Origin of the sequence: Gordonia paraffinivorans (assembly GCF_900683595.1) — a bacterium.
Classification (GTDB): Bacteria; Actinomycetota; Actinomycetes; order Mycobacteriales; family Mycobacteriaceae; genus Gordonia; species Gordonia paraffinivorans.
The window spans coordinates 978,392-1,034,192 of the sequence record NZ_CAACYD010000005.1 but is presented as its reverse complement, the minus strand read 5'-3'; the positions used below and the strand labels follow the sequence as shown (position 1 = coordinate 1,034,192).

Here is a 55,801-nt window from a genome sequence, read left to right as displayed (position 1 = left end):
TGCCGACCTGCACGCCAGCCTCGACGCGGTGCTGTCGGCGGGCGTGGACCATGTCTCGGCCTATGCGCTCATCGTCGAGGACGGCACCGCGCTCGCGCGGCGAATCCGGCGCGGCGAGATGCCCGCCCCCGACGACGACGTCCTCGCCGACCGCTACCAGATCCTCGACGACCGGCTGAGCGCCGACGGATTCGGTTGGTACGAGGTGTCGAACTGGGCGCGCGACGACGCCGCGGCCTGCCGGCACAACCTCGCGTACTGGCACAGCCACGACTGGTGGGGGGTCGGGCCGGGCGCCCATTCACACGTCAACGGCGTGCGCTGGTGGAACGTCAAACATCCCGCCCGGTATGCGAAGACGCTCGCCGAGGGGGCGCTGCCCGCGGCGTCGGCGGAGGAACTCGGCGCCGAGGACCGGCACGTCGAGGCGGTCATGCTCACCACGCGGTGTCGGACGGGGCTGCCCATGGGCATCCTCGACGACGCCGAACGTGCGAACGCCGAGAAGCTGTGCGCCGACGGCCTTCTCGAGCGAGCGGAGACGGCCTACGTCCTCACCGATGCCGGGCGCCTGCTCGCCGACGGTGTCATCCGCCGGGTTCTCTGGGGCTGAATCACCCTGCAAACCACCGGTTTTCGGCACACGCGCCACCGGATTCGGTGGTGCGTCTGCCGAAAAGTGGTGGAGCTGCGGAAGTCTAGGGGCTGGTCCACCCGGTCGACCGGGGGCCTCGACGGTGCGCGCCGCGACCCGAGGGAGACGGACGTGTCGCGGGGATGCCGGACGGCGATACGCCGGGGCCGGGCACGCGCGGGATCTCCCGGGGCTCGGGAGTGCCGCGCCGCGCCGGGGTCTCGGCGGTGTCGTCGAGCTGCTCCTCGAGCGGGCGGGCACCCTCGGAGAGGTCGAGCGCGTCGAGGTCGAGGGTGCGGGCGTGGATGATGTGCCGGTTCCGCAGCGCGGAGCGGACCGCGCGATGCAGTCCGTCCTCGAGGTAGAGCTCGCCCTGCCACCGGACGACGTGTGCGAACAGGTCGCCGTAGAAGGTGGAGTCCTCGCTGAGGAGCTTGTCGAGGGCGAGGACCTTGGTGAGGGTGGTCAGCTCGTCGAGGCGTAGCTGCCGCGGCGGGATCTTGGCCCAGCCGCGTGCCGACAGACCGTGGTCGGGATAGGGCCTACCCTCCCGCACCCCTTTGAAGATCATGAGACTCCGCGCTCGTTTCGTACTATGGATTACATCCAGTATGAGGTCTGGGCCACTCTATGGCCCGGACCCGCGGCCAGGGACTCGAATCACAGGAGGTGTACCGGGTGTCAGCGACCGAGGAACGCCGGTTCGAGATCCTCCGTGCGATCGTCGAGGACTACGTCGCCACGCAGGAACCCATCGGCTCCAAGGCCCTCGTCGACCGCCACAAGCTGGGGGTGTCGAGTGCGACGGTCCGCAACGACATGGCCGTCCTGGAGGCCGAGGGGTACATCACGCAGCCCCACACCAGCTCCGGGCGGGTGCCCACCGACAAGGGCTACCGGCTGTTCGTCGACCGGATCAGCGAGATCAAGCCGCTCTCGGCGGCCGAACGGCGCGCGATCATCTCGGTCCTCGACGGCAGCGTCGACCTCGACGACGCCCTGCGGCGCTCGGTGAAGCTGCTGGCCAAGCTGACCCGCCAGGTCGCGGTCATCCAGTATCCGGTGCTCTCCGCGGCACGGGTCCGCCACCTCGAGATGGTCACCTTGTCCCCGTCGCGACTGCTGCTCGTGGTGATCGTCGACAACGGACGCGTCGAGCAGCGGATGGTGGTGCTCAACGAGGACCACACCGACGACGACATCGCGCGCATGCGCGACCTCTTCTCCGCGGCGCTCCACGGAAAGCGGCTCGCCGAGGCGTCGGCCGCGGTCGCGGAGTTGGCCAACGACGCACCCCAGGACCTGCGCGACGCGATCATGAACATCGCGACGGTCCTCGTGGAGACCCTCGTCGAGCGCGGCGACGACCGCCTCGTGCTCGGCGGCACGTCGAATCTCGCGAAATCCGCCGCGGACTTCACACCCACGGTCGGTGGGATGGACACCGTCCTCGAGGCGCTCGAGGAGCAGGTCGTCGTCCTCAAGATCCTCGCCCACTCTCAGCAGATGGGGCAGGTCACGGTGCAGATCGGAGAGGAGACCAAGACCGAGAACCTGCGTGGGACCTCGGTGGTGTCGACAGGGTACGGTGCATCGGGAACCGTGTTCGGCGGCGTCGGAGTGCTCGGCCCCACACGGATGGACTATCCGGGAACCATCGCCTCGGTGGCGGCCGTTGCCAAGTACATCGGCGAGGTGCTCGCCGAGCGATGACCGCAGGCCCGGCGGGCGAGCGGGACGCCGCGCGAAGGCCGCCGGCGGGTTTTCGGCAGAATTGAGTGGTTCCCGTGTGAACCGTGCGGCGGGCTGCCCGCAGGCGCGGGGCGCACGACGCGTGGGTGCCGCCGAGAACGGCGCCAACAACAGACCGAAGGATCACTACGACCGTGGCACGTGACTATTACGCAACCCTGGGGGTGTCCAAGGACGCCAGTGACCAGGAGATCAAGCGGGCCTACCGCAAGAAGGCGCGCGAACTCCACCCCGACGTCGCCCCCGACCGGGAGGACGAGTTCAAGGAGGTCAAGACCGCCTACGAGGTGCTCAGCGATCCGGAGAAGCGTCGCATCGTCGACGCGGGCGGCGACCCGATGGCCGGGCCCGGCGCCGGCGGCTTCGGCGGCTTCGGGGGCGGCGGAGGCTTCGGCGACGTCTTCGAGGCCTTCTTCGGCAACGGCGGCGCCTTCGGCGGCGGAGGCTTCGGCTCGAGCCGCGGTCCGCGTTCGCGCGTCCAGCCGGGGGAGCCGGCCCTCGTCGGTGTGAAGCTCGATCTCGAGGAGTGCGCCAAGGGCGTCAACAAGGAGATCACCGTCGACACGGCCATCCTGTGCGACGCCTGCAAGGGCTCGGGTTCCAACGGCGACAGCAAGCCGGTGACCTGCGACACCTGTAAGGGTGCCGGTGAGATCCAGTCGGTGCAGCGCTCGTTCCTCGGCCAGGTCATGACCGTCCGCGAGTGCCCGACCTGCCACGGGGTCGGCGAGGTCATCCCCGACCCGTGCCACAAGTGCGGCGGCGACGGGCGGGTCCGTTCGCGGCGCACGCTGACCGTCCGCATCCCGGCGGGCGTCGAGAGCGGCATGCGCGTCCGGCTGAGCGGCCAGGGCGAGGTCGGGCCCGGCGGCGGTCCCGCCGGCGACCTCTACGTCGAGGTCACCGAGCGTCCGCACGACGTCTTCGTCCGCGACAAGGACGACCTGCACTGCACCGTCAAGGTGCCGATGGTCGACGCGGCGCTCGGCGCCGAGTTCGACGTCCAGACCATCCTGGGCGACGAGGTGACGGTCACGATGGCACCCGGCACCCAGCCCGGACAGGTCGTCAAGCTCCGCGGGCACGGCATGCCGCACGTCAGCTCCGGAGTGCGCGGCACACTGCACGTGCACCTCGACGTGGTGGTCCCGACCCGTCTGGACAACGCCCAGACCGAGGCGCTCAAGCAGTACAAGAAGGTGGCGAACGAAGAGATCGAGGTGGTCAACTCGTCGGCCGCCGCGGCACCGGGCGGACTCTTCTCGCGGCTCCGTAACGCCTTCGCAGGCAAGTGAGCCCGCCGCTCTTCTGGGCGGATTCCGTCCCCGCACCGGGCGCCGATCTCACCCTCGGCGGCCCCGAGGGTCGCCACGCGGTGACCGTCGCCCGGCTCGGGGTGGGCGAACGCATCCTCGTCGGCGACGGCGCCGGGTCCGTCGCGAACTGCGAGGTCCGCGAGATCGTCTCCAAGGACACCCTCGTCGCCTCGGTGCGCGAGCTCACGTTTCGCGCCCGCCCGACCCCGCAGGTGACCGTGGTGCAGGCGCTGCCGAAGTCCGACCGGTCCGAGCTGGCGGTGGACCTGGCGACCGAGGCCGGTGCCGACACGATCGTCCCGTGGCAGGCGATGCGCTGTGTCGCGCGCTGGAGCGGCAAGGCCGACAAGGGCGTCGCGAAGTGGCGGGCCGCGGCGTCGGCGGCCGCGAAGCAGAGCCGTCGGCCCTGGATTCCCGAGGTCACCGATCTCGCCACGACCACCGACGTCCGGGCGCGGTGCGCCGACGTGGTCGCCGCGGGCGGGGTGGTCGCGGTGCTGCACGAGGAGGCGGCTCGGCCGCTCGCCGATCTCCCGCTCGCCGACGCGGGTGAGATCGTGCTCGTGATCGGCCCCGAGGGCGGACTCGACGACTCCGAGGTCGCCGACCTGACGGCCCTCGGCGCCCATTCTGTGGTTCTGGGGCCCGAGGTGCTGCGCACGGCGGCCGCCGCTGCCGTGGCACTCGGCGCGATCGGCGTCCTCACCTCGCGGTGGTCCCGATGAGCCGGCGATGCCCGGTCCGGCGGGTGAAGATCGAGTACGGCGACGAGCCGTCGCAGTTCGGACATCTCTACTTCCCGCGCGAGGGCTTCGATCCCGAGCATGCCCGCGTCGTGGTACTCATCCACGGCGGGTCGTGGTCGGCCGAATACTCCTCGACGATTCAGACCGCGGTCGCGCGGGAGATGTCCGGCCGCGGCGCCTTGGTGTGGAACATCGAGTACCGGCGCGTCGGCGAGCCCGGCGGCGGCTGGCCCGAGACCGGGCGCGACGTCCTTGATGCGATCCGTGCCCTCGACGGGCCGGTCCGCGACGCGTTGTCGGAGCAGGGGATCGATCCGGCCGGCGTCGACTTCTCGACGGTCGGGGTCGTCGGGCATTCTGCCGGCGGGCACCTCGCGGTGTGGGCGGCGGGGCAGCTCGGCGCGCGCACCGCGACCACCCGGATCACGACCGTGGTCGCCGAGGCCGCTGTGCTCGACACCGTCTCCGGCGCCGACAAACCCGCACTCCGGGCGTTGATGGGCCGCCCCTTCGGCGAGTCCCCGCGCCGTTACCGGGAGGCCTCGCCGATGCTGGCGCCGGTCTTCGACGCGCACGTCGTCGCGATCCACGGGGACGCCGACGACCTGGTGCCGCTGGAGTCGAGCCGTCGCTACGTGGAGGACGCGGTCGCCCGCGGCCAGTCGGCCGAACTGATCGTCGTGCCGGGGGAGGGGCACGAGGCATTCGTGGACCCGCGCAGCGCGTGTGCGCGGCAGACGGTGCGGGTCCTGGGGATCTGATTCCCGGAAACCTTCTCGATCACGGTCATGATGGATCGCCGCCGGTCCGGGTACCGGGTTCCAGAACCTCCATGCGGATGAGTCCGCCGTCGCCGGGTGGGACGTACTCCGGCGCAGGTTCGGGCGGCGGCCACGCTCGCTCGGCACGGCATCCGGGCTCGCTCGGCTCGGCATTCAGGCTCGCTCGGCTCGGCATCCGGGCTCGCTCGGCTCGGCGGCCAGGCCGGCGACTCGGTGGGGAACCGACGCGGCGGCGGGCGGCCCGTCGAAATATTGCCTGCTGATGCCGTGTTGCATAGCGATACACTGACCACAGGATGTGTCGGCTCGTGACGTGACGGCGCAACCTGCCATACCACCGCCGACCACCAGGAGTGATTTCATACGTGAGTGACGCCAACCCCGAATCGAGCGGGCAATCCAGCCGTACGCAGCCGCGCCGGTCTGGGGTCACATCCACCATCGAAGTCTCTCCGGGAGTGGTGTTCGGACTCCTCGGTGCCAGTGACATCAACCTGCGGACCCTCGAGCAGCTGCTGCCCGCCGACATCCACGTCCGCGGCAACCAGGTGACGCTGACCGGCGAACCCGCCGACGTCGCCGCCTCCGAGCGGGTCATCGCCGAGCTCACCGATCTCGTCGGCCGCGGCACCCCGCTCACCCCCGACCTGGTCCGGCACAGCGTGTCGATGCTCTCCGACGGCGGGAACGAGTCGCCGGCCGAGGTGTTGTCGCTCGACATCCTGTCCCGACGCGGCAAGACCATCCGGCCCAAGACGCTCAACCAGAAGCACTACGTCGACGCCATCGACAACAACACGATCGTCTTCGGCCTGGGGCCGGCCGGCACCGGCAAGACCTACCTGGCGATGGCCAAGGCCGTGCAGGCCCTGCACGCCAAGACGGTCAACCGCATCATCCTCACGCGTCCCGCCGTCGAGGCCGGCGAACGTCTCGGCTTCCTGCCGGGCACGCTGAGCGAGAAGATCGACCCCTACCTGCGTCCGTTGTACGACGCATTGCACGACATGATGGACCCCGAGGCGATCCCGAAGCTGATGGCCGCCGGCGTCATCGAGGTGGCGCCGCTGGCCTACATGCGCGGGCGCACCCTCAACGACGCCTTCATCATCCTCGACGAGGCGCAGAACACGACGGGCGAGCAGATGAAGATGTTCCTGACCCGCCTGGGCTTCGGGTCGAAGGTCGTGGTGACCGGAGACGTGACCCAGGTCGACCTCCCCGGCGGGGCAAAGAGCGGACTCATGACCGCGACCACGATCCTCGAGGGCATCGACGACATCCACTTCGCCCGGCTGACCAGCCAGGACGTCGTCCGGCATCGACTGGTCGCCGACATCGTCGACGCCTACGGCCGTGCGGAGGAAACCGAGCGGACCGGCGCGACGATCGGCGGCAACCGTGCGGCGCGTCGTGCCGCGGCCCATGGACGTCGCTCATGAGCATCGAACTGGCCAACGAGTCGGGCGTCGAGGTCCCGGCGGAACTGATCATCGACGCCGCGCGGTTCGCCGTGGGCGCGATGGACGTCAACCCCGGTGCGTTGCTGTCGGTCCTGTGCGTCGACGAGGACACCATGGCCGATCTGCACGTCCAGTGGATGGACCTGCCGGGCCCGACCGACGTGATGAGCTTCCCGATGGACGAACTGGTCCCGGGTGGGCGCCCCGACGCGCCCGAACCCGGTCCGGCGATCCTCGGCGACATCGTGTTGTGCCCGGAGTTCGCGCGCAAGCAGGCGCGTGAGGCACGACGTTCCTTCGAGCACGAACTCGCGATGCTCACCATCCACGGTGTGCTGCATCTCCTCGGCTACGACCATGCCGAGCCCGAGGAGGAGCGTGAGATGTTCGGCCTCCAGAACGAGATCCTCGAGGCGTTCTACGCCGACCGGCACCGCCGGGCGCAGGAACAACGACTGGCCGACAGGGATGCGCGGCTGCTCTCCAACATCGGTTTCACCGGCATCGAGAGCGGCCCCGAGGACACGGGGACCGCCCCGGGATTCACCGGACGGTCCGAGGAGGACTGAACGTGTCCTCCGACTACTGGTTCCTCGTGGCCGCAGTCGTCCTGATCGTGTTGGGCGGGTTCTTCGCCGCCGTCGACACCGCGGTGTCGACCGTGTCCATCGCCCGCGTCGACGACATGGTCCGCGAGAACCGGGCAGGCGCACGGCGCCTGGCGATCATCCTCGACTCGCGCGCCACCTACATCGGCCTCGCCGTACTGCTTCGCGTCATGTGCGAGTCGGCCGCCGCCGCGCTCATCGCGCTCGCGGTCACCCGCTGGATCGGCATCGGGTGGGGACTCGTCGTCGCGATCGCCGCGATGACCGTGATCTCCTACGTCGCCATCGGTGTGGGACCCCGCACGCTGGGGCGCCAGCACGCCTACTCGATCGCGCTGTCGACGTCGTACCTGCTCTCGGCGCTCGGCGTCCTGCTGAAGCCGCTGACCCGGCTGCTCATCCTCATCGGTAACGCGCTGACGCCCGGCAAGGGCTACCGCAACGGCCCGTTCGCCACGGAGATCGAGCTGCGCGAGGTCGTCGACCTGGCCGAGGCGAGCGGAGTGGTGGCCGCCGACGAGCGGCGGATGATCCACTCCGTGTTCGACCTCGGCGACACCAGCGCCCGCGAGGTGATGGTGCCGCGGCCGGAGATGGTGTGGATCGAGGCCGACAAGACGGTCCTGCAGGCCACGAATCTCGCCATGCGATCGGGTCATTCACGCATCCCGGTGATCGGAGAGAACACCGACGACGTCCTGGGCGTGGTGTACCTGAAGGACATGGTCGTGCGGACCATCGCGCAGCGCGTCGACCCCGCGACCCTGCGAGTCTCCGAGGTGATGCGCGAGGCGCAGTTCATGCCGGACTCCAAGCCGCTGGACAAGGTCCTCGCCGACATGCAGCGCACCCGCAACCACATGGCGCTGCTCGTCGACGAGTACGGCGGGATCGCCGGCCTGGTCACCATCGAGGACGTCCTCGAGGAGATCGTCGGCGAGATCACCGACGAGTACGACACCGATGAGCTCGCGCCGGTCGAGGATCTCGGGGACGGCTCCTACCGCGTGTCCGCGCGGTTGCCCGTCGAGGATCTCGGCGAGCTCTTCGACATCGAGATCGACGAGGAGGAGGTCGAGACCGTCGGCGGCCTCGTCGGACTCGAACTCGGCCGCGTCCCGCTGCCGGGGGCCAGGGTCGAGTCGCACGGACTGCAGCTGGTCGCCGAGGGCGGGCCGAACCGACAGGGCCGCCAGCGCATCATCACCGTCCTCGTGTCGCGCCTGGAGTCCGAGGACGAGGCAGAGGACCGGGATCACAAGGACCGGGATCACGAGGCTCGGGACCACAAGGATCGAGACCACCGGGACCGCAAGGAGCGCAAGGACCGCGGCCAGAGGGATTCCGGCCGTAGGGACGCGGCCGAGAAGGACTCCCGCGACCGGAGGTCCGCCGACACCGACCACGACGCCCCGGATCAGCACCCACACCCAGACAACCCGGACCACGACGGTGCCGGACAACCGACAGCAAGGATGAACCAGTGACCGAGACCCTCGCGGACGAGGATCAGAAACTCGTGGTGCTCGCGCGCGGCGCCCTGGCACGCGCCGAGGCCCGTTCGGGCGCGGCCGTGCGCGACGGCGACGGGCGCACGTATGCCGGGGCCGAGGTCCGCGCGAAGACCCTCACGCTCAGCGGCCTGCAGGTCGCGGTGGCCTCCGCCCTCTCGAGCGGCGCGACCGCGTTCGAGGCCGCGGTGCTCGTCAACGGCGACGCCGACGATCCGGGCCTGGCCACCCTGCACGAGTTCAGCCCGCAGGCGTACGTCGTCATCACCGACGCCGCGGGCCGTCCCCAGCACCGACTCGGCGGTGACGATGCCTGAGTTCCGTTCCGGCTTCGTCTGTTTCGTCGGCCGGCCCAACACGGGCAAATCGACTCTCACCAACGCCCTCGTCGGCGAGAAGATCGCGATCACCTCGAATCGGCCGCAGACCACCCGACACACGATCCGCGGCATCGTCAACCGGCCCGACGCCCAGCTGATCCTCGTCGACACCCCGGGGCTGCACCGTCCGCGCACCCTGCTCGGGCAGCGACTCAACGACCTGGTGCGCGACACCTACTCCGAGGTCGACGTCATCGGCATCTGCATCCCGGCCGACGAGGCGATCGGCCCCGGCGACCGCTGGATCATCACGCAGGTGCGGGAGATGGCGCCGCGCACCAAGCTGCTCGGCATCGTCACCAAGATCGACCGGGTCTCGCCAGACAAGGTCGCCGAGCAGCTGCTGGCGCTGTCCGAACTGCTCCCGGACGACGCCGAACTCGTGCCGGTGTCGGCCAAGTCGGGCAAGCAGCTCGACGTCCTCACCGACGTGCTCGTCGGCATGATGGAGGAGGGGCCGGCGTTCTATCCCGACGGCGAGCTCACCGACGAGCCCGAGCAGGTCCTCATGGCCGAATTCATCCGCGAGGCCGCGCTCGAGGGCGTACGTGACGAACTTCCCCATTCCCTGGCGGTTGTGATCGAGGAGGTCATCGAACGCGAGGACCGACGCCCTGACCAGCCCCCGATGGTCGACGTGCACGCGGTCCTCTTCGTCGAACGCGACAGCCAGAAGGGCATCATCATCGGGCGCAAGGGCGCCCGGCTCAAGGAAGTGGGTACAGTTGCCCGCGCACAGATCGAGCGGCTGCTGGGCACCAAGGTGTACCTGGATCTGCACGTGAAGGTCGCCAAGGATTGGCAACGCGACCCCAAGCAGCTGCGCCGGCTGGGCTTCTAGACGAACGATTGCCGGTGCCCGTCCGACGACGGGCACCTCGCCTGCGGGGGAGGGACGTCGATGGGAACGCACGAGGCGCACGAGGACTCCGACGCCATCGGCCGGGGCGACCACGAGGCGCCCGAACCGGAGGAGCCGACCGGCCGGACGATCGCCGGGGTCCTCGGCTCCCCGCGGTTCTGGCTGGCGCCCCTGGTTCTCGTCGCGGTGCTGTTCTCGCTCATGGCGGCGCTGTACATGTCCGCGGTCGTCGACCCGCAACGCCATCTGCACGACTTCCCGATCGCCCTGGTGAACGAGGACTCAGGCGGTGAGGTCACCGGCGCCGACGGCAAGCCGGTCGAGCAGAACATCGGTGCGCAGGTCGCCGACGGGATCGCCACCACCGCCGCCGAGAACGGCTTCGAGGTGCGTCGCACCGACCGGTCGACCGCGCTCGGCGAACTCAACAGCGGCAAGATCTACGGCGTCGTCGTCATCGGTGCGAACTTCACCAATCGCGCTGTCGCGCTGGGACGGTCGACGGTCCTGACGTCGGTGCCGGCACGCCCGGCGATCGACGTCTTCATCAACCGCGGCTCGGGTGCGTTCGCGTCGTCGATCACCCAGACCTTCGCCGAGCAGATGACCAAGCGCGTCAACGAGCAGGTCGGCGCGCAACTGACCGAGCAGGTGCGTCGGCAGCTCGACGCGAACGACGTGACGTTCACCGGCGCCGCGCAGCTCGCGGTGGGCAACCCGGTGCAGGTGACGGTGTCGGAGCCGACACCGCTGCCGCAGGGCGCGGGCAACGGACTCTCGGCGTTCTACCTCACACTCCTGCTGGTCCTCGCCGGCTTCACCGGCGCGATGATGGTCAGCATCGTCGTCGACGGCATCCTCGGGCAGACGCCGATCGAGTACGGGCCGTTCTACCAGTGGCGCGACCGGCTGAACATCAGCCGGTGGGCGACCCTCGCCGCCAAGTGGGTCATCATGTTCCTCGTCGCGGTGGTGCTGTCGACGGTGTTCATCGGAGTGGGTGCGCTGGTCGGGACGTCGCTGCCGAACGCCTTCGTACTGTGGGTGATCTCCGTCCTCGCGATCTTCGCGGTGGGCGTGAGCGCGAGCGCGATGATGGCGGTCTTCGGCAACGCGGGCCTGCTGTTCAACCTGATCTTCTTCGTGGTGTTCGGCCTGCCGTCCTCCGGCGGCACGCTCCCGCTCGAGGCCAGCCCGCGGTTCTTCGAGTGGGTGGCCGCGGTCGAGCCGATGCACGTCATCTACCTGGGGGTGCGGTCGGTGCTGTACTTCGACGCCGACCTCTCGGCCGGTCTGGCCCGTTCGGTGATCCAGTGCTTCGTCGGCCTGCTGCTCGGCGCCGCACTCGGCTTCCTCGGCACCAAGTTCTACGACCGCAAGGGCTGGCACCGGTACCCGGGAGGCATGACGCTCCCGCCGAGGCTCGACAAGATCGTCAATGCCGACTGAGTTCGGGGCGACCGGGTTCGGGCCGAGCGGGTTCGGACTGACCGGGCCCACCCGGTGTCCCTGCCCGCCGCTGTCGGGCCGTGGTGGGACAATCGCCGGGTGAGGTTCTACCGGGATGAGGCCGTCGTGGTCCGCCAGCACAAGCTGGGCGAGGCCGACCGCATCATCACCCTGCTGACCGCCGAGCACGGGCTCGTGCGCGCGGTCGCCAAGGGGGTGCGCCGCACCCGGTCGAAGTTCGGTGCCCGGCTCGAACCGTTCGCGCACGTCGACGTACATCTCTACCCGGGACGCAGCCTCGACGTCATCACCCAGGTGCACAGCCTGCACGCCTTCGCCGACGCGATCGTGGCCGACTACGGCCGGTACACCACGGCCTGCGCGGTCCTCGAGACCGCCGAGCGGCTCGCCGGTGAGGAGCGCGCGCCCAGCCGGCAGTTGCACCGTCTGACGGTCGGCGCGCTGCAGGCGCTCGCGGAGGATCGCCGGCCGCGCGAGCTGATCCTCGACGCGTACCTGTTGCGGGCGATGTACAGCGCCGGCTGGATGCCCGCACTGGAGGAGTGCGCGCGGTGTGCGACGCCCGGTCCGCATCGCGCCTTCCACGTCGCCGCCGGCGGCGCGGTGTGCCTGCACTGTCGCCCGCCCGGCTCGGCCACGCCGTCGCCCGGTGTGCTCGACCTGATGGACGCGATGTTCCGCGGCCAGTGGGAGCACGTCGAGGAGTCCACGTCCTCGCTTCGACGGCAGGCCAGCGGACTGATCGCGGCCCATCTGCAGTGGCATCTGGAACGTCAGCTCCGAACCCTGCCGCTCATCGAGCGCACCGCGCCTCATAGGCTGATGGAGACGGGTGCCGAAGCAGGCGCGGAAACCGCTGTGAGGAGTGTCGACGATGGCGTTGCGGCCGGGTAGTTCCTCCAAGGGACGCAAGCCGACGAGCACACGTACCGAGATCCGGCCCCCGGACCCGCACCCGAGCGGTGCTCGTCCGCCGGCGATCCCGGCGGAGTTCGTGCCCAAGCACGTCGCCCTGGTGATGGACGGCAACGGCCGCTGGGCCACCGAACGCGGCCTGCCCCGCACCGAGGGGCACAAGCGCGGCGAGGCGGTCCTCATGGACACCGTCTGCGGCTGCATCGAACTCGGCGTCGAATGGCTGTCGGCCTATGCCTTCTCGACCGAGAACTGGTCGCGCAGCCCCGAGGAGGTGCGCTTCCTGATGGGCTTCAACCGCGACGTCATCCGTCGTCGACGCGACGAGATGCACGAGATGGGTGTCCGTGTGCGGTGGGCGGGGCGTCGTCCGCGCCTGTGGCGCAGCGTGATCCGCGAACTCGAGATCGCCGAGGAGCTGACCAGGGACAACACCGTGATGACGCTGACGATGTGCGTCAACTACGGTGGCCGCGCCGAGATCGCCGATGCCGCACGGGAGATCGCGCGCCGGGCTGCTCGCGGCGAGATCGACCCGGAGCGGATCACCGAGTCGAGCTTCGCGCGGTACCTCGACGAGCCCGACATGCCCGACGTCGACCTGTTCCTGCGGCCTTCCGGTGAGCAGCGGCTCTCCAACTTCCTGCTCTGGCAGTCCGCCTACGCAGAGATGGTCTACCAGGAGAAACTCTTCCCCGACTTCGACCGTCGCGACCTGTGGGACGCCTGCCTCGAGTACGCCAGGCGCGACCGCCGGTTCGGCGGGGTGAAGCCGTCATGACTGACGCCCTTGCGCTGCTCGAACGCGCCGCAGAGGTCGTGGCCGAGTTGGGTCCGGTCGAGCGTCCCGACGCGGAATCGGTTGTGGTCCAAGTGGGTCCGACCCGCGCTTCGATCCGCGTGGTCACGCTCGCCGACGGTCTCGACGTCCTCGCCGTGACCCAGATGGTCGCCATGGACCTGCCCAACACGCCGGACCTGCGCGACGACGTCGAGGCGTTCGGCGCGCGGATGAGCTTCGGCAGCCTGCGCCGGTCCGACCCCGCCGGGGTCACGACGGATGTGCTGCAGTACTACACGTTTCCCGCCGGGCGGCTCGAGGACCTGCCGCTGCTGATGGTGCTGCACATCGTGCTGGCCAACGGGGTCGACGCCGCCGAGCGGCTGACGGGAAAGAGCTAGGTTCCGGCGGGTCGCGCTGGATCACCGTGCGTGTGCCCGGTGGCCGGGACTCGAGCGCAATCGGATCTGTGCCGGACTCAGTTCGACTGCGTCTCAGCGCACTTCGAGCACCGGCCGAACACCTCGACGGTGTGGTTGATGTCGGTGAAGCCGTGTTCCGCGGCGACGGAGGCCGCCCACTTCTCGACCGGCTCGGCCTGGACCTCGACGGTGGTGCCGCACTCCCGGCACACGAGGTGATGGTGGTGGCCCGACGAGCAGTGGCGGTAGCGGGTCTCGCCCGATCCGTCCCACAGCACGTCGATCTGCCCGGCCTGGCTGAGTGCCTGCAGGTTGCGGTAGACGGTGGTCAGGCCGATGGACTCGCCGCGGGCCTTGAGGATCTCGTGGAGTTCCTGCGCCGAGCAGAAGTCGTCGGTGCCGGCGAGCGCGTCGGCGATCGCGGCACGCTGCCGGGTGGAACGGATTCCGGTGACCGGTTGGGGGCCCGAGGCCTGCACGCCGGTCATTCGGTCACCGCCTCGGTGGTGTGCATGTCCGCGGCCTGCTCGTGCGACGCCGGCGCGTCGACGACGGCATCCTCGGCGGGCTCGTTGGCGTGGACCAGCGCGTCGACGACGATGTGTGCGACGTGGTCGTCGATGAGCTCGTAGGTGATCTCCCGGCCGTTGCGGTGACCGCGCACGACGCCGGCGTCCTTGAGGACCCGGAGGTGCTGGCTGACCAGCGGTTGGCTCAGCCCGAGGTGCCCGACGAGTTCGTGGACGCACTGCACGCGCTCCCGCAGCGACAACACGATCGCGAGCCGGGTGGGGGAGGCCAGCGCACGCAGCAGGTCGGCGGCATTCTCGCGCGCGGCGAGGTCGGAGCCCTCGAACGGCTGGGTCGACATGTCACTCCTCCCGGCGGGTCGTGCGGCACTGCTGGCGATCATTCTAACGGAAATGGTTTTCAATCCGAGGTGCCGCCGGGCGGAGATCACTCCGGGATCTCGACCTCGGTCCGCTCACGTGCGGCCACCGGCGGGACGCCGTCGGGGCCGGTCGTCGACAACGCGTACGTGGCCAGCGCATAGGCGGCCGCGGCGGAGTTCACCGCGAGGATGTCGAAGTCGACGTTGTCGATGGTGTCGCTGTCGCGGTGGTAGTTCGGGTCGAACCGCACGCCGGGCTTCCCGCCCCACATGCGGGCCTGCTCCTCGGACTTCTCGCCGTCGGCGCCGGAGAACAGACCGCCGACCGGGACGCCGGCCGCGAGGAACGGGGCGTAGTCGGAGCGTCCGTCGAGATCCGTGTCCGCCACGGAGATGCCCCGCTCGTCGAAGAACCTCCGGAAGACCCGTTCGACGGCGTCCGATCCGGCCGGCCCGGCGCCGCCGCCCGCACGCGCGGAGTCGTCGCCGTCCAAGGTGAAGTATCCGCCGTTGGGGGAGCCGAGCATGTCGAAGTTGAGGTAGAGCGCGATGGCGCGGAGGTCCTCGGCCCTCAGGTTGCCGACGTAGTCCCAGGACCCGCGCAGGTACTCCTCCTCGGCGCCCCAGAAGCCGAACCGGACCCGTTGCGGGACGTCCGGCGACGAACCCAGGCGCAGTGCGGTCTCGAGGAGTGCGGCGGCGCCGGAGCCGTTGTCGTCGATGCCGGGGCCCGCGCTCACGCTGTCGAGGTGGGCGCCGGCCATCACCACGTCGTCGGGTGACCCGGTCCGGGTCTCGGCGATCACGTTGCGGGTGGTGATCTGCTCGGTGGCGGTCTCGGCGTCGAGCGTCAGCTCCCGGGCGCCGCCCACCCGGCCGGCGTCGGCGCGGGTCACGACGATCACCGGTATGTCCGGCACGTTCTCGGGCTCGAGGCGCAGGTTGGGCAGCCCCTCGTCCGCGTCGTCGACGATGACGACCCCGACGGCTCCCGCGGACTGCGCGTTGCGCGCCTTGTCGGAGAAGGTGCACTCGCCGCGGGCGATCACGGCGAACGCGCCGCGGACATCGGCGGGGAAGTCCGCGGCCTCACACCCCCGGGCAGGGACGGACACGGGCCTGGCCGTCAGCGGGCCGCGTGTGTCCACCGAGTACTCGAGCATGCGCCCCTTCACGTCGGCGGCGCCGGCGGCGAACCGCACCGACCCGACGGTGAATCGCGTGTAGGAGAACTCGGGCGTCGACACCTCGAACCCCGCCTCCCGGAGCAGGCCCGCGACGTAGTGGATCGACGCGTCGTTGCCCGGGGTGCCCGCCGCGCGTGTTCCGTCGTTGTCGTCGGCGATCTGCTGCAACGCGCGCAGGTGTGCGGTCACGCGGTCGATGTCGATCGCGTCGGCGAGGTCCTGCGGGGTCACCTCGGCGACCGGAGGAAGGGGCGAGGGGGCGACGACCGGCGCCGGTCGGCCGGTGTCGGTCCCGGCGCCCGCACACCCTCCGGCCAGCATCGTCGCCGCGGCCGCGAGGGTCCGCAGCTGCAGCATCGGGCGGCGTCGTCTCCGGGCGCGGGGGCGGGGGCTCATCCTGCCACTCTGACAGCCGGCCGCCCCACCTCCGGTGCGCCCCCGCGATCGGCCAGGTGAGGGCACTGCTTTAGGGGAACCCTCACCCTGCTCGGTAGTCTGTAGGGGTTGCCGTGCGCGCCGGACCTCATCATCGGTCGCCCCACGCATGAGCGCCGACAGAACAAGCCGAACACCGACCCGTGGAGAGCAGTTAACCGTGGCCGCCCAGTCCAAAGTGGAATCCGTCGTCAACCTCGCCAAGCGCCGGGGTCTGGTCTACCAGTGCGGTGAGATCTACGGCGGCACCAAGTCGGCCTGGGACTACGGCCCCCTCGGCGTCGAGCTGAAGGAGAACATCAAGCGGCAGTGGTGGCGGACCATGGTCACCAGCCGTGAGGACGTGGTCGGCCTCGACTCGTCGGTCATCCTGCCGCGTCAGGTCTGGGAGGCCTCCGGCCACGTCGAGGTGTTCAGCGACCCGCTCGTCGAGTCGCTCTACACCCACAAGCGCTACCGCGCCGACCACCTGATCGAGGCGTACGAGGCCAAGCACGGCCACCCGCCGGCCAACGGCCTCGCCGACATCAACGACCCGGAGACCGGTCAGCCCGGCAAGTGGACCGAGCCCAAGCCGTTCAGCGGCCTGATGAAGACCTACCTCGGCCCGGTCGACGACGAGGAGGGCCTGCACTACCTCCGCCCGGAGACCGCGCAGGGCATCTTCGTGAACTTCAAGAACGTGATGACCACCGCGCGCAAGAAGCCGCCGTTCGGCATCGCCCAGATCGGCAAGAGCTTCCGCAACGAGATCACCCCGGGCAACTTCATCTTCCGCACCCGCGAGTTCGAGCAGATGGAGATGGAGTTCTTCGTCAAGCCGGGTGAGGACGAAGAGTGGCACCAGTACTGGATCGACCAGCGTTTCAACTGGTACGTCGAGCTCGGCATCGACCCGGAGAACCTGCGGCTGTACGAGCACCCCAAGGAGAAGCTGTCCCACTACTCCAAGCGGACCGTCGACGTCGAGTACAAGTTCGGCTTCACCGGCAACCCGTGGGGCGAGCTCGAGGGTGTCGCCAACCGCACCGACTTCGACCTGTCGACGCACAGCAAGCACTCCGGTGAGGACCTGTCGTACTTCGACCAGGCGACCGGCGAGCGGTACACCCCGTACGTCATCGAGCCCGCGGCCGGCCTGACCCGCTCGCTGATGGCGTTCCTGTGCGACGCCTACACCGAGGAGGAAGTGCCGAACGCCAAGGGCGGCACCGACACCCGCACCGTGCTGCGTCTCGACCGCCGGCTCGCGCCGATCAAGGTCGCCGTGCTGCCGCTGTCGCGCAACGAGAAGCTCTCGCCGAAGGCCCGCGACCTCGCCGCCGAGCTGCGCAAGAACTGGAACGTCGAGTTCGACGACGCGCAGGGCATCGGCAAGCGCTACCGCCGCCAGGACGAGGTCGGCACGCCGTTCTGCGTGACCGTCGACTTCGACACCCTCGACGACCAGGCCGTGACCGTGCGCGAACGCGACACCATGAGCCAGGAGCGCGTGGCACTCGACAAGGTCTCGGAGTACCTCGGCGGCAAGCTGCTCGGCGCCTGACGCACGGTCGACTTCGGTCGACGATCCCCGACAGACGACCGCCGGCGGTTCTCGCGACCGGCGGTCGTCTGTCACAATTGAGGACGAGTTGTCGCGTCGACAGGACACGGGGTCCGTTCCGAACGCGACGAGAGAGTGAGTGGAGTCGTGGCTGTCAGCGGGAAGGTCGTCCATTACGACCCGAATCGGGGATTCGGATTCCTCGCGCCCGAAGAGGGCGGCGCCGATGTGTTCTTGCACATCAACGACATCAACATCGACGAGGACTCGCTGCGTCCCGGCGCCAAGGTGTCCTTCGACATCGAGGAGACCGATCGGGGCTCCAAGGCGGTCAACGTCGAGGTGACCGAAGAGGCTCCTGCCGACGACTCGGCAGGTGGCTCGCGCCCGCATCGTCGCGACGATCACCACGGCCGTGGGCACCGTCACGACGAGCGCGGCGGACGCCGCCCGCGCGGTGGTCTCGACGCGGCTGCGTTCACCGAGGAGCTCACCGAACTGCTCCTCGACGCCGACGACGACCTGACCGCCCGTCAGATCGTGGCGATCCGGCAGCGGATCACCGACTTCGCCGTCGGCCGGGGCTGGGTGCTTGACTGACACCCCACCCACCGCGGGCGCGGGTCACGCGCTGCCGCCCATGGCCGCCTACGGGGAAGAGGCCGTCGAACGTGTCGTCCCCGAGGCCGCCAAGGTCGCCAGCCTGCCCGGAACCCGGACGGACCACCGCAGTGACTTCGCGCGCGACCGCGCTCGCGTGCTGCACTGTGCCGCCCTGCGGCGCCTGGCCGACAAGACCCAGGTGGTCGGCCCCCGCGAGGGCGACACGCCGCGCACCCGCCTGACCCACTCGCTGGAGGTGGGGCAGATCGGCCGGGGCATCGCGATCGGCCTCGGCGCCGAGCCCGACCTCGTCGAGCTCGCGGGACTCGCCCACGACATCGGCCATCCGCCCTACGGGCACAACGGTGAACGCGCCCTCGACGAGGTGGCCGCCGACTGCGGCGGCTTCGAGGGCAACGCGCAGAACCTGCGCATCCTCACCCGGCTCGAACCGAAGCTGCTCGATGCCGACGGGCGTAGCGTCGGCCTCAACCTGACCCGCGCCTCCCTCGACGCCACCCTCAAGTACCCGTGGACGCGTCGCACACCGGGCGGCAAGTTCGGCGCCTACGAGGACGACGCGGCGATGCTCGGTTGGATCCGGCGCAACGCCCCGGACACCCGACGCTGCATCGAGGCCCAGATCATGGACTGGTCCGACGATGTCGCCTACTCGGTGCACGATCTCGAGGACGGCGTGATCGGCGGTCGCATCGACCTGCGCACCCTCGGCGATCCGCAGGACCAGCGCGCGCTCGCCGAGATCGGGGTCAAGGAGTTCCCCGGGCTCGATCCCGAGGCGCTCATCGACGCCGCGCAACGGCTGCACCGGATGGACATCGTGCGCGCGGTCGGCGTCTTCGACGGCACGCTCGACTCCTACGTCGCGCTCAAGCGCCTCACCAGCGAGCTCATCGGCCGATTCGCGTCGGCCGCCATCACCGGCACGCGTGCGGTGGTGGGCGACCGCCCGGTGTCGCGGTACAGCGCCGATCTCGAGGTTCCGGCGCTGATCGCCGCCGAGGTGTCGATGCTGAAAACCCTTGCGCTGCGGTTCATCTTCTCCAACGAGCGGCACAAGGCGACCCAGCAGCGCCAGCGTGAGCGCATCCACCGCGTCGCCAACTGGCTCGTCGAGGCCGCGCCCGGCGGGCTCGACCCGATCTTCGTGCCGTGGTGGAAAGAGGCCGAGGACGACGCCGCGCGCATGCGGGTCATCGTCGACCAGATCGCGTCGATGACCGAGGGCCGCCTCGAGCGCACCGACAAGCAGAACTCGGGAGCGCAGGCGCACCTCGGGTAGTCGGGGGGCGTGCGAGCACTGAGCTGCGCCCTGAAGAACGCCCCTCCACACGGCGGCGTGGACGCCGTCGTGTGTTCCCGCGTGGGGCTACTTCGGGGTCGATTGCAGGGGCGGCATCGCCGGGGACGAGAGCCAGGGCGGATCGGCCTCGCGACGTCACTACACTGGACGCGTGGCAGGACGCATTCCCGATCGTGACATCACGGCGATCCGTGAGCAGACGAGGATCGAGGACATCGTCGGCGAATACGTCGCCCTGCGCCGCGCCGGTGCCGACAGCCTGAAGGGACTCTGCCCGTTCCACGACGAGAAGACCCCGTCGTTCCACGTCCGCCCCAATCACGGGCACTTCCACTGCTTCGGCTGCGGGGAGGGCGGCGACGTCTACAGCTTCCTGCAGAAGCAGGAACACATCAGCTTCGTCGAGGCCGTCGAGCAACTCGCCGATCGCATCGGCTACCGGATCAACTACGAGGGTGGCGGCACCGCGATCAAGCGCGACCGCGGCACGCGCGCCCGGCTGGTCGCGGCCAACGCGGCCGCGGCGAAGTTCTACCAGGTGCAGCTGCAGACCCCGGAGGCGCAGGCCGCGCGGGATTATCTGGCCGAACGTGACTTCGACGCCGCGGCCGCCGCGAAGTTCGGCTGCGGCTACGCGCCCGCCGGCTGGGACACCATGACCAAGACGCTGCTGGCGCAGGGCTTCGAGTTCAGCGAGCTCGAGGCCGCCGGACTGTCGAAGCAGGGGCGCAAGGGTCCGATCGACCGGTTCCACCGCCGGCTGCTGTGGCCGATCCGCAACCTCGGTGGCGACATCATCGGGTTCGGTGCGCGCAAGCTGTTCGACGACGACAACCTCGGCAAGTACATGAACACGCCGGAGACCATGCTGTACAAGAAGTCTCAGGTGCTGTTCGGCCTCGACCACGCGAAGAAATCGATCGCCAAGTCGCATCAGGTGGTGGTCGTCGAGGGCTACACCGACGTGATGGCCATGCACCTCGCCGGTGTGACGACCGCGGTCGCATCGTGTGGCACCGCCTTCGGCGAGGAACACCTCGCGCTGATCCGACGCCTGATGATGGACGACTCGTACTTCCGCGGCGAGGTCATCTACACCTTCGACGGCGACGAGGCGGGAAAAGCAGCTGCGCTCAAGGCATTCGAGGGGGAGCAGGCGATCTCGGGACAGACCTTCGTGGCGATCGCGCCCGAGGGGATGGACCCGTGCGAGCTGCGCCAGGCCCGGGGCGACGCCGCGGTGCGCGACCTCATCGCGCGCCGGGTGCCGATGTTCGAGTTCGCCATCAAGGCGCTGCTCGCCGAACACGATCTCGACACCGCCGAGGGGCGCGTGCACGCGCTGCGCGACACGGTGCCGGTGGTCGCGCGGATCCGCGACGTCGCGCTGCGTGACGAGTACGCGCGCCAGCTCGCCGGCTGGGTCGGCTGGGAAGAGGTCGGACAGGTGCTCTCCCGGGTCCGCGAGGAGGGTGCGAAGATCCGGAAGGCGAAGGGCGTCGACGATGCCGTCCGCGTCCGCGGTCGTGGTGCGCGCAACCGTCCCGAGGCCGAGGCGGCGCCGAACTCGGCCCGACCCAATCCGAACGATCCGCGGCTGTGGCCGCAACGTGAGGCCCTGAAGGCGGCGCTGCAATACCCGGCCATCGCCGGCACGGTCTTCGACTCGCTGCCGGTCGAGTGTTTCACCGAGCCCGCGTATGCGATTGTGCGACAGGCGATGACGTCGGTCGGCGGGACGTCGTCGGGTCTCTCCGGGGCGGCCTGGGTCGACGCCGTGCGCAACGCCGTCGACGATCCCGTCATCGATCCGCTGGTCACCGAGCTCGCGGTCGAGACGATGCCGGTCGAGGAGGACAACATCCCCCGCTACATCTCCAGCGTCCTCGCCCGGCTGCAGGAGGTGTGGGTCGGCGAGCAGATCGCCGACATCAAGTCACGTCTGCGCCGGATGTCGCCGAGCGACGACCCCGACGGCTACAACGCCGTCTTCGGCGACCTGGTCGCCCTCGAGGCGTACCGTCGGAGCCTGCTGGAACAGGCACTCGATCCGTCCGCCGGCGTCGGCTGACGCAGCCGCAGACGACCACGTCGGCAGACCCTGCCGGAGATGAGGGAGACATGAACACGGTGACCGTCGGCGACGTGCTGGTCGCCTACACCGAAAGCGGCCTGGCCGAATCGGATTTCCCGCCGGTCGTCTTCGTCCACGGACTCGGCGAGGACCGTCGCAGCTGGGCGGGCGCCCAGGCCGACCTCGCCGAGGTGCACACCTACGCCTACGACCTGCGCGGTCACGGGGCGTCGACGCTGGGGAAGGCGGACGGCACCGTCGATCAGCTCGGCCGGGACCTGATCGGCTTCCTCGAGGAGGTGTCGGGTCCGGCGATCGTCGTCGGCTTCTCGGCCGGCGGGACGATCGTGCTGTGGGCCGCCGCCGAACGTCCCGACCTGGTGACCCGCGCCGTGGTGATGGGCACCTCGTCGGTGGTGGGGCGGGCGGCTGCCGAGTTCTATCAGGGTCGCGCGGCCCTGGCCGCCAACACCTCGACCAGGGAGTTCCACGAGGCCATGCGCCAGGACACCGCGGCGGGCATCGTCGCGGCGACCGGCCGGGTCGACGAGCTCACCGAGATGCGCCTGGAGGCGGTGGGCGACGGTGCGGGGTACACCAACGTCGCGCAGGCGATGTCCACGCTGCGGGAGCGCCCGCTGACGCCGCGATTGGGCGAGATCACCCAGCACGTCGACGTGATCGCCGCGACGCAGGACGCCCTGTGCCCGGAGAAGGCGGCGCAGATGATCGTCGACGGACTGCCCGACGTCACCTACCGGACGATCCCGGACGCCGGGCACCTGATGAGCGTCGACAACCCGGCCGCCGTCACGGCGGCACTGCGCGCCGCGATCCTCGAACACCGGTGATGCCCGCGGGGGTCGGCGGGTCATGGCGGGGGCGAGCCGACGTCCGTCACATCGACGGGTTTCCGCTACTCACGACGCTCGGTCGCGTTGTGATCTGAAGACCGCGGCGACTGATCGGCGGCCGACGGCCACCGCGAGGCCAGCGTCTGGCACACGGTGCGTTGCTCGTTCTCGTCGGCCGTGTGCATCAGCAGTCCTTCGACGGTGAACACGGCGATCATCACCTCTGCGTCGACGGTCTCCGGGGAGACACCTGCCGCCTCCAGCTCCGCTCGGAACAGGACGCTGGTGAGCACGTGAAAGTTGTTGTGCCACTCCGCCACCTTGGGTGAATGCGGCACCCGGGCGTGGACTGTCGTCACGAGACTTCGCATCTCGGTGAGCCGCCGCACGATCCACAGAACCCGTTCGGAGATCGGCTCGCCCGCGACCGCCTGGTACATCGGCCAGACGTCCGCCATGACGGCGGACAGCACCGCGACGAGGACGTCGTCCTTGTCCTCGAAGTACCAGTAGATCGTGTTGGCCGCGACCCCGGCTTCCTTGGCCAGCCTGCTCATCGACGTCGCGTCGTATCCGTTCTCGAGGAACAGCCTGCGCGCGGCGGTGACGATCTCCTCCCGCTTCTCGTCGGCGGCCTGCGGCCTCTTGTTCCGCGCCATCTGAAGCGGTCACCTCCGTGCGAGTCTCTTGAATGGTGTTCAAGACGCTGTTACCGTGTTGAACGTCATTCAAGATACCCCGTCGAAGGCTCTCATCATGTCACGTCAGTTCAGCTATGTCCGGTCCGATGTCTGGTTCACCTCCGGCGACGCCCGGTGTGCCGCCTGGCTCTACCGGCCGGATGGTGTCGTGAATCCTCCGATCGTCGTGCTGGCCCACGGTTTCGCCGCATTCCGCGAGTTGCGACTCGACGCCTACGCGTCGAAGTTCGCGCAGGCCGGTTACGCCGCGCTCGTCTTCGACTACCGGCATTGGGGTGCGAGCGACGGGTCGCCAAGGCGTGTGCTCGACCTCGCCGAGCAGCACGCCGACTGGGATGCCGCGATCGCCTATGCCCGCAGCCTCGATTGGGTCGACACGCGTCGCGTCGTGGCATGGGGGACGTCCTTCGCCGGTGGGCACGTCTTGCGGTTGGCCGCCCGTGATCGGGGTCTGGCGGCTGCGATCGTGCAGGTGCCGCACGTGAGCGGGCCGGCATCGGCGTTCTCCCAGTCTCCGGCGCTGGTGAGTCGCCTGATCATCGCCGGGGTACGGGATCAGATCCGGGCGTGGACAGGCCGCGAGCCGTATCGGGTGGCGGCGGTCGGACGCCCCGGCGACTTCGCGATGATGACCTCGCCCGGCGCCTACGAGCAGGTCGAGCGGATGGGGGGCATGCGTGAGGAACTCCTCGCCGAAAACGATGTGGCCGCGCGGATCGCGTTGCGCGTTCCGTTCTATTCGCCCGGGCGGTACGCAGCCGACATCGACATCCCGGTGCTGGTGCAACTCGCCGCGAGGGACGACGTGACGCCGATCGACAAGGCCCAGGCGGTGGCGCGTCGCATTCGGAAGGGCGAAGTCCACACCTACGACTGTGCGCACTTCGAGCCTTATCTCGATCCGTATTTCGACACCATCATCGCCGACCAGATCAACTTCCTCGACCGCCATGTGGGAGAAGGGCGAGAGTCGTCGGCGCGATGAGTGACGCTGCCGGGCAAGAGCTGCCGACAGGTGCACGACAGGGTTCTCCGCGAAGATCGGGGAGGACGACGAGCGCGCGGCGAACGGCCTGTCGGCGATGGTGGGGAGTGCGGGGCTCGAACCCGCGACCTACGGATTATGAGTCCGCGGCTCTAACCGACTGAGCTAACTCCCCGTGTGGGCACCTGGCCCGCGGGAGGAGATTACCGCACGCGCGCTGATGTCCTGCACCCTGTCGCGGAGACAAACCGTCGGTGGGCGCGGTGCCGGCGTGTATCGGCTTGATCCACGCCCCGAGGAGTGTGGGCGGCGGGACCTGAGGTTGCACTCGGCCATCTCCTGCTCGCGCTGGTGTGCTTCCTCTCCTGGTTCCTGTCCGGGGCGAGGGCGCCACGTCGCCGGCCACTGAGTGCCCCGATGGCACATGCGGCAGTTGGTTCCGGATCGCGGAACCAACTGCCGCATCTTTCGTCATCAGATGTCTTCTGACCAGCCGTTTTGTTGTCCGGCGTCGGCATGCGCTAAAGTCTGTCCTCGGTTCGAGTGAAGCGCTCCGGCGCCGATCGAGGACCTGAGCAATCCCCCATAGCTCAATTGGCAGAGCATTCGACTGTTAATCGAACGGTTACTGGTTCGAGTCCAGTTGGGGGAGCAGAACAGAGCCCGTCCCCTGCGAGAGCAGGAGGCGGGCTCTTCTGCATCACCGCGTGTATCCATCACCTTTCCGCATTCCGCCACCCGCCTCGCCGCCTGCGGGTGGGTTTGCGCTCGGATCAGGCTCGTTCCCCCTGTCGCGCGTCGTACTCCGCCTGCGCTTCACGTACTGCCGGCATGTTGTGCTGCACCAGATCGATGAGCCCCTGCAACTGGTTGGCGACCTGCCGGCCGAGTGGGGTGAGGTGGTATTCGACCTTCGGGGGGATCACCTCGTGGACGGTGCGCACGAGCATGCCGTCGCGCTCGAGGTTCTGCAGGGTCTGCGACAGCATGCGCTCACTCACGCCGTCGACGCGGCGTCGCAGCTCGCCGAACCGATAGTTGCTCTCGCCCAACGCGATCAGAACGAGGCTGCCCCACCGGCCGGTGACGTTCTGCAGCGTCGTCCGCGAGGAGCAGTCGCGGGCGAAGACGTCCGCTTCGAGGGACTGGTCACTGCTGTCGGGCATTCCTCGAGATTAGCAACCTCGCTAATCGAATGTGTTGCACTTACGAAAAGTAAGTGCATACTGGTGGGGAAGTCAGCGTCGACGAGAACGGAGATCTGAAGATGACGATTGCGGTGACTGGTGCGACGGGGCAGCTCGGCGGCCTGGTGATCGGGGAACTGCTCGAACGGGGTGTCGCGCCCGGCGACATCGTGGCGGTGGTGCGCGACGAGGCGAAGGCGGCCGATCTCGCGGCCAAGGGCGTGCAGGTCCGCGTCGCCGCCTACGAGGACCCCACCGCGCTGCGCACCGCATTCGAGGGGGTCGACAAGCTGCTGCTGATCTCCGGGTCGGAGGTCGGACGCCGGGTTCCCCAGCACACCAACGTGATCGAGGCCGCCGAGGCGGACGGCGTGAAGCTCATCGCGTACGCGAGCCTCCTGAAGGCGGACACCAGTGGAATCGGCCTCGCGCCCGAGCATCTCGCCACCGAGCAGCGGCTGGCCTCCTCGCCGATCCCCGCGGTGTTCCTGCGCAACGGCTGGTACTGGGAGAACTACGCCCAGGCGATCGGCCAGGCGGCGGCGACGGGCACCCTGATCGGCGCGGCCGGCGACGGCAGGGTCGCCGGTGCGGCGCGCGCCGACTACGCCGCGGCGGCCGCGGCGGTCCTGACCTCGGAGGAGGGCCAGGGCGGCAGGGTCTACGAACTCGGCGGCGACGAGCGTCTCACCTACGCCGACCTCGCGCGGATCATCGGCGAGGTCGCCGGCAAGACCGTCGAGTACAAGAACTTGCCCGAGGCCGAGTATGCGAAGGTGCTCGCCGACAACGGGGTGCCCGAACAGTTCGCGGCGGTGCTCGCCGGTTCCGACGCCGGCATCGCGCGCGGAGAGCTCGACACCGAGTCCGGCGACCTGCAGAAGTTGATCGGGCGGTCGTCGACCCCCTTCGCCGACGTCGTGAAGGCTGCGCTGGCCTGATCGGACGCCGCACCGATGACTTTCGCCGCGGCGTGCGGTCTGTCCTGGTGTAGTGGGTGACAACGAGGACGGAGAGCCATGCCGCAGCTACTCAGGGTGCAGAACTTCGCAGTCTCGCAGGACGGGATCGGTGCCGGTGAGAATCAGACCTTCGAGCGGCCGTTCGGGGATGTGGTCGATCCGTGGGAGCTGATGTCCTGGGCGGGTGCCACCGCCGACTGGCCCAACCGCACCGATCCCGGCGGGACCCGCGGACTCGACAATTACTTCACCCGTGACTTCTCGCACAACATCGGTGCGGAGATCATGGGCCGCAACAAGTTCGGTCACCAGCGGGGCCCGTGGGCCGACCACGAATGGAAGGGGTGGTGGGGCGACGAACCGCCCTTCCACACGCCGGTCTTCGTGCTCACGCATCACCTGCGACCGTCGTTCACGCTGGCAGACACCACGTTCCATTTCATCGACGCCACACCGGCGGAGGCCGCGGAGATGGCGAAGGCCGCGGCCGGCGGCAAGGACGTACGCATCGGCGGGGGAGTGAGCACGGTGCGGCAGTTCCTCGACGCCGGCCTCCTCGACACCCTGCACATCGCGGTCGCACCTGTCACCTACGGCACCGGACTGGGGCTGTGGGAGTCGCCCGATGAACTGGACGACCGCTTCGAGCACGAGGTGATCCCGAGTCCCAGCGGGGTCACCCACCATCTCTTCTGGCGGAAGTGATTGCCGCCGGGCCTGTTCGGCCAACTCCCGGAAACCGGCGGTCGGACGGCGTAGTTGTAGGGATATGACCGAACTCGCCGCCAAGGCCGCGACACTGCTCGAACTGCACAGGCCCGGAGATCCGGTGATCTTGCCGACGGTGTGGGACGCGTGGTCGGCGAATCTGGCGGTGTCCGCCGGGTTCCCCGCTCTCACCGTCGGCAGCCACCCGGTGTCGGACTCGATCGGCAAACCCGACAACGAGGGCATCACCTTCGACGAACTGACCGCCCGCGTCGCGCAGATCACCGCGACGGTCGACGTCCCGGTCTCCGTCGACATCGAATCCGGTTACGGCGAGGACCCGCGACGCCTCATCGAGGGCCTGCTCGACGCCGGTGCCGTCGGCCTGAACATCGAGGACACCGTCCACAGCGAGGGCGGCCGGCTCCGCGAGCCGCAGGAGCATGCCGATCTCGTCGGAGCGCTGCGCGCCGCGTCGGACGCCACCGACGTCCACGTCGTCGTCAACGCGCGCACCGACCTGTTCCTGAAGCAGGTCGGCGACGAGGCCGACCGCGTCGAGCGTGCCATCGCCCGGCTGACCCTGTGCGCCGATGCCGGGGCCGACGTGCTCTACCCGGTGGGGCTCCACGACACCGCGACCCACAGGCGTCTTGCCGACGGCCTGCCGCTGCCGATCAACGCGGTCGCGCATCCGACGCAGCACGACAAGGCCGCGCTCGCCGAATGCGGCGTGGCACGGGTGAGTTTCGGTCCGTTCTGGCAGGCGGTGCTCGCCGAACGCGCCACCGAGGTGCTCGAACCCTGGAAGTAGGAACCGCTGAAGCTCCCCACGCCGTCGGTGCCCGGGCTTACCGTCGGAAGATGGCACTCAGCAAGAGCGAACGAGAAGCGTTTCTGTCCGAACCTCACGTCGCGGCGCTGTCGGTGGAGGCCGGACCCGGCCGCGCGCCGTTGACCGTCCCGATCTGGTACCACTACACGCCCGGCGGGCGGCCCTGGCTGCTCACGGGCACCGAGTCCCGCAAGCTGAATCTGATCCGGGCCGCGGGGCGATTCACCCTCATGGTCGACTCGGTCAGCCCGAAGATCATGTACGTCTCCGTCTCCGGCGACGCCGTGGACATGACGGCCGGTACGCGAGAAGACCTGCGAACCATGGCCTCCCGCTACCTGCCCGCCGAGGCGGTGGAGCCCTACCTCGAGATGGCCGAGCGCGACCACGGGCCCCAGACAAAGGTGTACCTCGAGCCCAGGCAATGGCTGTCACTCGACCTCGGCAGCCTCTGACCGGCGAGCGACCGGGTGCCGCTGCCGTGACGGGGGTCACGGCACCGTCGGGCGCATCGCTACATTGAACCCATGTCGAAGTCCCGTTCCACCTCTGACGCCTCCGACGCCGACGCGGCGCCGCCCGCCGTCGAGGACGACGTGACCCCGCTCGAGCGGGACGAGTTCCTGCAGGCCAACCGTGCCGCCCGGGAGAAGCTCCGGGCCGAGGCCGAGGCGAAGGCCGCCAAGACCAGGCGGACCGACACCGGTGACGAGCCCCGCGAGACCGCCGCCGGCGACGACCGGACGCCGCGCAAGATCGACCCGGATGACGCCCGGCGCGAGCGCGGCTCCCGGTGGACGGGCTGGGCGACGCGGTTGGGCGCGAAGCCCTGGGCGGTCATCGCCCTCGTCGCCGCCGTCGCGCTCCTGGCCGCGTCGACGGCAGTCCTGGCCCTCGCCTACGTCGACGCGGACCGTCGCGCCGACGCCGCGGTCACCTCCGTCGACTCGGAGATCCTCGACACCGCGCGCAAGTACGCCGCCGAACTGTCGACCTACGACTCGGCCGACTACTCCGACCTCGATCGCCGCATCCGGGAGATCTCGACCCCGGAGTTCACCAAGTCCTACGTCGAGGCCTCTCAGGACGCGCGCCGCGGCTCGGCCGAGGCGAAGGCGGTGTCGTCGGCGAAGGCCGAGAACGCGGGGCTGATGTCCGTCGACGGCGACAAGGCCGTCGTCCTGGTGACGCTGGATCAGACCCTGAGGTCCCCGGACACCGCGCAGCAGTTCCCAGAGGGCGTCGGGTACCAGACCCGCGTCAGGGTCACACTCGAAGAGCAGAACGGCCGGTGGCTCCTGAGTGACTTCGAGGTCGTGTGACCTCGGAGGACACGGGATCTCGCACGCCTCGTCCGGTTGGTCTCGCTGCGGCCCGCGGGTCGGTGCGGGTTCAGGAGTTGTCGCCCAGCAGGATTCGCGTCGACAACGCCTCGATGCGCTCCGGTGCCGGTTGCGGTTTCAGCCGCGACAGGTCGGTCACGACGTTCAGCGCGGCGTGGACCAGGAAGCGTGCATGGGTCAGGGGAAGGTCCCGACGTTCCCGGCCGACCCACGTCGCCCACTCCTCGACGGTGATCCGTTGCTGGCCGCGGAGCTCCGCACGCGCCCCGGGCGTCACGTGTCCGATCTCGGTCTCGTAGACGCTGATCAGTTCGGTTGAGCTGCAACTCAACTGCACGTAGCGGTGAACCATGGCCATGATGGCCTCACGCGGGGTCGTCGACGACGCGAGCGCGTCGGAGGTCGCGGTGGTCACCCGGTCGGTGGCACGCCGGAACGCGGCCTCGAGGATCGCGACCTTGCTGGGGAAGTGCCGGTAGACGCCCGACGCCGGGAGATCTGCGGCATGGGCGATGTCCTCGATGGTGACATCCCGAAACCCCCTGTCGGCGAACAGGATCACCGCCTCGGTGAGGATGGCCTCCCGCTTGGCCGACGGCACGAGACCGTGCCGGGCCGGCTCCCTCGGCGCCGCGGGTTCGGGCAGCGCGGCGTCGAGCAGGTCGATCGCGGCGTCGGGGATCAGCGTCGTCACCTCGCGCGCGGGCAGGGAGGCGCGGTGGGTCGTCGGGCTGGCCGCGACACTCGTCATCGCCGCGACGACGAGGTTCGCGTCCACCTCGCCGAGGTCGGGGCGCAGGCGCCGCGCCGCGGCGCGTACCCGGCGGTGCTGATGGACCACCACGTCGAGGACGATCGCCCGGTCCTCCGGCTCGAGGTAGCGGGACTCCCAGCGGTAGAGACCGCCCGTGCGCCGGTTCTCGAAAGAGGCGAGGGTCATCGCCTCGAGCAGGGTGCGGAGCTCGCCGTCTCCGCCTTCCGGCACGGCATCGAGCGCAGCGCGCAACGACGCGGCCAGGACGGCGGTCGTCTCGGCGAAGAGCGCGTACTTGTTGGGGAAGTGCCGATACAGCGCGGGGGCGGAGATGCCCACCGCGTCGGCGATGTCCTCGAGTCGGACCGCGTGATAGCCGCCGTCGCTGAACGCCTTGGCCGCGGCGTCGACGATGAGGCGCCGACGGTCGGCGGGCCGGCGGCGCCGCGGGGTGGCCGGCGCCGGACCCGGCGCCACCTGGTCAGACGTCCCGGGGCGTGCGGTCATGGCGCCTCAGCGTAGACGGATACGACGTTCACGACGCACTTTTCGCCGACGACGCCGAAAAGCCCAGCACGTCGGGATGTGTGACCGGACTAAGTTAACGAAGATTCTCGTGATCTATATCGCACTGTGGTAGTAGTCTAGGTCTGGCACAGAAATGGCAAGTTGTGTCAATCGGCACGTCTCGAGTGGGGAGAGCAGTGAGCGACGACCAGATCAGCCAGGGCGCAATCCGGACCTCGGTCGACGACCGCGGGGTCGCGCGGCTCACCATCTGCCGCCCCGAGAAGATGAACGCCCTCGACACCGAGGCGAACTACGGCATCAAGGCCGCGATGGAGGAATGGTCGCAGCGCGACGACGTCCGCGTGATCGTCCTCGACGGCGAGGGCGGCAGCTTCAGCGCCGGCGCAGACGTGGTCTCGATCAACCGGCAGTCCACCGCGAACGGCGCATCCGGTCTCGACGCCGGCCAGGCCCGCGGGATCATCTCCGCCGGTTCGGAACTCGCCCGCGCCGTCCGCTCGGCTCCCGTCCCGGTCATCGCCTCGGTCGACGGGCCGGCCGCCGGCATCGGCGCCTCGCTCGCACTCGCCGCCGACCTGATCTATGCCACCGAGCGCTCGTACTTCCTGCTCGCGTTCGTCAACATCGGACTCATGCCCGACGGCGGGGCGTCCATGCTGTTCGCCACGGCGATGGGTCGTGTCCGCGCCAACGAACTGGCCCTGCTCGGCGAGAAGCTGCGGGCGCCGGAGGCGCTCTCGGCCGGACTGATCAACGGCGTCTACGACGACCGCGCCGCCCTCGACGCCGCCGTCGACACGGCCGCGGGCAAGCTGGCCGGGAAGAGCCGCGCGGCGCTGCGGCTGACGAAGTCGGCCCTCGACGCCCACACGATGTCCGGGTTCGAGGCCGCGATCGAACGCGAGCTCGAGGGCCAGACAGAACTGCTGCAGTCGCCCGAGTTCCAGGCGGCCATCGCCGCCTTCGCCGGCGCCAAGAAGTGAGCTCCGCCGGGTGATCCCGGCGCGTCGGCGCACAGCCGAGAAGTGCTTCCCCTCAGAACGTTTCCGTCCCGACCTTCGTCACGACTGACACCAAGGAGCCGATCGTATGACTGCGACCGTCGACATCACCAGCGATCTCACCACCGAGCCGCTGCGTTCGCGTCGTAACCACTGGAACAACCAGATCAAGCGCCATGCCTTCATGAACCCGGACGGCCCGGCCCTGAAGTTCATGGGCAAGCTGACCACCTGGAAGGAACTCGACGAGCGCATCCGCGGATTCGCGGCCGCCCTGAGCCGTCGAGGCGTCAAGTTCGGCGACCGGGTCCTGGTCGTCCTGCTCAACCGCAGCGAGTACGTCGAGGCGGTCCTGGGTGCCAACCTGATCGGCGCGATCGCGGTGCCGGTCAACTTCCGCATGAGCCCGGCCGAGGTCGCGTTCCTCGTGCAGGACTCCGGCGCCAAGGTCGTCGTCACCGAGAGCATGCTCGCCCCGCTCGTGGACGCCGTCGCCGCGCAGACGGGCGCGCTCGAGCACATCATCGTCATCGGCGAGACGCAGAACGAGAGTCACCTCGCCTACGAGGAACTGGTCGCCGAGGACTCCTCGGATCTGCCGGAGATCGACGTCCCCGAGGACACCGTCGCGCTGATCATGTACACCTCGGGCACCACCGGAAAGCCCAAGGGCGCCATGCTCACCCACACCAACATGCAGGCGCAGGCGGTCACCTGCTTCTACGTCCTGCAGACCCGACCCGACGACATCACCTCGTTCGTGGCGCCGCTGTTCCACATCGCCGGTTTCGGCGCGCTGGCGCCGATGTTCTACATGGGGGCGCTGTCGGTGATCCATCCGCTCGGCGCCTTCGATCCCGACGCCCTGCTCGACTCCCTCGAGGAGGAGGGCACCACCTCGATCTTCCTGGTGCCCGCCCAGTGGCAGGCCGTGTGTGCCGCACAGAAGGCGCGCCCGCGTGACCTGAAGCTGCGCGTCATCAGCTGGGGTGCCGCCCCCGCGTCGGACACCGTGCTGAAGGCGATGAACGAGGCCTTCCCGGATGCGCTGAACGTCGCCGTCTTCGGCCAGACCGAGATGTCGCCGATCACCTGCTCCCTCGACGGCAAGGACGCACTGCGCAAGCTGGGCTCCATCGGCAAGGTCGTCCCGGCCGTCACCGCCCGCGTCGTCGACCCCGAGGGCAACGACGTGCAGCCCGGCGAGGTCGGCGAGATCGTCTACCGCGGCCCGACGATGATGAAGGGCTACTGGCAGAACCCCCAGGGCACCGCGGATGCGTTCGCCGGTGGCTGGTTCCACTCCGGCGACCTGGTCCGGCAGGACGAGGAGGGCTTCCTCTACGTCGTCGACCGCGCGAAGGACATGATCATCTCGGGCGGCGAGAACATCTACTGTGCCGAGGTCGAGAACGCGCTGTTCGGCCACGAGAAGATCGCCGAGGCCGCGATCATCGGCCGTGCCGACCCGAAGTGGGGCGAGGTGCCGGTCGCGGTGGTCGTCCTGGCCCCGGGCGTCGAGGACCTCACCCTCGAAGAGCTCGAGCCGTACCTCAACGAGAACCTGGCCCGCTACAAGCACCCCAAGGACCTGGTCATCGTCGACGAGCTGCCGCGCAACGCCGGCGGCAAGGTCGTCAAGCCCAAGCTGCGCGCCCAGTTCGGCAGCAAGGACGCCGGTCTGGCCGACTGATCGCGGGCATCTCACGGGGGCTTCGGCCCGCGTCGACAGGCTCACATGCCCCGGCCTGGTGCGTGTCCGCGCGTGCCCAGGTCGGGGTGTTTTCCGGGGCACGATCACGCCTGGACCACGGACTAGAACACGTTTCAATTTTGTGATTGAGTGACTACAGTCACACGCGACGCGACGTCGCGGCGAAGACTCCCGGGACGAGACGTTCACGGGGCGAACGGAGGAGAGCAGTGAAGACAAAGGGCGCGCTGCTGCGCGAGAACAACACGCCGTGGGTCATCGAGGAGATCGAGATCGGCGACCCGAAGGCGCACGAGGTCAAGATCCGGATGGAAGCCGCCGGCATGTGCCACTCCGATCACCACCTGGTGACCGGCGGCATCCCGATGGCAGGCTTCCCGATCCTCGGCGGGCACGAGGGTGCCGGCGTCATCGAGCAGGTCGGCGAGGGCGTCACCGATTTCGAGGTCGGCGACCACGTCGTCCTGTCGTTCATCCCGTCCTGTGGCAAGTGCCCGTCGTGTAAGTCGGGCCTGGCCAACCTGTGCGACTTCGGTGCCATGCTCCTGCAGGGCGAGGCCGTGTCGGACAACACCTTCCGCATCCACACCGCGGCGGGCGAGAACGTCTACCCGATGACCCTCCTCGGCACCTTCGCCCCGTACATGGTCGTCCATGAGGCATCGGTGGTGAAGATCGACAAGGACATCCCGTTCGAGGTCGCCGCGCTGTGCGGCTGTGGCGTCCCCACCGGTTACGGGTCGTCGGTGCGCAGCGGCGACGTGCGGCCGGGCGAGGACGTCGCCATCGTCGGCGTCGGCGGTGTGGGCACCGCGGCGCTGCAGGGTGCCGTGATCTCCGGCGCCCGTAACGTCTTCGCCATCGACCCGGTGCCGTGGAAGCGTGAGCAGGCGCTGAAGTTCGGCGCCACCGCGGCCTTCGCCTCGGTGGAGGAGGCGGCGATGAAGATCGCCGAGGTGACCTACGGCCACATGTGCCACAAGGTGATCGTCACCGTCGGCGAGGTGCACGGCAAGGACGTCGACACCTGGATGGGCATCACCGCCAAGGCCGGCACCTGCGTGCTGACCGGCATGGGCAACATGCTCGACAGCGAGGTGACCCTCAACCTGGCGATGCTGACGCTGCTGCAGAAGAACCTGCAGGGCTCCATCTTCGGCGGCGCCAACCCCAAGCTCGACATCCCGCTGCTGCTGTCGATGTACCGGGCCGGCAAGCTGAACATCGAGGACATGATCACCCGCCAGTACCGCCTCGAGCAGATCAACGAGGGCTACCAGGACATGCTCGACGGCCGCAACATCCGCGGCGTGATCCGCTACACCGAAGAAGACTGGTGATCGTCGGCCGCGCATCGGTCGAGAACGTGGCCCCCGGGTAACGTGACCGATGTGTCGGTCCTGGATTCTCTGACGGAATGGCCCGTCGACCACGTGTCGGCGGCGATCATCACCCGCGACGGGGTCGCCGAGGGATTCGGCGACCCCGTTCGCGTCTACGAACTCGCGTCGGTCACCAAACTCCTCGTCGCAGAAGCGGTTCTGGTGGCCGTCGAGGAGGAGGCGATCGCCCTCGACGACCCGGCGGGGCCTCCCGGGGCCACGGTCACACATCTCCTGGCGCACGCCTCGGGCCTCGCCTTCGACAAGCGCGAGGTCGAGGCCGGCGTGGGGGAGAGGCGCATCTACTCCAGCGCGGGTTTCGAGATCCTCGCCGAGACCGTCGAAGAGGCGACCGGGATAGCGTTTGCCGATTACCTCGCCGAGGCGGTGTGTGCGCCGCTCGGCATGACGTCGACGGTCCTGTGGGGGCCGGCCGGTCACGGCGCGCGGTCGAGCGTCGCCGACCTCGCACGGTTCGCCTCGGAGCTGTTGGCGCCGCGACTCCTCGCGCCGGAGACGCTGGCGAACGCCACGAGGGTGCAGTTCCCGGGGCTCGACGGGTTCGTCCCGGGCTACGGCAAGCACAAGCCCAACGACTGGGGGCTCGGCTTCGAGATCCGGTCGCACAAGGCGCCGCACTGGACCGGCGCATCGAACTCGCCGCGCACGTTCGGGCACTTCGGCCAGGCCGGGACCTTCCTCTGGGTCGATCCCGAACTCGAGGCGTCGTGCGTGGTGCTCACCGACCGGCCTTTCGGCCCGTGGGCCAAGCCCCTGTGGGGAGAGTTCAACGACGTCGTCGTCAGTGAACTCTCGTCACAGAAATGAACCTGTCTCGCAGAAGAAACTGGCGCAACACGTGTCTCATGGGGCACAATAAATCCCACGAGTGTGATATCCGGAGTCGCGAGGTGTGTTGGGGAAGACGTTCCTCGTCGACAACGGAGGTGAAGAGGTGCGCAATCTGAACCAGTTTGCGGACATGACAACGGGAGTGGTGTACATCCACTCGGCGCCGGTGGCGCTGTGCCCGCACGTGGAGTGGGCCCTGTCGTCGACCCTGAATGCGCGCGCGAACCTGAAATGGTCGGCACAGGAAGCCGAGCCGGGTATGCAGCGTGCGACTGTCGACTGGGCGGGGCCGGTCGGTACCGCTGCGCGCCTGGTGACCGCTCTGCGCGAGTGGTCGGCACTTCGTTTCGAGGTGACCGAGAACCCGAGCGAGGGAGTCGACGGGGAGCGGTTCAGCTACGTTCCCGGTCTCGGACTCTGGCGCGGCTCGACCAGCGCCAACGGAGACGTGATGATCGCCGAGAACCAGCTCCGCGCGATGATCGAGGCACAGCCCGACAGCGCCGGTCTGGCAAGCGAACTCGAAGCCGCACTGGGCACCGCCTGGGACGAGGCACTCGAGCCCTACCGCATGGGCGGGGCCGGCGCCGAGGTCACCTGGTTGCAACAGCGCGTGGGCTGACCGCCGGAACACAGAAGACGTAGATGGCGACAGGCCGGGGCCGCAGACCCTGCGGACCCGGCCTGATGCCGTTTGGCGTCCGCACTGTTGGGACGGGTCGGTCGGTCTGTGACTGTCATCTCAGATTTCCATCGAACACGGCAGCTTTGCTATGGTGAATCAACGTTCAATCCGATCGGGGGGAATCAGCAATGAAGAAGCGTGTGATGGCATCGGTGGCTGCAGCAGTTGCCGCGACCGGACTGGTCTTCGCCGGGGCCGCTGATGCCTCGGCAGCCGAGGTCAGAGAGACTTCGACAAGGGTGTTCGTCGGGTTCACGCCGGCCGAGACCAAGCAGATCGCCGCGAGTGGGGTGACCTCCATCCTCGATACGCCCGAGTTGATTCCGTACTACTACGTCAAACCCGATGCCGATTCGCGGTTCGAGAAGTTCTACGTTCCCGGCAAGGGATATGTGGCGCGGTCCATGGCGCAGGGGATGGTCAACGAGGCGGCCGCTCACCCGAACGGCCGGGTGTGGGTGTCGTTCAACAAGACACACAAGCGTCCGCTGACCCTGTGGACGCAGTTCTGACCTGCGGGTCGGGCGTTATCTGGTTACGAAGAACGCCACCGGTGTACACCGGTGGCGTTCTTCGTGAGTCGCGTCAGGAAATCACAGCGGGATGTTCTTGTGACGGCCGCGTCGCGCGGGTGCGGCGGCGAGCGCCTCGGCGATGATGCTGCGGGTGCGGGCCGGATCGATGACCTCGTCGACGACGCCGATCGACTGGGCGCGGCCGACACCGCCGGCGATGGCCTCGTGCTCGGCGGCAAGACGCTCGTGCAGCGCCTCCCGCTCGTCGTCGGGGGCCGCGGCGAGGGCCTTCTTGTGCAGGATTCCGACTGCCGCCTTGGCGCCCATGACGGCGACCTCGGAGCCGGGCCAGGCGAAGACCGCGGTCGCGCCGAGTGCACGTGAGTTCATCGCGATGTAGGCGCCGCCGTAGATCTTTCGCGTCACCAGTGTGACGCGGGGGACCGAGCACTCGGCGAACGCGTGCAGCAGCTTGGCGCCGCGTCGCACGACGCCATTCCACTCCTGGGCGACGCCGGGCAGGTAGCCGGGGACGTCGGTGATGACGATCAGCGGGATGCCGAACGCGTCGCAGAGACGCACGAATCGAGAGGCCTTCTCGGCGCTCTCGGAGTTGAGGCAGCCGCCCATGCGCAGCGGGTTGTTGGCGATGACGCCGACGCTGCGACCGGACAGGCGGCCGAACCCGATGACGATGTTCGGGGCCCACTTCTTCTGCAGCTCTTCGAAACTCGAGACCTCGGTCTCGCCGTCGGCCGCGAGGGCGGTGTCGAGGAGCCCCTCGACGACGGGGTGCACGTCATAGGCACGGCGCGGCGACTCGGGGAGCAGCGCCTTGAGGTCGGTGTCACCGGCCGCGGCGAGCTCGTGGTTGAAGTGCCCCTGCTGGGTGAACGTCGACACGAGTCGGCGTGCGCGCCAGTAGGCGTCGGCCTCGGAGTCGGCCACGATGTGGCAGACACCGGACTTCTTGCCGTGAGTGGCGGGTCCGCCGAGGGACTCCATGTCCACGTCCTCGCCGGTCACGCTGCGGACGACGTCCGGTCCGGTGACGAAGACGCGGCCCTCCGGCGCCATGATGACGACGTCGGTGAGGGCCGGGCCGTAGGCGGCGCCGCCGGCCGCGAAGCCGACGACCACCGAGATCTGCGGGACGTATCCGGAGGCCCGGACCATCGCCTCGAAGACCAGGCCCACGGCGTGCAACGCCTCGACACCCTCGGCGAGACGGGCGCCGCCCGAATGCCAGATGCCGACCACCGGCGCCTGCTCGGTGATCGCGGTGTCGATGGCGTTGACGATGTGCGCACACCCGACGACACCCATGGCACCGCCCATCACGGTGCCATCGGTGCAGTAGCAGACCGTCCGCACGCCGTTGACCAGGCCGACAGCGGCCTGGACACCGGACTTGTCGCGCGGATGCAGCAACGACATGGTGCCTTCGTCGAAGAAGTTCGTCAGCCGCAACAAGGGGTCGCGGGGATCGACGGCTTCGTCGGTGTCGGCGATGGGGGCCAATGTCGTCATCAGCGGTCTCCTGGGTGTCGGAACGTGTTGCGTCTCGGACGTACTGACGGGAACGGGCGAGCCGTACCCGATCTCAGTAGCGGCCGAAGGCGAGCGCCACGTTGTGCCCACCGAAGCCGAACGAGTTGTTGATCGCGTAGTCGATCTGGCCGAAGCGGGGTTCGCCGTGGACCACATCGATGTCGCACTCCGGATCCTGGTTCTCCAGGTTCAGGGTCGGCGGGATGACGCCTTCCTCGACGCTCTTGACCGTGAGGACCGACTCGAGCGCACCCACCGCACCGATCGAGTGTCCGAGAGCGGACTTCGGCGCGTACACCGCGGCATGCTGGCCGATGGCGGCGATGATGCCGGCCGCCTCTGCCGTGTCGCCGATCGGGGTCGACGTCGCATGTGCGTTGATGTGGGTGATGTCGGACTTCTGCAGACCGGCGGTCTGCAGGGCACGGGTCATGGCGCGGGCGTTGCCCTGGCCGCTCGGATCCGGTGCCACCAGGTGGAAGCCGTCCGAGGTGATGCCGGCGCCCAGCAGACGTGCGTGGATGTGCGCACCGCGTGCCCGGGCATGCTCCTCGCGCTCGAGGATCATCATGGCCGAGCCCTCGCCGAAGACGAAGCCGTCGCGGTCCTTGTCGAACGGACGCGAGGCGGCCTTCGGGTCGTCGTTGCGGGTGCTCATCGCGCGCATCATCGAGAACGCGGCGATCGGCACGGCGTCGATGTGGCCCTCGACGCCACCGGTGACGACCATGTCGGCGTCACCCATGACGATGTGGCGCCACGCGTGGGCGATCGCCTCGGCGCCCGACGAGCAGGCCGAGACCGGGGTGATGACGCCGGCGCGTGCACCGACGTTGAGGCCGACGACCGCGGCGGGCCCGTTGGGCATGGCCATCGAGACGGCGAGCGGCGAGACCTTGCGGTAGTTGCCGGTGGTCTCCATGGCCTGGACGGCGTCGACCATCGCGTCGGCGCCACCCTGGCCGGTGCCGATGACCACGGCCAGCCGGTCCTTGTCGACCTCCGGTTCACCGGCCTGGGCCCACAGGCGCTTGCTCATTACATGAGCGATGCGCTCGACGTAGGCCATGCGGCGTGCCTCGACTCGACTGACCTCGGTGGCCGGGTCCTGGACCAGGCGACCGCCGATGCGCACCGGCAGGTTGTACTTCGTGATGAAGTCGTCGGTCAGCTCGCGGATGCCCGACTCACCCGCAAGCAGGTTCTTCCACGTCGAGTCGAGATCCTCGCCGAGCGAGGTGGTCGCCACCATCGAGGTGACGACCACGCTCGGGAAGTTCCCACCCAGCGTCGAGTAATCGCGGAGGGAGGGGGAGCTCATCAGTTCTGGTCTGCCTCGACCTGGGCCTTGATGGCTGCAGCAGCCTCGGGGTTCTCGGCCTCGAGCTTCTGGATGTAGGCGACGGCGTCACCGACGGTGCGCAGGCCGGCCAGATCCTCGTCCGGGATCTTCACGCCGTACTTGTCCTCGGTCTGGACGGCGATCTCGACCATCGACAGCGAGTCGATGTCCAGGTCGTCGACGAACGACTTCTCGAGGGTCACCTCGGACGGCTCGATGCCGGTGACTTCCTCGATGATCTCCGCGATGCCGGCAATGAGTTGTTCCTGGGTGGCAGCCACTGTGTGGTTCCCTTTCGTTTTTCGAATGATGAGAAATTTCCGGAGCGCAGCGGACCGAGAGCGGCCGCGCGCTTGGACACACCGGCGCGCGAGACGGCTGGTGTTCCGGGGGTCGCGGACCTATCCGCGACCGCTATCCAAGTTCGTTGATCTTCTCGATGTCGCCGGGCTCCTTGAGGGCCAGCGACGGGGTGCCCTTGAGCTCGCGCTTGGCGATTCCGACGAGGGTCCCCGCCGGGGGCAGCTCCACCACGGCGGTGGCGCCGTGTTCGCGCAGGTACGCCGAGCACAGATCCCAGCGGACCGGCTTGGTCACCTGGCCCACCAGCTTGGTCAGTGCATCGGCGCCGTCCGTGACGGGCAGGCCGTCGGAGTTCGACAACAGCGTGCGGTCCGGGTCTGCCGGGGTGATCTTCGCGGCGGCCGCGGCGACGGCGTCCTGGGCCGGGGCCATGAAGTGCGTGTGGAACGCGCCGGCGACCGCGAGCTTGCGGATGCGTGCCTTCTCCGGCGGGTTCGCGATGAGCTCGTCGATCTTGTCGACGGCACCGGCCGCGACGATCTGGCCGACGGCGTTGCGGTTGGCCGGGACGAGATCGAGCTCTTCCAGACGCGCGAGCACCGCTGCCTCGTCGCCGCCGAGGACCGCGGCCATCGTGGTGGGTTCGATCGCGCAGGCCTTGGCCATCTCCGCGCCGCGGATCGCGGCGAGGGTGACGGCCTCGTCGGCCGAGATGACGCCGGTGATCGCCGCGGCGGCGAGCTCGCCGACCGAATGACCGGCGACGACTGCGTCCGCGGGCAGATCGCCGTTTCGCTTGCGGACCTCGTCGAAGGCGAGCAGGGCGGAGACGACGACCAGCGGCTGCGTGACGGCGGTGTCGGTGATCTCCTCCGCGGTGGCCGTGGTGCCGAGGCGTTCGAGGTCCAGCTGGGTGAGCTTGGACCACGTCGCGATCTGGTCACGGGCACCGGGCAGATCGAGCCACGGCGTCAGCATTCCGGGTGTCTGGGATCCCTGGCCGGGAGCAAGCAACGAAAGCACGTGACCAGAGAACACCGTTTCGGCCTCCGATGTGGGTGTAGAGAACCATGAACCTTCAGAGGCCCTTTTGTAGGGTTCCCACAAAAAAGACCGTACTGGCACCCCCTTCGTAATCGGTCCGAGATTCGTTACAGAACCGTGTCATCGCGCCGTCTAACAGGCAAAACAACGAATCGGACATGTGGCGGGTGTGACTCATGTTGCAGAAGTTGTCGTTTTGTGCCGTAAGTGTGTCAAACGCCCAACCGTCATGGCGATCCGCAGAACGTAGGCGTCGCGCGGGTTCGTCGGATCCCGGCCTGTGATTTCCGCAATTTTCTTCAGTCTGTAGCGGACGGTATTTGGATGGATGTACAGAACGCGGGCGCAGGACTCGACCGAGCCGCCCGAGTCCAGATACGCCTCGATGGTCGTGGTGAGGGTGGGGCCGCCCTCCGAGAGCGGCACGACGAGCGATTCGACCAGCGCGGCCATCGCGGATTCGTCTCCGTTGAGTGCCCGTTCGGGTAACAGTTCGAGGCTGTGGACCGGGCGCGGCGCGTTCGGCCAGCCCGCCACCGCCTCGATCGCGGCCATGGCCTCGGCGGCGCTCGTATGTGCGCTCCCGAGGTTCGGCATCGTCGGGCCGATGACGACCGGGCCCTCGGCGAAGTGCTCGAGGAGCGCGGCGATGAAGGCTTCCGTGGGGCGGATCGGGCCGCTGACGATCGCGACCAGTAACGAGCCCTGGACCACCGACAGCGCCGATCGGTCGTATTGGCGGGCGGTGTTGTGGATGGCCAGCGGCACCGAGACGTTCTGTTCGGGCGGCGGGGTGCCGACGAAGACGGTGGCCGGCGCGTCGGAATCCCAGTTCAGCGCCGCGGCGCGGGACAGCAGCTGTGGTCCGGTGTCGCCACGGACCACGGCGTCGACGACCAGCGCCTCGAGCCGGGAGTCCCAGGCGCCGCGGGACTCGGCGGCCGACGCGTAGATCGCCGCCGCGGCGAACCCGATCTCGCGGCCGTAGCGCAGGACCGCCTCGGTGAGCGCCCGTAGCTGCTCGTCGTTGCGGGCGAGCAGCGGCAGCCACTTCTCGAAGAACTCCATGGCCACGCGGACCATCTCCACCGTCTGCAGCAGCGAGATCCGTCGCGCCAGGTCCTGCGGGACCACCTGGAACGCCTGGACGGTGAACTTGACGTTGCCCTCGGGGTCCTGGATCCACTCGACGAAGTTCACCACCGCGGTCTGCACGACCAGTTGCACGCTGGCGCGTTGCGCGGCATCGAGATCCCCGAAGTACGGCAGCTGCTCCTGCATGGAGTGGACCGCCTCGGTGGCCAGGCGCCCGCTGTACTGCTTGACCCGCCGGAGCAGGGTGTCGGGCAGCGCGTCGTGCACGGTGGCGGGGGCCGGGACATGCGCCCCCCGCTCACCGAACACGTCAGCCGGTGGGGTCTTGGGCTGATTCACGCGCGCGTCGGACACGACCTCAATCTAGTCCCCGTCGTGTCCGACGCGGCGTGATCGATCAGGCCACGCCGGGATCGCTGGTCTGCTCCGGGGCCGCCGCGACGTCGTCGACCCGGTACTTCTTGGCCGCCTGGTCGGCCACCGACAGGTCGATGTGGCCGTCGCGGGCGAGCGTGAGCAGCACCGCGACGACGATCGACTCGGCGTCGACGTTGAAGAACCTGCGGGCGGCCGGGCGGGTGTCGGAGAAGCCGAACCCGTCGGTGCCCAGGGTCAGGTACGTGCCGGGCAGGTAGGCGCGGATCTGTTCCTGGACCCCGCGCATGTAGTCGCTGACGCCGACGAACGGTCCGGCGGCATCGGTGAGGAGCTCGGTCAGGTACGGCGTGGACGAGGCGCCGCCCGGATCGCGGACGGCCGCCCGGTCGGCGCGGATGCCGTCGCGGGCGAGCTCGCTCCACGAGGTGATCGAGTAGACGTTCGCGCCCACGTTCCACTCCTGCGCCAGGAGCTCCTGTGCGCGCAGCGCGTCGGGCATCGTCACACCCGAGACCAGGATGTTCGCCGGGAACTGCATGCCCTCCGGCGCGGCCTTGTACAGGTAGCCGCCCTTGACGATGCCCTTCGGGTCGAGGCCCTCCGGCATCGGCGGCTGATGGTAGGGCTCGTTGTAGACGGTGAGGTAGTAGAAGACGTCCTCCGGATCCTCTCCGTACATCCGTCGCAGGCCGTCGTCGACGATGTGGGCGAGCTCGTAGGCGAACGCCGGGTCGTAAGCGACGACCGCCGGATTGGTGGCCGCGAGCAACGGGGAATGGCCGTCGGCGTGCTGCAGGCCCTCACCGGTGAGCGTGGTGCGTCCGGCGGTGGCGCCGACGACGAAACCGCGGGCCATCTGGTCGGCGGCGGCCCAGAAGCTGTCGCCGGTGCGCTGGAAGCCGAACATCGAATAGAAGATGTACAGCGGGATCATCGGCTCGTCGTGCGTCGAGTACGAGGTGCCGACCGCGGCGAAGCTCGCCGCCGAACCCGCCTCGTTGATGCCCTCGTGCAGGATCTGGCCGTCGACGGCCTCCTTGTAGGCGAGCATCAGATCGGCGTCGACCGACGTGTACAGCTGTCCGTTGCGGTTGTAGATCTTCAGCGTCGGGAACCACGAGTCCATGCCGAAGGTGCGGGCCTCGTCAGGGATGATCGGCACGATCCGCTTGCCGATCTCCTTGTCGCGCAACAGATCCTTGAAGATGCGCACCAGTGCCATGGTGGTCGCGACCTGCTGCTTGCCCGACCCCTTCGCGGTGGTCTTGATCGCCGAGGAGGTGTCCGGCCGCAACACCTTGGTGGTGGCGGTGCGCCGGCTCGGCAGGAAGCCGCCGAGCGTCTTGCGGCGGTCGAGCATGTACTCGATCTCCGGGGCGTCCTTGCCGGGGTGGTAGTACGGCGGCAGGTACGGGTCCTTCTCGAGTTCCGCGTCGCTGATGGGGATGCGGGTGCTGTCGCGGAAGGCCTTGAGGTCCTCGAGGGTCAGCTTCTTCATCTGGTGGGTCGCGTTGCGTCCCTCGAAGTGCTTGCCGAGCGTGTAGCCCTTGATCGTGTGCGCGAGGATGACCGTCGGCTGTCCCTTGTGGGCCATCGCGGCGGCGTAGGCGGCGTAGATCTTGCGGTAGTCGTGACCGCCGCGCTTGAGGTTCCAGATCTCCTCGTCGGTGAGGTTCTTGACGAGTTCCTTGGTGCGCGGGTCGCGATTGAAGAAGTGCTCGCGGACGAAGGCGCCGTCGTTGGCCTTGTAGGTCTGGAAGTCGCCGTCGGGCGTGGTGTTCATCAGGTTCACCAGGGCGCCGTCGCGGTCGGCGTGGAACAACGCATCCCACTCGCGACCCCAGATCACCTTGATGACGTTCCAGCCGGCACCGCGGAAGAACGACTCCAGCTCCTGGATGATCTTGCCGTTGCCGCGGACCGGCCCGTCGAGACGCTGCAGGTTGCAGTTGACGACGAAGGTGAGGTTGTCGAGGCCCTCGGTCGCGGCGAAGCTGGCGAACGCGCGCGACTCCGGCTCGTCCATCTCGCCGTCGCCGAGGAAGGCCCAGACGTGCTGGTCGGAGGTGTCCTTGATGCCGCGGTCGTGCAGGTAGTGGTTGAAGCGCGCCTGGTAGATCGCGTTCATCGGGCCGAGGCCCATCGAGACGGTGGGGAACTCCCAGAAGTCGGGCATCAGGCGCGGGTGCGGGTACGACGGCAGGCCGCCGCCCATGCCGGCGTGGCTGCGTTCCTGGCGGAAGCCGTCGAGCCGGGCCTCGTCGATGCGGCCCTCGAGGAAGGCCCGGGCGTAGATGCCGGGGGACGCGTGGCCCTGGATGAAGATGTGGTCGCCGCCGCCGGAATGGTTCTTGCCGCGGAAGAAGTGGTTGAAGCCCACCTCGTACAGCGACGCCGACGAGGCGTAGGTCGAGATGTGGCCGCCCACACCGACTCCCGGCCGCTGTGCACGGTGGACCATGATCGCGGCGTTCCACCGGATCATCTGACGGAAGCGCCGCTCGACCTCCTCGTCACCGGGGAACCACGGCTCGGCCTCGGTGGGGATGGTGTTGACGTAGTCGGTCGATGTGAGCGCGGGGATCGACACTCGTTTCTCGGCGGCGCGCTCGAGCATCCGCAGCAGCAGATAGCGCGCGCGACCCGGGCCGGCGTTCTCGAGGAGGGCGTCGAAGGAGTCCAGCCATTCGGTGGTCTCCTCGGGGTCGATGTCGGGTAGATACGACGCGACGCCCTCGCGGATGACGCGGACGCGCTGTCCGCTCGTCGTGGCGCGGGGGAACGAGGTGGCGGAGTCGGCGTGTTCGCTGGGAATGGTGTCCTGCGGCGCACGGTCCATCTGGTCGGTCACGGTTATGCCTACTCCCTCTGACAGGCCGGACCCGGGGTGGTGGTCCGGCTGCATGGTGTACGACACCGCAACTCCTTTGTCGTGCGGTGTCACTCCACATCGTGCCCCATGTGAGTTCTGTTGGCACCGGGTACATCTCTGTAAGCTGACCCGACCGCGACGCCTGTCGCGGCGTCCGCTCGGGGCTACTGACGAGTAGGGGGATCATGCTGGGCACATGGGAGGTCTCGCCCGGCCGAGAGGGACATCGGGGGGCTCGCACGCGCGTGACGATCGGCATCGCATTCGGGGGGATGGTGCTGGCGGCGTGTTCGTCCACGGTCTCCGGTTCCGGCTCGCCGGCGCCGGGAGAGGTGGCCGCCTACCGGTCGGAGTTGTCGGCCTCGGCCGCTGCGGCCGTCCGCGCCGAGGGCGTCGAACTGTGCCGGGAATCGATGTCGTCGATGGTCGTGATGGTGCGCGGGTACAACGCCTTCGTCGACCGCCTCAACGCCACGCACTCGTATCCGGCGGTGGGGGATCTCGACGAGAAGGCGCGCGCGAGCCTGATCGCCGGCGCAGACCAGATCCGGCCGAAGATCACCGAGACCGCGCCGCGCGATGTCGCCACACCGGCGCGCACCTTCCTGGAGACGACCGCGCGGCTGGAGAACGCGATCCGCAGGCAGCAGCGCACCGAACTCAACCCGGTGGCCGGGCAGTGGACGCGCGACAAGCAGCGACTGCTCGAGGCGTGCGCCGCCTACACGCCGTTGCCGGCCGCCTCGTCGGCCACACCGCGGTCGCAGGCGCCGAACCGGCCCCCGGGCACGAGCGCGCCCGTGCCGACGACCGCGGGGCGCTGAGCCGCCGCGGGTGCGTCGATCGCAGCGCGGATTCGGGGCGGGGAAACGCCCGAAATCCCTGACGTGGGTCGCCTCGTAATGTGAGGCTTTAGGCTGTTGCCTATGCTGACAGGCGAGTTGGCGTCCGGTGACGGACACGACGACGCACCAACCGGCGACGAACCCAACGTCCCATCACCCTCAGGAGGTCACGCGCGGTGGTAGCCGCCACAGACGGTACCGGCAGCAATGCCCAGAAACTGGGCCTGAAGGCCGGATTGGTCGTGCAGGAACTCGGCTGGGATGAGGACACCGACGACGATCTCCGGGCTGACATCGAGGACGCGATCGACGGCGAGATGCTCGACGAGGACGCCGACGACGTCATCGACGTGGTCGTCCTCTGGTGGCGCGACGGGGACGGCGACCTCGTGGACGCGCTGATGGACGCCATCGGCCCGCTCGCCGAGGACGGTTACATCTGGGTTCTCTCGCCGAAGACCGGCCGCCCCGGATATGTCGACCCGAGCGAGATCGCCGAGGCCGCCCCGACCGCAGGTCTGACCCAGACCTCGGCGATCAGCCTCGGAGACTGGTCGGCGGCACGACTCGTGCAGCCCAAGGCGCGCGCGGGCAAGAAGGCATGAGCGATGCCGTGCCCGCAGGCCCGCTGAAGGTCGGCGACCGCGCCCCTGACTTCGAGTTGCGGGACCAGAACAACCAGCTCGTCTCCCTGTCGTCGCTGCGCGCCGATCGCAACGTGCTCGTTGTGTTCTACCCGCTCGCCTTCACCGGCACCTGCCAGGGCGAGCTGGGCTACATCCGCGACCAGCAGCCGCAGTTCTTCAACGACGACGTCACCACCGTGACGATCTCCGTCGGGCCGTCGCCCACGCACAAGGTGTGGGCGTCGGCTCAGGGGTTCCTGTTCCCGCTGCTGTCGGACTTCTGGCCGCACGGAGAGGTCGCCCGGGCCTACGGGGTGTTCAACGAGGAGCGCGGCTACGCCAACCGCGGCACCTTCCTGGTGAACCGCGAGGGGACCATCGTCTTCGCCGACATGGTCGGCCCGGGTGAGATGCGCGGTGCCGACGTGTGGGACAAGGCGCTCGGTTCGATCGGCTGATCCGTAGCTCGAGACGCGGTGCGCGCGGGTCGGGGCAGTGAAACATGCCGGGCCACCCGAAGGTGGCCCGGCACTCGCATCCCCGGGGTCAGTTTCCGGTCAGCTTGTCCTTGATGTTCGAAGCGGCGTCCTTGACCTTCTCGGCACCGTCTTTGACAGCTGCCGAGAGTTGGTCGCCCTTGCCCTCGTTCTTCAGTTGGTCGTCGCCGGTGACGTCGCCTGCGGCTTCCTTGGCCTTGCCGGTGAGGTCCTCGGTCTTGTTGTTGATCTTGTCGCTGAATCCCATTTTCTTCTCTCCTTCTCTTGACTTTGTTCGGTCGTTGTCCGTAGCGGTCATTTCTCGAGGTGGATGAATCCCTGCACATGGACGTCCGATTCGCCCAGTGCGGCGACGATCGAGTCCGTCGCCCGATCGACCGGGCCACAGATCTCGGCATAGGTCCGATTCGGCCGTGCAGTGACGACCACCCGGATGATTCTGCGGGCGCGGTCGTCGATGGCCTTGGCGGACACCTTCTGGAACAGGGGGTTGCCCTCGAGTTCGTCGGCCACGGCCGAAGCGATCAGTTTCGGCGCTATCGTGAGCGTTCCGGCCTCGTCCGAGCCCGCCAGCCGGACGTCGTCAACCGCGCGAGGTGCAATGTTGGTGGACAGCAACAGCACTCCCCAACCCAGCGCGATGACCGTCGTGGCGATCAGCACCCAGATCCACCATTGCTGCTCAACCGCCCGCGAGAAAGCGGTTTGGTCGACTCGGTCGATCCATTCGTCAACGGGGTGCGCCCCCATGCGCCACGCGATGGCGCCGCCGCCAACGGCGATCATGGCGAGTGCGACGATCATCACGGTCACACGGTGTAAGACCGCGGGCAGTCGGTTCATCCGATCCTCCTGGAGTCTCGAAGTCGAAGTCGGACCACGACTCGGGGCGGTGACTCGAGGACCGAGACGACGTCGGTGAGGGTCGCGGCTATCCGCTCGCGGTCCGCGACCGCGGAACGCCCATGGACGGTGGACTTCACTTTGCGACGCGTGACGATCGTGTCGGCGTCGTAGACACCGGGCAGTTCAGCCACTGCGGCACTGCACTGCCGGGCGACATCCCCGGCGCGGGTCCACAGGTGCGGGGTGGCCAGCGGCAGGTGTGATCGTCGTCGCGGTTTGATCGCGACCCACAACAACAGCAGTCCGATGCCGACGAGACCCATGGCCGCGGGCCACATCCAGTCCTGCCAGGAGAGGTCGGCGATCCATTCGGCTGCCGAGATCGACCATTCGCGACCGTTCAGCCAGTCCGCCCGCACCGCGACGTCGCGGATCGCCGTCGCGCACAGTGCGATGAGCGCGACGCCCACCATGGCCCCGGCGACGGCCGATCCGGGATGCCCGGCGGGAGTGAAGACGCGCTCGGTGGGCTCGGCGCCGTCCCGGCCGGATTCGGTCGATGTCACGATGCCACCTCGCTTTCGGTCATCGGTTCCGCTGGCGTCGCCGGGAGATCGATGAACCCGCTCTTGCGGCGTTGCACCTCGTCTCGGGGTAGCAGTTGGCGGACGGTGACATCCACTCGTACAGGCCTTGTGCCGGTGAGTCTTTCGACCTCGTCGGCGACATGGTCGCGCGATCGACGACTCACATCGGCGACCGCGCAAGGCCATTCGAGGGCGATCTCCAGCGAGATCCGACGTGCCGAACCCGATGACCGCAGGGTTGCGCGGGGGAGGTCGGAGCCGATGGCCGACCGCCCCGCCGTCGAACCGAGCAATGATCCGACGGTGCCCTGACGTCGTGTGACATCTGGGATGTCGAGGACCGCGCGCGCGGCGATCTGTTCGACGACGCGGTCCTCGATCGTGAGGGTGCCGGCGGGCTCGGCGGAGGCCGTCATCTCAGCCACGTCCCCTGCTCCGGAGCAGGGCACCCAGGTCCACGGTGCCGTCGCGGTTGAGTCCGAGGAGCAAACCGACCGCACCGAACGCCAGAGCCGCCAGCAATCCACTGATGCCACCGGCGATCAGGGCAAGTGCGAGGAACAGTCCGACGAACATCCCGATGAGCGCGTTGTTCACGGGGCGTCACCTTCTTTCGGTGTTAGGCGTGGGATCTGTGGTGATGTCTTCCACGATCACCGTGAATGTGCGACCTGCGAGTTGCTCGGCGGTGTCACGCACAGTTGCCGCGACGGACCGCAGATCGTGGGTCAGGTCGGCAACGATGTGGATCTCGCCCGCCTCGTCGTCGAGGGCGATCCCGGCGACCCGGCGACCGGGCAGGTAAGTGGCGACCTCGCCGAGAAGACCGCCGTGGAGTCCGGTCACGCCGGGCACGGCGAGAACGGCCTCGGCCACTTCGTCGACGAGCTCACGCTTTGGTTGGTGGTCGGGGCGCGCGTCGGGAAGGTCTGCGGGCGTCACTGGACCCGGGGCGCGTCATTGACCTGCTGGTCATCGTCGCCGAACGCGATGTCGTGGACGGTGACGTTGACCTCGGTCACCTCCAGGCCGGTCATCTGCTCGATCGCGGTGATCACATTCCGACGGATGGCGGCGGCCAGCTGGTGGATCGCGACGCCGTACTCGGCGACGATCGAGACGTCCACGGCGGCCTGACGCTCGCCGACCTCGACCTCGATGCCCTGGGTGGTGCTCACCGAGGTGCCGGGCAGGACGTCGCGCACCTTGCCGACAACGCGTTCGGTAGTGCCGCCGAGGTCGTGAACGCCATCGATCTCCCGGGCCGCGATGCCGGCGACCTTGGCGACGACGATGTCGGCGATCGAGGTGCGTCCGCGGTCACCCGAGCTGTCCCGCCGTGCGAGGGCCCGACCGGTGGTCGCGTCGGTGGCGGAGTCCGTGCTCGGTGCGTCCTTGGTCGAGATGTTTTCGTTGGCCGGTGCGGTGGAGTTGGCAGGCATGTCGATCTCCTTCGGTCGTGTTTCTGCTGCACGGACCACGCCGATGCGCTATCGCAAGGGTCGCGTGCGTCCGTCTGTAAGGTCAGTCGGTAGGGACGGGGGGAGTTGCACGCATGACTTTGGGTGATTCGGCTCACAGCCGGTCGCTCGATCTCGGGGAACTCGGCGATGACGAACTCGCCGGGGCCGCCGCAGTCGGCGACATGGAGGCATTCGGGGTACTGATCCGAAGGGTGACCCCGGCACTGGCGGGTTACCTACGACGAATGGTGGGCGACGCCCAGACGGCCGAGGATCTCACTCAGGAAACACTGCTCTACGCATGGAAGGGGCTGCCGGACTTCGCGTTCCGAAGTAGCTTCCGGACGTGGGTGTTCTCGATCGCACACCGCAGGGCGGTCGACCACCACCGTCGGCGTAGGGATGTGCCGTTCGAACACGAACACTTTGCCGAACTCGAGGCAACGGGTCCGATCCCTTCGGACGAAGCCGAGCGGCAGGAGTTGATCGACGCGCTTCGTGCCGAACTCGACCACCTGCCGACGACCTCGCGGGCGGCGTGGTGGTTGAAAGAAGTGGAGGGGCTGACACTCGTGGAGATCTCCCAGGTCCTGCGGATCAGCACGGGCTCGGTCCGCGGCCACCTGCAGCGGAGTCGAAAGTTCCTGCATACCCGCCTGTCTCCGTGGGATCCTGGTGGACGCACACCGACACAGAGCATCGACGAGCGGGGAGGAGAGGTTCATGCCTGAGTCGTATGATCTGACCGACGCCTGGCTCGTCGAGGCCGCCCGTCAGCTCGCCGAACCGCAGAACGACATCGAGCGGCTGATCGCGTCGATCTCCGCCGGACTCAACAGGATTCGGCGGTCCGCACGTGCGCTGGCCACCGACGATCAGCGCATCAAGATCAGCGACGCGATCATCAAGCAACTGATCGCAATCCGGACTCGGCGCGGGCTCGGGCGCCTGGTGGTGTTCGTCTCGGTCGACGGCGTCGGGGATGCGGTCACCGGACTCCGGGTGGGGCTCGTCGCGCGCTACGCTGACGATCTCATCGAGCTGTCGGATCGGGTTCGCGACATCGTGGACGACATTCTCGTCGACACGATCGGGGTCGACGCCAGTGCCGAGGCGCGTCGGAACATCGCGGTGCGATGGCAGGATGTCTACACCCGGGAATGGCTGGGTGGCTGACGCTGCAGGTTGGTGCGCGCAAAGGGATTCGAACCCCTGACCGCTGGTGTGTAAGACCAGAGCTCTACCGCTGAGCTATACGCGCGTGGAGCGTCGTCGGCGACACTCGCGACAACGAATCTAGCGGGTCGACGGCGATCGCCCAAAACCGCTCCCTCTCACGTCGCGACGCGGCCGGAGGCTGCGGCGACACGGCCCGGACTCGGCCGGATGCGGCACCTGGACCCGCATACCGGCACCAGACGCCCCAGAAGAGTTCACGCGAAGATCGGCGGCAGGGCGAGCACCATGATGGCGCCCCAGATGACGTGGGTGATCGCCGGTGCGAGGACCCCGGCGGTGCTACGGCGCAGGATCGCGCAGACGGTGCCGAGGATGGCGCCGGCGAAACCGAGCATCACGTTGCCGCTGGCCATGGTCACCAGCACGTAGATCACCGTCGACACCAGCACCGGGTTGTGGGGCCGGGCGGCGGAGTAGACCGAGCCGCGGAAGAACAACTCCTCGGCGAGGCCGTTGACGAGGGTGATCGCGGTGACGACGGCCAGGCTGCCGTAGTCGGCGAACGCGAGCACCTGGTTCGCGAGGTCGCTGACGCCGGGGATCATGCGGGCCACCAGCGCGCCGACCACGAAGGCCCCGCCCACCGCGAGGCCGGTCACCACGCCGAGTCCGGCCGCGCCGAGACGGTCGGGAGACCGGGTGGCGACCGGGCTGTAGGAGCCCAGCCTCAGCGGGCCGGAGGCGAAGGCGCCCACGGTCCACACGACGGCCATGCCGATGGTCAGCGGGTAGAACGCCGCGTCGCCGGGTGCCACCCGCAGCGAGACGGCGAGCATCACCGCGCCGATGACCAGGAACAGGCCGACGATCCAGCGACGCCGGACCGAGTCGGCCCCCGGGTCGGGGTCGCGGTCCCTGGCTATCGAGTTGTACAGGTCGCGCGCCAGTGTCGTCACCAGCACTCATCACCACCTAGGTCGGGGTCGCCACGCGGGGCGAGCGGTCGAGGCGTAGGGGCCGTGAATCGTTCATCCACGGCTGGGCAGGAGTGTTCCGGCGATCCGCGCCGACATCCGCAGCGTGCCACCGATCGTCTCGCCGATGGCGCGCTTCGCGCGGAGGAGATCGCCGCCGGCCCACGCGGGGTCGGTGACGGCGAGATGGTGCAGGTCGTCGAGATCGCACACCGGACGCGGGGACGGGGAGTGGACCGACGCCCGCACCGCGTCGCGCATCGGGGTCAGGCCGCCCTCCGGCGGCGGGATAAGATCCCGAATCCTGTGCTCGGAGGCCGTCATCGGATGGTTGAGCGACGTCACCAGCTCCTCGGTGAGCGACGACGGCACCGGGACGAACCGGCCGCCGAGACGCCCGGCCAGACGCGTGCTGACGCCGTAGACCGGCAGACGCAGCCGGGGGAAGCGGACCGCGGAGATGTACTCGTGCAGGATCGAGATGTAGCGGGCGTGATCGGGGCCGGAGATGTCGTATTCGCCCGGCGGCAGCGATGATTCGCACGACGCGACCAGATAGTGGATCGCGTCGCGGATGGAGATCGGGTCCATCTCGTTGACGATCCATGCCGGCTCGGGGATCACCGGCAGGCGATCGGCCATGTACCTGATGATCTCGAACGACGTCGAACCGGCGCCGATGATCACCGCGGCCCGCAGCCACACCAGTTCCGGCCCGTCCTCGACGGTCAGGCCCTCGGCGACGTCGGCACGGCTCTGCAGGTGCGACGACAGCTCGTCGTCGGCCGGGACGAAGCCGCCGAGATAGATGATGCGGCCGACGCCGGCGTCACGTGCGGCCTCGGCGACGTTGCGGGCGGCGTCGCGGTCGCCGTTGGCGAAGTCGGCCTGGCCGATGCCGTGGACGAGGTAGTAGACCGCGTCGATCGCTCCCGCCTCGGCCATCGCTCGCTTCACCGACGACGCGTCGTCGGCGTCCATCGCCACCTTCGTCACCCTCGACGACCAGCTGAACCGGTCGAGTCGTCGTGGGTCTCGCGAGGTCACGACGACGTCGTGGCCCTTCTTCAGAAGTGCGCACACCAGCCGGGAACCCACGTACCCGGTTGCCCCCGTGATCAGTAGCCTCATCCCTCCGACCGTAGAGAAGAATCCCGGGTCGGGTCGTCTGCGCAGGTCAGCGGTCAGATCGTGCGGTGATCGCGCGCCGGTACCGCGCGGCGATCCGAGCGTGGTACTCGGCGACGGCGGCGAGTTCGTCGCGCAGTTCTTCGGGTTCGAGGACGGTGAAATCGGCGTCGAACAGATACAACCAACGGGCGATGGTGGCGAACGACGAGCCGTGGACGGCGACGACACAGCCGGCCTCGCCGGATTCCGTGTCGCCGGTTTCGAGGGTTCCCCAGGACTCGTGGACCATCGGTGCGATCTCGTCGAGCGGGGCGTGGACGCGGATGCGAGCGGCGGCTCGCTGGTGCACTGCGCCCAGTCCGCGCGCGACGAACGCCGCGGCACCGCCCGCCGGGAGTTCCCGCGGGGTGAACCGCGGCCCGGTGGGGGTCCGCGGTTCCATCCGATCGACGCGGAAGGACCGCCAGTCGTCGCGGCCGATGTCGAAACCGACCAGATACCACCGGTTTCCGTTGCGCACCAGGCGATACGGCTCGATCTCGCGCCGGCTCTCGTCGCCGTCGTCGCGGCGGTAGTCGAACCGCAGCCGCTCGTGCCGATGGCAGGCGGTGGCGATCTCGGTGAGGCGCTCGGCGGAGACAGCGGTGGCCGGTGCCTCTCGGGGAACGGCCTCGATGCGCAGTGCGTCGAGGCGATGCCGCAACCGGGACGGCATGACCTGCCGCAGCTTGGCGAGAGCGCCCGCCGAGGCCTCGGCCATGTCGGCGACCGGACCGGTGGTCACCGCGTCGAGGCCGAGCGCGACGGCGAGGACCTCCTGGTCGTCGAGCAGCAGGGGCGGCATCTCCGCGCCGGCGCCGAGCCGGTACCCGCCGCGCACGCCGACGTCGGCTTCTATCGGATAGCCGAGGTCACGCAGCTTCCCGACGTCGCGGCGGACCGTGCGGGTGGTGATCTCGAGGCGGTCGGCGAGCTCCCTGCCCGACCACTCGCGACGTTGCTGCAGCAACGACAGGAGCGCGAGCAACCGGGCGGAGGTCTCCAACATGAGGCCATCGTGCCGCAGAACGAGGACGGTTTCTGTCCTTGTCCGCGGTTCTGTGCGAGTTCAGCAGGTGATGTAGGATGTCGGGTCCGACGTGGTGTCGAGCCACTTGCCGTAGGCGTCGCCGCCGATCCGGTTGCGGAGGGTGCAGATGTCGCCGAGCGTCGGCCCGGCCACGTAGTACACCGCGTAGATCGGGTTGCTCTCGTCGCTGCGCTGTCGCAACGACGGGCAGGACTGGTCGGTGCGGAGATAGCTCGCGCCGGGGAAGCGGTCGAGGAACGCCTGCACCTCCGCTGGGTACGCGCCCGGCGAGGTCGCGTTGCCGACCACGACGATGCCGGTGCCGTCGCACGGCGGCCGCGTGATCGGGACGGACAATCCGAGGTCGCCGGGACCGCGCCCCGACGGCGCCTGCGTCGTGGGGGCGGGTGCCCGGGTGGCGGGCGGCGGCGCGGGAACCGGCGTCGTGGTCTGCACCGGCGGCGGCACGGGAGCGGGGGGTGTGGCGGTCTGGACGGGGGTCGACGACGAACCGGCGGCAGTCGTCGCCTCCTCGTCGTCGGAGGTCAGGATGGCCCAGCCGAGGACACCGACGCAGACCATCAGGACGACGATGGTGGCGACCGCGATCGGGATGGCCGGTGAGCGTCGGCGCGGGGGAGCGGGCGGTTGCCACCCCGCCGCGGCGATCGTCGGATCCCACTGCGGACCGGAGGGGCCGATCGCCTGGGGACCGGTGGGCACAGGAGACGCCATCGGCCGCGTGCCGCCCGGCGGCACGACCGTGGGTGGTTCCGGGACCGGCGGGGCGGCCGTCGGCGCGGCGGGCGCGATGGCGGGAGGCCCGTGAAGAGGGTCGGCGCGCAGCGCCGCCTCGGCCTCGGCGACGAGCGTCCCGGCGGACGGCGGCCGCTCCGCCGGGTCCTTGGCCATCCCCCGCGCGATCACATCGTCGACGGCCGCCCCGAGGCGCGGGGGAGGCGCCGTGAGGTGAGCCGTGATGAGGCGTTCGATCGTGGTGGCCGACGCGAACGGGGGCACGCCGGAGAGACACTCGAACAGCACGCAGCCCAGGGCGTAGATGTCGGCGGGTGCCCCGACCGTGCCCGAGCCGAACCGTTCCGGCGCCATGTAGCCGAACGACCCGATCGCGGTGCCGGTGCTGGTGAGACGGGTGTCCGTATCCGCTTGCGCGAGGCCGAAATCCACCAGGTACGCGAAGTCCCGGTCGTCGACGAGGATGTTGTCGGGCTTCACGTCCCGGTGGCAGAGCCCGCTGCGATGGGCGGCGTCGAGGGCGTCGGCGAT

60 protein-coding genes and 3 tRNA genes (2 of these 63 cut by a window edge) are annotated in these 55,801 nt (G+C 68.9%); 37 read left to right on the top strand and 26 right to left on the bottom strand.

Annotation, left to right across the window (positions count from 1 at the left end):
• A protein-coding gene (hemW, locus tag E1P53_RS06910; protein WP_131733799.1) for a radical SAM family heme chaperone HemW crosses the window boundary here: on the top strand, positions 1-613 show its 3' portion. It extends 599 nt beyond the left edge of the window; 613 of the gene's 1,212 nt are visible here — the last part of the coding sequence; its start codon lies off the left edge, out of view; its stop codon occupies positions 611-613.
• Between the two features lie 85 nt (positions 614-698).
• Here hemW and E1P53_RS06905 read toward each other — a convergent pair whose 3' ends face one another.
• Positions 699-1,205 carry a type II toxin-antitoxin system VapB family antitoxin gene (locus E1P53_RS06905; RefSeq protein WP_131733798.1) on the bottom strand — a complete coding sequence of 169 codons (507 nt, stop codon included), beginning with the start codon at positions 1,203-1,205 and terminating at the stop codon, positions 699-701.
• Between the two features lie 107 nt (positions 1,206-1,312).
• Between E1P53_RS06905 and hrcA the strand changes: the two genes are divergently transcribed.
• The 13 genes from hrcA to E1P53_RS06840 all read left to right on the top strand — a co-directional run bounded on the left by hrcA (position 1,313) and on the right by E1P53_RS06840 (position 13,621).
• Entirely contained in the window at positions 1,313-2,347 is a 1,035-nt protein-coding gene (gene hrcA / locus E1P53_RS06900; RefSeq protein WP_109237502.1) for a heat-inducible transcriptional repressor HrcA, read from the top strand.
• Between the two features lie 173 nt (positions 2,348-2,520).
• Positions 2,521-3,681, top strand: coding sequence for a molecular chaperone DnaJ (dnaJ, locus tag E1P53_RS06895; RefSeq protein ID WP_131733797.1), 1,161 nt, complete (start codon positions 2,521-2,523; stop codon positions 3,679-3,681).
• Positions 3,678-4,427: a 16S rRNA (uracil(1498)-N(3))-methyltransferase gene (locus E1P53_RS06890; RefSeq protein ID WP_131733796.1), complete on the top strand. Its 750-nt coding sequence runs from the start codon at positions 3,678-3,680 to the stop codon at positions 4,425-4,427. The genes dnaJ and E1P53_RS06890 overlap by 4 nt, the downstream gene beginning before the upstream one ends.
• A complete protein-coding gene (locus E1P53_RS06885; protein ID WP_131733795.1) occupies positions 4,424-5,209 on the top strand; it encodes an alpha/beta hydrolase family protein in 786 nt (261 codons plus the stop codon). Before E1P53_RS06890 ends, E1P53_RS06885 begins: the two co-directional genes overlap by 4 nt.
• 386 nt (positions 5,210-5,595) lie before the next feature.
• Positions 5,596-6,672, top strand: a complete 1,077-nt coding sequence (locus tag E1P53_RS06880; RefSeq protein ID WP_165484397.1) for a PhoH family protein — start codon at positions 5,596-5,598, stop codon at positions 6,670-6,672.
• The gene (ybeY, locus tag E1P53_RS06875; RefSeq protein ID WP_131733794.1) at positions 6,669-7,262 is read left to right on the top strand and encodes an rRNA maturation RNase YbeY; all 594 of its coding nucleotides are present in this window, start codon (positions 6,669-6,671) and stop codon (positions 7,260-7,262) included. Before E1P53_RS06880 ends, ybeY begins: the two co-directional genes overlap by 4 nt.
• A gap of 2 nt (positions 7,263-7,264) precedes the next feature.
• Positions 7,265-8,788 carry a hemolysin family protein gene (locus E1P53_RS06870; RefSeq protein ID WP_131733793.1) on the top strand — a complete coding sequence of 508 codons (1,524 nt, stop codon included), beginning with the start codon at positions 7,265-7,267 and terminating at the stop codon, positions 8,786-8,788.
• The gene (locus E1P53_RS06865; protein WP_131733792.1) at positions 8,785-9,129 is read left to right on the top strand and encodes a cytidine deaminase-like protein; all 345 of its coding nucleotides are present in this window, start codon (positions 8,785-8,787) and stop codon (positions 9,127-9,129) included. The genes E1P53_RS06870 and E1P53_RS06865 overlap by 4 nt, the downstream gene beginning before the upstream one ends.
• Positions 9,122-10,033 (top strand): GTPase Era, encoded by a 912-nt coding sequence (gene era / locus E1P53_RS06860; RefSeq protein WP_109237500.1) that lies wholly within the window; start codon positions 9,122-9,124, stop codon positions 10,031-10,033. The genes E1P53_RS06865 and era overlap by 8 nt, the downstream gene beginning before the upstream one ends.
• Before the next feature lie 60 nt (positions 10,034-10,093).
• On the top strand, positions 10,094-11,503 hold the full coding sequence (locus E1P53_RS06855; RefSeq protein ID WP_109237499.1) for a YhgE/Pip domain-containing protein: 1,410 nt from the start codon (positions 10,094-10,096) through the stop codon (positions 11,501-11,503).
• Between the two features lie 99 nt (positions 11,504-11,602).
• Positions 11,603-12,418 carry a DNA repair protein RecO gene (recO, locus tag E1P53_RS06850; RefSeq protein WP_131733791.1) on the top strand — a complete coding sequence of 272 codons (816 nt, stop codon included), beginning with the start codon at positions 11,603-11,605 and terminating at the stop codon, positions 12,416-12,418.
• The gene (locus E1P53_RS06845) at positions 12,399-13,220 is read left to right on the top strand and encodes an isoprenyl transferase (RefSeq protein ID WP_131733790.1); all 822 of its coding nucleotides are present in this window, start codon (positions 12,399-12,401) and stop codon (positions 13,218-13,220) included. Before recO ends, E1P53_RS06845 begins: the two co-directional genes overlap by 20 nt.
• Complete coding sequence (locus E1P53_RS06840; RefSeq protein WP_006899779.1) at positions 13,217-13,621, top strand: hypothetical protein; 405 nt, start codon at positions 13,217-13,219, stop codon at positions 13,619-13,621. The genes E1P53_RS06845 and E1P53_RS06840 overlap by 4 nt, the downstream gene beginning before the upstream one ends.
• Positions 13,622-13,698: 77 nt before the next feature.
• Here E1P53_RS06840 and E1P53_RS06835 read toward each other — a convergent pair whose 3' ends face one another.
• From E1P53_RS06835 to E1P53_RS06825, 3 genes are all read right to left on the bottom strand, one after another.
• Entirely contained in the window at positions 13,699-14,130 is a 432-nt protein-coding gene (locus E1P53_RS06835; RefSeq protein WP_006899778.1) for a Fur family transcriptional regulator, read from the bottom strand.
• Positions 14,127-14,513 carry an ArsR/SmtB family transcription factor gene (locus tag E1P53_RS06830; protein ID WP_131733789.1) on the bottom strand — a complete coding sequence of 129 codons (387 nt, stop codon included), beginning with the start codon at positions 14,511-14,513 and terminating at the stop codon, positions 14,127-14,129. Before E1P53_RS06830 ends, E1P53_RS06835 begins: the two co-directional genes overlap by 4 nt.
• 86 nt (positions 14,514-14,599) lie before the next feature.
• The gene (locus E1P53_RS06825; RefSeq protein ID WP_244941123.1) at positions 14,600-16,117 is read right to left on the bottom strand and encodes a M28 family peptidase; all 1,518 of its coding nucleotides are present in this window, start codon (positions 16,115-16,117) and stop codon (positions 14,600-14,602) included.
• A gap of 199 nt (positions 16,118-16,316) precedes the next feature.
• Here E1P53_RS06825 and E1P53_RS06820 point away from each other — a divergent pair, with 199 nt between their 5' ends.
• From E1P53_RS06820 to E1P53_RS06800, 5 genes are all read left to right on the top strand, one after another.
• Positions 16,317-17,702 carry a glycine--tRNA ligase gene (locus E1P53_RS06820; protein ID WP_006899775.1) on the top strand — a complete coding sequence of 462 codons (1,386 nt, stop codon included), beginning with the start codon at positions 16,317-16,319 and terminating at the stop codon, positions 17,700-17,702.
• A gap of 147 nt (positions 17,703-17,849) precedes the next feature.
• On the top strand, positions 17,850-18,302 hold the full coding sequence (locus E1P53_RS06815) for a cold-shock protein (RefSeq protein WP_131733788.1): 453 nt from the start codon (positions 17,850-17,852) through the stop codon (positions 18,300-18,302).
• Between the two features lie 40 nt (positions 18,303-18,342).
• The gene (locus tag E1P53_RS06810; protein WP_085950506.1) at positions 18,343-19,608 is read left to right on the top strand and encodes a deoxyguanosinetriphosphate triphosphohydrolase; all 1,266 of its coding nucleotides are present in this window, start codon (positions 18,343-18,345) and stop codon (positions 19,606-19,608) included.
• 172 nt (positions 19,609-19,780) lie between these two features.
• Complete coding sequence (gene dnaG / locus E1P53_RS06805) at positions 19,781-21,700, top strand: DNA primase (protein WP_131733787.1); 1,920 nt, start codon at positions 19,781-19,783, stop codon at positions 21,698-21,700.
• Positions 21,701-21,750: 50 nt separating this feature from the next.
• On the top strand, positions 21,751-22,554 hold the full coding sequence (locus E1P53_RS06800) for an alpha/beta fold hydrolase (RefSeq protein WP_006899771.1): 804 nt from the start codon (positions 21,751-21,753) through the stop codon (positions 22,552-22,554).
• 65 nt (positions 22,555-22,619) lie between these two features.
• Here E1P53_RS06800 and E1P53_RS06795 read toward each other — a convergent pair whose 3' ends face one another.
• Positions 22,620-23,216 carry a TetR/AcrR family transcriptional regulator gene (locus E1P53_RS06795; RefSeq protein ID WP_131733786.1) on the bottom strand — a complete coding sequence of 199 codons (597 nt, stop codon included), beginning with the start codon at positions 23,214-23,216 and terminating at the stop codon, positions 22,620-22,622.
• 97 nt (positions 23,217-23,313) lie between these two features.
• On the opposite strand from E1P53_RS06795, the gene E1P53_RS06790 reads away from it, so the two are divergent.
• Entirely contained in the window at positions 23,314-24,243 is a 930-nt protein-coding gene (locus E1P53_RS06790) for an alpha/beta hydrolase (protein WP_006899769.1), read from the top strand.
• A 98-nt stretch (positions 24,244-24,341) separates the two neighbouring features.
• Here the strand turns inward: E1P53_RS06790 and E1P53_RS06785 are convergent.
• A tRNA-Ile gene (locus tag E1P53_RS06785) sits at positions 24,342-24,418 on the bottom strand.
• A gap of 404 nt (positions 24,419-24,822) precedes the next feature.
• Between E1P53_RS06785 and E1P53_RS06780 the strand changes: the two genes are divergently transcribed.
• Positions 24,823-24,895, top strand: a tRNA-Asn gene (locus tag E1P53_RS06780).
• A 121-nt stretch (positions 24,896-25,016) separates the two neighbouring features.
• Here E1P53_RS06780 and E1P53_RS06775 read toward each other — a convergent pair.
• Positions 25,017-25,409, bottom strand: coding sequence for a winged helix-turn-helix transcriptional regulator (locus E1P53_RS06775; RefSeq protein WP_006902369.1), 393 nt, complete (start codon positions 25,407-25,409; stop codon positions 25,017-25,019).
• Between the two features lie 101 nt (positions 25,410-25,510).
• Here E1P53_RS06775 and E1P53_RS06770 point away from each other — a divergent pair, with 101 nt between their 5' ends.
• The 5 genes from E1P53_RS06770 (at position 25,511) to E1P53_RS06750 (ending at position 29,257) form a co-directional block, all read left to right on the top strand.
• Positions 25,511-26,371: an SDR family oxidoreductase gene (locus E1P53_RS06770; RefSeq protein ID WP_006902370.1), complete on the top strand. Its 861-nt coding sequence runs from the start codon at positions 25,511-25,513 to the stop codon at positions 26,369-26,371.
• Between the two features lie 78 nt (positions 26,372-26,449).
• Positions 26,450-27,097: a dihydrofolate reductase family protein gene (locus E1P53_RS06765; RefSeq protein WP_131733785.1), complete on the top strand. Its 648-nt coding sequence runs from the start codon at positions 26,450-26,452 to the stop codon at positions 27,095-27,097.
• Between the two features lie 64 nt (positions 27,098-27,161).
• Positions 27,162-27,914 carry an isocitrate lyase/PEP mutase family protein gene (locus E1P53_RS06760; protein ID WP_006902373.1) on the top strand — a complete coding sequence of 251 codons (753 nt, stop codon included), beginning with the start codon at positions 27,162-27,164 and terminating at the stop codon, positions 27,912-27,914.
• A gap of 50 nt (positions 27,915-27,964) precedes the next feature.
• Positions 27,965-28,390: a pyridoxamine 5'-phosphate oxidase family protein gene (locus E1P53_RS06755; RefSeq protein ID WP_006902374.1), complete on the top strand. Its 426-nt coding sequence runs from the start codon at positions 27,965-27,967 to the stop codon at positions 28,388-28,390.
• A 72-nt stretch (positions 28,391-28,462) separates the two neighbouring features.
• Entirely contained in the window at positions 28,463-29,257 is a 795-nt protein-coding gene (locus E1P53_RS06750; RefSeq protein ID WP_006902375.1) for an Rv1363c family protein, read from the top strand.
• Between the two features lie 70 nt (positions 29,258-29,327).
• On the opposite strand, the gene E1P53_RS06745 is transcribed toward E1P53_RS06750, so the two are convergent.
• Positions 29,328-30,539 (bottom strand): TetR/AcrR family transcriptional regulator, encoded by a 1,212-nt coding sequence (locus tag E1P53_RS06745; protein WP_131733784.1) that lies wholly within the window; start codon positions 30,537-30,539, stop codon positions 29,328-29,330.
• Positions 30,540-30,736: 197 nt separating this feature from the next.
• Here E1P53_RS06745 and E1P53_RS06740 point away from each other — a divergent pair, with 197 nt between their 5' ends.
• The 6 genes from E1P53_RS06740 (at position 30,737) to E1P53_RS06715 (ending at position 36,709) form a co-directional block, all read left to right on the top strand.
• Positions 30,737-31,546, top strand: coding sequence for an enoyl-CoA hydratase-related protein (locus E1P53_RS06740; protein WP_109237302.1), 810 nt, complete (start codon positions 30,737-30,739; stop codon positions 31,544-31,546).
• 106 nt (positions 31,547-31,652) lie between these two features.
• The gene (gene fadD5, locus E1P53_RS06735) at positions 31,653-33,257 is read left to right on the top strand and encodes a fatty-acid--CoA ligase FadD5 (protein WP_109237301.1); all 1,605 of its coding nucleotides are present in this window, start codon (positions 31,653-31,655) and stop codon (positions 33,255-33,257) included.
• Positions 33,258-33,487: 230 nt separating this feature from the next.
• Positions 33,488-34,618, top strand: coding sequence for an NDMA-dependent alcohol dehydrogenase (locus E1P53_RS06730; protein WP_006902380.1), 1,131 nt, complete (start codon positions 33,488-33,490; stop codon positions 34,616-34,618).
• Positions 34,619-34,669: 51 nt separating this feature from the next.
• On the top strand, positions 34,670-35,488 hold the full coding sequence (locus tag E1P53_RS06725; RefSeq protein ID WP_131733783.1) for a serine hydrolase domain-containing protein: 819 nt from the start codon (positions 34,670-34,672) through the stop codon (positions 35,486-35,488).
• A gap of 127 nt (positions 35,489-35,615) precedes the next feature.
• Positions 35,616-36,134 carry a DUF3145 domain-containing protein gene (locus tag E1P53_RS06720; RefSeq protein WP_109237497.1) on the top strand — a complete coding sequence of 173 codons (519 nt, stop codon included), beginning with the start codon at positions 35,616-35,618 and terminating at the stop codon, positions 36,132-36,134.
• Positions 36,135-36,325: 191 nt separating this feature from the next.
• Positions 36,326-36,709, top strand: a complete 384-nt coding sequence (locus E1P53_RS06715; protein WP_040527552.1) for a hypothetical protein — start codon at positions 36,326-36,328, stop codon at positions 36,707-36,709.
• Between the two features lie 81 nt (positions 36,710-36,790).
• On the opposite strand, the gene E1P53_RS06710 is transcribed toward E1P53_RS06715, so the two are convergent.
• The 6 genes from E1P53_RS06710 to aceE form a co-directional block, all read right to left on the bottom strand.
• Entirely contained in the window at positions 36,791-38,242 is a 1,452-nt protein-coding gene (locus E1P53_RS06710) for an acyl-CoA carboxylase subunit beta (protein ID WP_109237300.1), read from the bottom strand.
• Positions 38,243-38,315: 73 nt separating this feature from the next.
• Entirely contained in the window at positions 38,316-39,584 is a 1,269-nt protein-coding gene (locus E1P53_RS06705; protein WP_006902386.1) for a KasA/KasB family beta-ketoacyl-ACP synthase, read from the bottom strand.
• Positions 39,584-39,886, bottom strand: a complete 303-nt coding sequence (gene acpM, locus E1P53_RS06700) for a meromycolate extension acyl carrier protein AcpM (protein WP_006902387.1) — start codon at positions 39,884-39,886, stop codon at positions 39,584-39,586. Before acpM ends, E1P53_RS06705 begins: the two co-directional genes overlap by 1 nt.
• Positions 39,887-40,019: 133 nt before the next feature.
• Positions 40,020-40,931 (bottom strand): ACP S-malonyltransferase, encoded by a 912-nt coding sequence (locus E1P53_RS06695; RefSeq protein ID WP_040527555.1) that lies wholly within the window; start codon positions 40,929-40,931, stop codon positions 40,020-40,022.
• 195 nt (positions 40,932-41,126) lie between these two features.
• Entirely contained in the window at positions 41,127-42,401 is a 1,275-nt protein-coding gene (locus tag E1P53_RS06690; protein WP_109237299.1) for a PucR family transcriptional regulator, read from the bottom strand.
• Positions 42,402-42,444: 43 nt separating this feature from the next.
• Positions 42,445-45,330 carry a pyruvate dehydrogenase (acetyl-transferring), homodimeric type gene (gene aceE / locus E1P53_RS06685; protein WP_210755661.1) on the bottom strand — a complete coding sequence of 962 codons (2,886 nt, stop codon included), beginning with the start codon at positions 45,328-45,330 and terminating at the stop codon, positions 42,445-42,447.
• 152 nt (positions 45,331-45,482) lie between these two features.
• On the opposite strand from aceE, the gene E1P53_RS06680 reads away from it, so the two are divergent.
• From E1P53_RS06680 to E1P53_RS06670, 3 genes are all read left to right on the top strand, one after another.
• Entirely contained in the window at positions 45,483-46,121 is a 639-nt protein-coding gene (locus E1P53_RS06680; protein WP_131733781.1) for an Rv2240c family protein, read from the top strand.
• A 197-nt stretch (positions 46,122-46,318) separates the two neighbouring features.
• Complete coding sequence (locus tag E1P53_RS06675; protein ID WP_006902394.1) at positions 46,319-46,747, top strand: DUF3052 domain-containing protein; 429 nt, start codon at positions 46,319-46,321, stop codon at positions 46,745-46,747.
• Positions 46,744-47,226 (top strand): peroxiredoxin, encoded by a 483-nt coding sequence (locus E1P53_RS06670; RefSeq protein ID WP_109237296.1) that lies wholly within the window; start codon positions 46,744-46,746, stop codon positions 47,224-47,226. Before E1P53_RS06675 ends, E1P53_RS06670 begins: the two co-directional genes overlap by 4 nt.
• Positions 47,227-47,314: 88 nt before the next feature.
• Here the strand turns inward: E1P53_RS06670 and E1P53_RS06665 are convergent, their stop codons facing one another.
• From E1P53_RS06665 to E1P53_RS06635, 7 genes are read right to left on the bottom strand one after another with little or no spacing between them, the layout of a single operon-like run.
• A complete protein-coding gene (locus E1P53_RS06665) occupies positions 47,315-47,512 on the bottom strand; it encodes a CsbD family protein (protein ID WP_131733780.1) in 198 nt (65 codons plus the stop codon).
• 47 nt (positions 47,513-47,559) lie between these two features.
• Positions 47,560-48,069, bottom strand: coding sequence for an Asp23/Gls24 family envelope stress response protein (locus E1P53_RS06660; RefSeq protein ID WP_230823430.1), 510 nt, complete (start codon positions 48,067-48,069; stop codon positions 47,560-47,562).
• A 35-nt stretch (positions 48,070-48,104) separates the two neighbouring features.
• Complete coding sequence (locus E1P53_RS06655; protein ID WP_230823304.1) at positions 48,105-48,677, bottom strand: DUF6286 domain-containing protein; 573 nt, start codon at positions 48,675-48,677, stop codon at positions 48,105-48,107.
• Positions 48,674-49,114: an Asp23/Gls24 family envelope stress response protein gene (locus tag E1P53_RS06650; RefSeq protein ID WP_131733849.1), complete on the bottom strand. Its 441-nt coding sequence runs from the start codon at positions 49,112-49,114 to the stop codon at positions 48,674-48,676. Before E1P53_RS06650 ends, E1P53_RS06655 begins: the two co-directional genes overlap by 4 nt.
• Before the next feature lies 1 nt (position 49,115).
• Positions 49,116-49,295 (bottom strand): DUF2273 domain-containing protein, encoded by a 180-nt coding sequence (locus tag E1P53_RS06645; RefSeq protein WP_131733778.1) that lies wholly within the window; start codon positions 49,293-49,295, stop codon positions 49,116-49,118.
• Positions 49,296-49,301: 6 nt separating this feature from the next.
• On the bottom strand, positions 49,302-49,640 hold the full coding sequence (locus E1P53_RS06640; protein WP_131733777.1) for an Asp23/Gls24 family envelope stress response protein: 339 nt from the start codon (positions 49,638-49,640) through the stop codon (positions 49,302-49,304).
• Complete coding sequence (locus E1P53_RS06635; protein ID WP_131733776.1) at positions 49,637-50,140, bottom strand: Asp23/Gls24 family envelope stress response protein; 504 nt, start codon at positions 50,138-50,140, stop codon at positions 49,637-49,639. The genes E1P53_RS06640 and E1P53_RS06635 overlap by 4 nt, the downstream gene beginning before the upstream one ends.
• Before the next feature lie 113 nt (positions 50,141-50,253).
• On the opposite strand from E1P53_RS06635, the gene E1P53_RS06630 reads away from it, so the two are divergent.
• Positions 50,254-50,892 (top strand): RNA polymerase sigma factor, encoded by a 639-nt coding sequence (locus E1P53_RS06630; protein ID WP_131733775.1) that lies wholly within the window; start codon positions 50,254-50,256, stop codon positions 50,890-50,892.
• A complete protein-coding gene (locus E1P53_RS06625) occupies positions 50,885-51,337 on the top strand; it encodes a hypothetical protein (protein WP_131733774.1) in 453 nt (150 codons plus the stop codon). The genes E1P53_RS06630 and E1P53_RS06625 overlap by 8 nt, the downstream gene beginning before the upstream one ends.
• A 10-nt stretch (positions 51,338-51,347) precedes the next feature.
• Here E1P53_RS06625 and E1P53_RS06620 read toward each other — a convergent pair.
• The 5 genes from E1P53_RS06620 to E1P53_RS06600 all read right to left on the bottom strand — a co-directional run.
• Positions 51,348-51,422, bottom strand: a tRNA-Val gene (locus E1P53_RS06620).
• 172 nt (positions 51,423-51,594) lie between these two features.
• Positions 51,595-52,302 carry a CPBP family intramembrane glutamic endopeptidase gene (locus tag E1P53_RS06615; RefSeq protein WP_131733773.1) on the bottom strand — a complete coding sequence of 236 codons (708 nt, stop codon included), beginning with the start codon at positions 52,300-52,302 and terminating at the stop codon, positions 51,595-51,597.
• Between the two features lie 66 nt (positions 52,303-52,368).
• Complete coding sequence (locus E1P53_RS06610; RefSeq protein ID WP_131733772.1) at positions 52,369-53,445, bottom strand: NAD(P)H-binding protein; 1,077 nt, start codon at positions 53,443-53,445, stop codon at positions 52,369-52,371.
• A gap of 46 nt (positions 53,446-53,491) precedes the next feature.
• Positions 53,492-54,493 (bottom strand): helix-turn-helix transcriptional regulator, encoded by a 1,002-nt coding sequence (locus E1P53_RS06605; protein WP_131733771.1) that lies wholly within the window; start codon positions 54,491-54,493, stop codon positions 53,492-53,494.
• A gap of 60 nt (positions 54,494-54,553) precedes the next feature.
• On the bottom strand, positions 54,554-55,801 hold the 3' portion of the coding sequence (locus tag E1P53_RS06600) for a serine/threonine-protein kinase (protein WP_131733770.1). The gene runs 360 nt beyond the window's last position; the window shows 1,248 of its 1,608 coding nt (coding positions 361-1,608); its start codon lies beyond the right edge, outside the window; its stop codon occupies positions 54,554-54,556.

Coding starts and splice junctions, on each gene's coding strand:
- E1P53_RS06855 (WP_109237499.1), top strand. CDS start 10,094: ATGGGAACGCACGAGGCGCACGAGGACTCCGACGCCATCGGCCGGGGC.
- E1P53_RS06835 (WP_006899778.1), bottom strand. CDS start 14,130: ATGACCGGCGTGCAGGCCTCGGGCCCCCAACCGGTCACCGGAATCCGT.
- E1P53_RS06830 (WP_131733789.1), bottom strand. CDS start 14,513: ATGTCGACCCAGCCGTTCGAGGGCTCCGACCTCGCCGCGCGCGAGAAT.
- E1P53_RS06845 (WP_131733790.1), top strand. CDS start 12,399: ATGGCGTTGCGGCCGGGTAGTTCCTCCAAGGGACGCAAGCCGACGAGC.
- E1P53_RS06770 (WP_006902370.1), top strand. CDS start 25,511: ATGACGATTGCGGTGACTGGTGCGACGGGGCAGCTCGGCGGCCTGGTG.
- aceE (WP_210755661.1), bottom strand. CDS start 45,330: ATGCAGCCGGACCACCACCCCGGGTCCGGCCTGTCAGAGGGAGTAGGC.
- E1P53_RS06715 (WP_040527552.1), top strand. CDS start 36,326: ATGAAGAAGCGTGTGATGGCATCGGTGGCTGCAGCAGTTGCCGCGACC.
- E1P53_RS06665 (WP_131733780.1), bottom strand. CDS start 47,512: ATGGGATTCAGCGACAAGATCAACAACAAGACCGAGGACCTCACCGGC.
- E1P53_RS06630 (WP_131733775.1), top strand. CDS start 50,254: ATGACTTTGGGTGATTCGGCTCACAGCCGGTCGCTCGATCTCGGGGAA.
- E1P53_RS06760 (WP_006902373.1), top strand. CDS start 27,162: ATGACCGAACTCGCCGCCAAGGCCGCGACACTGCTCGAACTGCACAGG.
- E1P53_RS06625 (WP_131733774.1), top strand. CDS start 50,885: ATGCCTGAGTCGTATGATCTGACCGACGCCTGGCTCGTCGAGGCCGCC.
- E1P53_RS06670 (WP_109237296.1), top strand. CDS start 46,744: ATGAGCGATGCCGTGCCCGCAGGCCCGCTGAAGGTCGGCGACCGCGCC.
- E1P53_RS06605 (WP_131733771.1), bottom strand. CDS start 54,493: ATGTTGGAGACCTCCGCCCGGTTGCTCGCGCTCCTGTCGTTGCTGCAG.
- E1P53_RS06650 (WP_131733849.1), bottom strand. CDS start 49,114: ATGACGGCCTCCGCCGAGCCCGCCGGCACCCTCACGATCGAGGACCGC.
- E1P53_RS06680 (WP_131733781.1), top strand. CDS start 45,483: ATGCTGGGCACATGGGAGGTCTCGCCCGGCCGAGAGGGACATCGGGGG.
- E1P53_RS06775 (WP_006902369.1), bottom strand. CDS start 25,409: ATGCCCGACAGCAGTGACCAGTCCCTCGAAGCGGACGTCTTCGCCCGC.
- E1P53_RS06790 (WP_006899769.1), top strand. CDS start 23,314: ATGTCACGTCAGTTCAGCTATGTCCGGTCCGATGTCTGGTTCACCTCC.
- E1P53_RS06745 (WP_131733784.1), bottom strand. CDS start 30,539: ATGACCGCACGCCCCGGGACGTCTGACCAGGTGGCGCCGGGTCCGGCG.
- E1P53_RS06800 (WP_006899771.1), top strand. CDS start 21,751: ATGAACACGGTGACCGTCGGCGACGTGCTGGTCGCCTACACCGAAAGC.
- era (WP_109237500.1), top strand. CDS start 9,122: ATGCCTGAGTTCCGTTCCGGCTTCGTCTGTTTCGTCGGCCGGCCCAAC.
- E1P53_RS06710 (WP_109237300.1), bottom strand. CDS start 38,242: ATGACGACATTGGCCCCCATCGCCGACACCGACGAAGCCGTCGATCCC.
- E1P53_RS06635 (WP_131733776.1), bottom strand. CDS start 50,140: ATGCCTGCCAACTCCACCGCACCGGCCAACGAAAACATCTCGACCAAG.
- E1P53_RS06765 (WP_131733785.1), top strand. CDS start 26,450: ATGCCGCAGCTACTCAGGGTGCAGAACTTCGCAGTCTCGCAGGACGGG.
- E1P53_RS06755 (WP_006902374.1), top strand. CDS start 27,965: ATGGCACTCAGCAAGAGCGAACGAGAAGCGTTTCTGTCCGAACCTCAC.
- E1P53_RS06660 (WP_230823430.1), bottom strand. CDS start 48,069: ATGATCGTCGCACTCGCCATGATCGCCGTTGGCGGCGGCGCCATCGCG.
- E1P53_RS06825 (WP_244941123.1), bottom strand. CDS start 16,117: ATGAGCCCCCGCCCCCGCGCCCGGAGACGACGCCGCCCGATGCTGCAG.
- E1P53_RS06795 (WP_131733786.1), bottom strand. CDS start 23,216: ATGGCGCGGAACAAGAGGCCGCAGGCCGCCGACGAGAAGCGGGAGGAG.
- E1P53_RS06610 (WP_131733772.1), bottom strand. CDS start 53,445: ATGAGGCTACTGATCACGGGGGCAACCGGGTACGTGGGTTCCCGGCTG.
- E1P53_RS06840 (WP_006899779.1), top strand. CDS start 13,217: ATGACTGACGCCCTTGCGCTGCTCGAACGCGCCGCAGAGGTCGTGGCC.
- E1P53_RS06705 (WP_006902386.1), bottom strand. CDS start 39,584: ATGAGCTCCCCCTCCCTCCGCGATTACTCGACGCTGGGTGGGAACTTC.
- fadD5 (WP_109237301.1), top strand. CDS start 31,653: ATGACTGCGACCGTCGACATCACCAGCGATCTCACCACCGAGCCGCTG.
- ybeY (WP_131733794.1), top strand. CDS start 6,669: ATGAGCATCGAACTGGCCAACGAGTCGGGCGTCGAGGTCCCGGCGGAA.
- E1P53_RS06905 (WP_131733798.1), bottom strand. CDS start 1,205: ATGATCTTCAAAGGGGTGCGGGAGGGTAGGCCCTATCCCGACCACGGT.
- E1P53_RS06885 (WP_131733795.1), top strand. CDS start 4,424: ATGAGCCGGCGATGCCCGGTCCGGCGGGTGAAGATCGAGTACGGCGAC.
- E1P53_RS06810 (WP_085950506.1), top strand. CDS start 18,343: ATGGCCGCCTACGGGGAAGAGGCCGTCGAACGTGTCGTCCCCGAGGCC.
- E1P53_RS06750 (WP_006902375.1), top strand. CDS start 28,463: ATGTCGAAGTCCCGTTCCACCTCTGACGCCTCCGACGCCGACGCGGCG.